This is a genomic window from Nesterenkonia sp., assembly GCF_029265375.1.
GTDB lineage: Bacteria > Actinomycetota > Actinomycetes > Actinomycetales > Micrococcaceae > Nesterenkonia.
The window spans coordinates 1-55955 of sequence record NZ_JAJUJJ010000007.1 but is presented as its reverse complement, the minus strand read 5'-3'; the positions used below and the strand labels follow the sequence as shown (position 1 = coordinate 55955).

55 protein-coding genes, 3 tRNA genes and 1 riboswitch (1 of these 59 running past the window's edge) are annotated in these 55955 nt (G+C 67.9%); of the genes, 21 read left to right on the top strand and 37 right to left on the bottom strand.

The features are described 5' to 3' along the window. A protein-coding gene (locus Q1K09_RS04490; RefSeq protein WP_300343617.1) for an endo-1,4-beta-xylanase crosses the window boundary here: on the bottom strand, positions 1-89 show its 5' portion. The gene continues 1189 nt to the left of window position 1, outside the view; only the first 89 of its 1278 coding nucleotides appear in the window; its start codon is at positions 87-89; the stop codon falls past the left edge of the window. A gap of 128 nt (positions 90-217) precedes the next feature. On the opposite strand from Q1K09_RS04490, the gene Q1K09_RS04485 reads away from it, so the two are divergent. After that, positions 218-290: transfer RNA gene (locus Q1K09_RS04485), tRNA-Arg, on the top strand. A gap of 17 nt (positions 291-307) precedes the next feature. On the opposite strand, the gene Q1K09_RS04480 is transcribed toward Q1K09_RS04485, so the two are convergent. After that, a complete protein-coding gene (locus Q1K09_RS04480) occupies positions 308-1807 on the bottom strand; it encodes a SulP family inorganic anion transporter (protein WP_300343707.1) in 1500 nt (499 codons plus the stop codon). A gap of 136 nt (positions 1808-1943) precedes the next feature. Between Q1K09_RS04480 and Q1K09_RS04475 the strand changes: the two genes are divergently transcribed. Next, positions 1944-2072, top strand: coding sequence for a hypothetical protein (locus Q1K09_RS04475; protein ID WP_300343615.1), 129 nt, complete (start codon positions 1944-1946; stop codon positions 2070-2072). Positions 2073-2142: 70 nt separating this feature from the next. Here the strand turns inward: Q1K09_RS04475 and Q1K09_RS04470 are convergent, their stop codons facing one another. The 3 genes from Q1K09_RS04470 to Q1K09_RS04460 are packed head-to-tail and all read right to left on the bottom strand — an operon-like array spanning position 2143 to position 5209. Beyond that, a complete protein-coding gene (locus tag Q1K09_RS04470; protein ID WP_300343613.1) occupies positions 2143-3315 on the bottom strand; it encodes an O-antigen ligase family protein in 1173 nt (390 codons plus the stop codon). Further along, positions 3258-4139: a hypothetical protein gene (locus Q1K09_RS04465; RefSeq protein WP_300343612.1), complete on the bottom strand. Its 882-nt coding sequence runs from the start codon at positions 4137-4139 to the stop codon at positions 3258-3260. Before Q1K09_RS04465 ends, Q1K09_RS04470 begins: the two co-directional genes overlap by 58 nt. Then, a complete protein-coding gene (locus Q1K09_RS04460) occupies positions 4136-5209 on the bottom strand; it encodes a polysaccharide biosynthesis tyrosine autokinase (protein ID WP_300343610.1) in 1074 nt (357 codons plus the stop codon). Before Q1K09_RS04460 ends, Q1K09_RS04465 begins: the two co-directional genes overlap by 4 nt. A gap of 360 nt (positions 5210-5569) precedes the next feature. On the opposite strand from Q1K09_RS04460, the gene Q1K09_RS04455 reads away from it, so the two are divergent. Further along, positions 5570-6433, top strand: a complete 864-nt coding sequence (locus tag Q1K09_RS04455) for an EamA family transporter (RefSeq protein ID WP_300343608.1) — start codon at positions 5570-5572, stop codon at positions 6431-6433. Positions 6434-6555: 122 nt separating this feature from the next. Here the strand turns inward: Q1K09_RS04455 and Q1K09_RS04450 are convergent, their stop codons facing one another. The 5 genes from Q1K09_RS04450 to Q1K09_RS04430 form a co-directional block, all read right to left on the bottom strand. Beyond that, a complete protein-coding gene (locus tag Q1K09_RS04450) occupies positions 6556-6759 on the bottom strand; it encodes a cold-shock protein (RefSeq protein ID WP_300343606.1) in 204 nt (67 codons plus the stop codon). Between the two features lie 173 nt (positions 6760-6932). Next, positions 6933-7247 (bottom strand): DUF6457 domain-containing protein, encoded by a 315-nt coding sequence (locus Q1K09_RS04445; protein WP_300343604.1) that lies wholly within the window; start codon positions 7245-7247, stop codon positions 6933-6935. A gap of 37 nt (positions 7248-7284) precedes the next feature. After that, a complete protein-coding gene (locus tag Q1K09_RS04440) occupies positions 7285-7806 on the bottom strand; it encodes an HNH endonuclease (protein WP_300343706.1) in 522 nt (173 codons plus the stop codon). A gap of 175 nt (positions 7807-7981) precedes the next feature. Then, positions 7982-8881, bottom strand: a complete 900-nt coding sequence (locus Q1K09_RS04435; RefSeq protein ID WP_300343601.1) for an NlpC/P60 family protein — start codon at positions 8879-8881, stop codon at positions 7982-7984. A 319-nt stretch (positions 8882-9200) separates the two neighbouring features. Then, positions 9201-9926 carry a metal-dependent transcriptional regulator gene (locus tag Q1K09_RS04430; protein ID WP_300343705.1) on the bottom strand — a complete coding sequence of 242 codons (726 nt, stop codon included), beginning with the start codon at positions 9924-9926 and terminating at the stop codon, positions 9201-9203. A gap of 148 nt (positions 9927-10074) precedes the next feature. On the opposite strand from Q1K09_RS04430, the gene serC reads away from it, so the two are divergent. Further along, positions 10075-11190, top strand: coding sequence for a phosphoserine transaminase (gene serC / locus Q1K09_RS04425; RefSeq protein WP_300343599.1), 1116 nt, complete (start codon positions 10075-10077; stop codon positions 11188-11190). Positions 11191-11201: 11 nt separating this feature from the next. Here the strand turns inward: serC and Q1K09_RS04420 are convergent, their stop codons facing one another. Beyond that, a complete protein-coding gene (locus Q1K09_RS04420) occupies positions 11202-11537 on the bottom strand; it encodes a DUF3027 domain-containing protein (protein ID WP_300343597.1) in 336 nt (111 codons plus the stop codon). A gap of 23 nt (positions 11538-11560) precedes the next feature. Further along, on the bottom strand, positions 11561-11944 hold the full coding sequence (locus Q1K09_RS04415; RefSeq protein WP_300343595.1) for a cold-shock protein: 384 nt from the start codon (positions 11942-11944) through the stop codon (positions 11561-11563). Between the two features lie 115 nt (positions 11945-12059). On the opposite strand from Q1K09_RS04415, the gene Q1K09_RS04410 reads away from it, so the two are divergent. From Q1K09_RS04410 to Q1K09_RS04395, 4 genes are all read left to right on the top strand, one after another. Further along, positions 12060-12299, top strand: a complete 240-nt coding sequence (locus Q1K09_RS04410) for a hypothetical protein (protein WP_300343594.1) — start codon at positions 12060-12062, stop codon at positions 12297-12299. A 101-nt stretch (positions 12300-12400) separates the two neighbouring features. Then, positions 12401-13135 (top strand): response regulator transcription factor, encoded by a 735-nt coding sequence (locus Q1K09_RS04405; RefSeq protein ID WP_300343592.1) that lies wholly within the window; start codon positions 12401-12403, stop codon positions 13133-13135. Between the two features lie 44 nt (positions 13136-13179). Continuing rightward, positions 13180-14739 (top strand): HAMP domain-containing sensor histidine kinase, encoded by a 1560-nt coding sequence (locus tag Q1K09_RS04400; RefSeq protein ID WP_300343590.1) that lies wholly within the window; start codon positions 13180-13182, stop codon positions 14737-14739. Positions 14740-14910: 171 nt separating this feature from the next. Further along, entirely contained in the window at positions 14911-15201 is a 291-nt protein-coding gene (locus Q1K09_RS04395) for a WXG100 family type VII secretion target (RefSeq protein WP_300343589.1), read from the top strand. A 107-nt stretch (positions 15202-15308) separates the two neighbouring features. Here the strand turns inward: Q1K09_RS04395 and groL are convergent, their stop codons facing one another. After that, entirely contained in the window at positions 15309-16946 is a 1638-nt protein-coding gene (gene groL / locus Q1K09_RS04390; protein ID WP_300343587.1) for a chaperonin GroEL, read from the bottom strand. A 334-nt stretch (positions 16947-17280) separates the two neighbouring features. After that, complete coding sequence (locus Q1K09_RS04385; RefSeq protein WP_300343585.1) at positions 17281-17919, bottom strand: LytR C-terminal domain-containing protein; 639 nt, start codon at positions 17917-17919, stop codon at positions 17281-17283. A 186-nt stretch (positions 17920-18105) separates the two neighbouring features. Here Q1K09_RS04385 and Q1K09_RS04380 point away from each other — a divergent pair, with 186 nt between their 5' ends. Beyond that, a complete protein-coding gene (locus Q1K09_RS04380; RefSeq protein ID WP_300343584.1) occupies positions 18106-18801 on the top strand; it encodes a uracil-DNA glycosylase in 696 nt (231 codons plus the stop codon). Between the two features lie 60 nt (positions 18802-18861). On the opposite strand, the gene Q1K09_RS04375 is transcribed toward Q1K09_RS04380, so the two are convergent. The 7 genes from Q1K09_RS04375 to Q1K09_RS04345 form a co-directional block, all read right to left on the bottom strand. Next, entirely contained in the window at positions 18862-20817 is a 1956-nt protein-coding gene (locus Q1K09_RS04375; protein WP_300343583.1) for a threonine/serine exporter family protein, read from the bottom strand. A gap of 162 nt (positions 20818-20979) precedes the next feature. After that, positions 20980-21053 (bottom strand) — tRNA-Val (locus Q1K09_RS04370). A gap of 118 nt (positions 21054-21171) precedes the next feature. Next, entirely contained in the window at positions 21172-21858 is a 687-nt protein-coding gene (locus tag Q1K09_RS04365) for an SDR family oxidoreductase (RefSeq protein ID WP_366908983.1), read from the bottom strand. A gap of 86 nt (positions 21859-21944) precedes the next feature. After that, positions 21945-22643 carry a thiaminase II gene (gene tenA / locus Q1K09_RS04360; protein WP_300343581.1) on the bottom strand — a complete coding sequence of 233 codons (699 nt, stop codon included), beginning with the start codon at positions 22641-22643 and terminating at the stop codon, positions 21945-21947. After that, positions 22641-22743, bottom strand: a riboswitch (TPP riboswitch). It overlaps the preceding gene by 3 nt. Before the next feature lie 284 nt (positions 22744-23027). After that, positions 23028-24563, bottom strand: a complete 1536-nt coding sequence (locus Q1K09_RS04355) for a DHA2 family efflux MFS transporter permease subunit (protein ID WP_300343579.1) — start codon at positions 24561-24563, stop codon at positions 23028-23030. Between the two features lie 67 nt (positions 24564-24630). Further along, positions 24631-24703, bottom strand: a tRNA-Thr gene (locus tag Q1K09_RS04350). A 102-nt stretch (positions 24704-24805) separates the two neighbouring features. Continuing rightward, positions 24806-25759, bottom strand: a complete 954-nt coding sequence (locus Q1K09_RS04345; protein WP_300343577.1) for a thioredoxin domain-containing protein — start codon at positions 25757-25759, stop codon at positions 24806-24808. Between the two features lie 177 nt (positions 25760-25936). Between Q1K09_RS04345 and Q1K09_RS04340 the strand changes: the two genes are divergently transcribed. The 3 genes from Q1K09_RS04340 (at position 25937) to Q1K09_RS04330 (ending at position 29820) form a co-directional block, all read left to right on the top strand. After that, complete coding sequence (locus Q1K09_RS04340; protein WP_300343576.1) at positions 25937-27487, top strand: trehalose-6-phosphate synthase; 1551 nt, start codon at positions 25937-25939, stop codon at positions 27485-27487. A 172-nt stretch (positions 27488-27659) separates the two neighbouring features. Continuing rightward, on the top strand, positions 27660-28460 hold the full coding sequence (otsB, locus tag Q1K09_RS04335; protein WP_300343574.1) for a trehalose-phosphatase: 801 nt from the start codon (positions 27660-27662) through the stop codon (positions 28458-28460). A gap of 31 nt (positions 28461-28491) precedes the next feature. Continuing rightward, a complete protein-coding gene (locus tag Q1K09_RS04330) occupies positions 28492-29820 on the top strand; it encodes a DUF4032 domain-containing protein (protein WP_300343572.1) in 1329 nt (442 codons plus the stop codon). Positions 29821-29824: 4 nt separating this feature from the next. Here Q1K09_RS04330 and Q1K09_RS04325 read toward each other — a convergent pair whose 3' ends face one another. Beyond that, on the bottom strand, positions 29825-31192 hold the full coding sequence (locus tag Q1K09_RS04325; protein WP_300343570.1) for a sodium/glutamate symporter: 1368 nt from the start codon (positions 31190-31192) through the stop codon (positions 29825-29827). After that, a complete protein-coding gene (locus Q1K09_RS04320) occupies positions 31185-32330 on the bottom strand; it encodes an FAD-binding oxidoreductase (RefSeq protein ID WP_300343568.1) in 1146 nt (381 codons plus the stop codon). Before Q1K09_RS04320 ends, Q1K09_RS04325 begins: the two co-directional genes overlap by 8 nt. A 101-nt stretch (positions 32331-32431) precedes the next feature. On the opposite strand from Q1K09_RS04320, the gene Q1K09_RS04315 reads away from it, so the two are divergent. Both Q1K09_RS04315 and Q1K09_RS04310 read left to right on the top strand, forming a co-directional pair. After that, positions 32432-33304, top strand: a complete 873-nt coding sequence (locus Q1K09_RS04315; RefSeq protein ID WP_300343567.1) for a MurR/RpiR family transcriptional regulator — start codon at positions 32432-32434, stop codon at positions 33302-33304. 41 nt (positions 33305-33345) lie between these two features. Further along, complete coding sequence (locus Q1K09_RS04310; RefSeq protein WP_300343565.1) at positions 33346-34491, top strand: FAD-binding oxidoreductase; 1146 nt, start codon at positions 33346-33348, stop codon at positions 34489-34491. Here the strand turns inward: Q1K09_RS04310 and ctlX are convergent. Further along, positions 34485-35378, bottom strand: coding sequence for a citrulline utilization hydrolase CtlX (ctlX, locus tag Q1K09_RS04305; RefSeq protein WP_300343564.1), 894 nt, complete (start codon positions 35376-35378; stop codon positions 34485-34487). The genes Q1K09_RS04310 and ctlX overlap by 7 nt on opposite strands. 87 nt (positions 35379-35465) lie before the next feature. After that, entirely contained in the window at positions 35466-36494 is a 1029-nt protein-coding gene (locus Q1K09_RS04300; RefSeq protein ID WP_300343563.1) for an ornithine cyclodeaminase, read from the bottom strand. A gap of 134 nt (positions 36495-36628) precedes the next feature. Here Q1K09_RS04300 and Q1K09_RS04295 point away from each other — a divergent pair, with 134 nt between their 5' ends. Continuing rightward, on the top strand, positions 36629-37060 hold the full coding sequence (locus Q1K09_RS04295; RefSeq protein ID WP_300343560.1) for an Lrp/AsnC family transcriptional regulator: 432 nt from the start codon (positions 36629-36631) through the stop codon (positions 37058-37060). 30 nt (positions 37061-37090) lie between these two features. Here the strand turns inward: Q1K09_RS04295 and Q1K09_RS04290 are convergent, their stop codons facing one another. Further along, positions 37091-37870: an IclR family transcriptional regulator gene (locus Q1K09_RS04290; protein ID WP_300343558.1), complete on the bottom strand. Its 780-nt coding sequence runs from the start codon at positions 37868-37870 to the stop codon at positions 37091-37093. A gap of 57 nt (positions 37871-37927) precedes the next feature. Between Q1K09_RS04290 and aceB the strand changes: the two genes are divergently transcribed. Then, on the top strand, positions 37928-39532 hold the full coding sequence (aceB, locus tag Q1K09_RS04285; protein WP_300343556.1) for a malate synthase A: 1605 nt from the start codon (positions 37928-37930) through the stop codon (positions 39530-39532). Positions 39533-39610: 78 nt separating this feature from the next. Here aceB and Q1K09_RS04280 read toward each other — a convergent pair whose 3' ends face one another. From Q1K09_RS04280 to Q1K09_RS04245, 8 genes are all read right to left on the bottom strand, one after another. Then, positions 39611-40258, bottom strand: a complete 648-nt coding sequence (locus Q1K09_RS04280) for a hypothetical protein (RefSeq protein WP_300343553.1) — start codon at positions 40256-40258, stop codon at positions 39611-39613. 73 nt (positions 40259-40331) lie between these two features. Then, a complete protein-coding gene (locus tag Q1K09_RS04275; protein ID WP_300343551.1) occupies positions 40332-41522 on the bottom strand; it encodes an XdhC/CoxI family protein in 1191 nt (396 codons plus the stop codon). A gap of 25 nt (positions 41523-41547) precedes the next feature. Continuing rightward, entirely contained in the window at positions 41548-42840 is a 1293-nt protein-coding gene (locus tag Q1K09_RS04270; protein ID WP_300343549.1) for a benzoate/H(+) symporter BenE family transporter, read from the bottom strand. Positions 42841-42898: 58 nt separating this feature from the next. Beyond that, positions 42899-44455, bottom strand: coding sequence for an AMP-binding protein (locus Q1K09_RS04265; RefSeq protein ID WP_300343547.1), 1557 nt, complete (start codon positions 44453-44455; stop codon positions 42899-42901). A 1-nt stretch (position 44456) separates the two neighbouring features. Next, positions 44457-45716 carry a 2Fe-2S iron-sulfur cluster-binding protein gene (locus Q1K09_RS04260; RefSeq protein WP_300343545.1) on the bottom strand — a complete coding sequence of 420 codons (1260 nt, stop codon included), beginning with the start codon at positions 45714-45716 and terminating at the stop codon, positions 44457-44459. Next, positions 45713-46612 (bottom strand): FAD binding domain-containing protein, encoded by a 900-nt coding sequence (locus Q1K09_RS04255; RefSeq protein WP_300343543.1) that lies wholly within the window; start codon positions 46610-46612, stop codon positions 45713-45715. The genes Q1K09_RS04260 and Q1K09_RS04255 overlap by 4 nt, the downstream gene beginning before the upstream one ends. 1 nt (position 46613) lies before the next feature. After that, positions 46614-47393 carry an enoyl-CoA hydratase/isomerase family protein gene (locus tag Q1K09_RS04250; RefSeq protein ID WP_300343541.1) on the bottom strand — a complete coding sequence of 260 codons (780 nt, stop codon included), beginning with the start codon at positions 47391-47393 and terminating at the stop codon, positions 46614-46616. 12 nt (positions 47394-47405) lie between these two features. Continuing rightward, a complete protein-coding gene (locus Q1K09_RS04245; RefSeq protein WP_300343540.1) occupies positions 47406-49850 on the bottom strand; it encodes a xanthine dehydrogenase family protein molybdopterin-binding subunit in 2445 nt (814 codons plus the stop codon). 146 nt (positions 49851-49996) lie between these two features. On the opposite strand from Q1K09_RS04245, the gene Q1K09_RS04240 reads away from it, so the two are divergent. Together Q1K09_RS04240 and Q1K09_RS04235 are read left to right on the top strand one after the other, a co-directional pair. After that, the gene (locus tag Q1K09_RS04240; protein ID WP_300343538.1) at positions 49997-50554 is read left to right on the top strand and encodes a PadR family transcriptional regulator; all 558 of its coding nucleotides are present in this window, start codon (positions 49997-49999) and stop codon (positions 50552-50554) included. Further along, positions 50551-51153 (top strand): nucleotidyltransferase family protein, encoded by a 603-nt coding sequence (locus tag Q1K09_RS04235; protein WP_300343536.1) that lies wholly within the window; start codon positions 50551-50553, stop codon positions 51151-51153. Before Q1K09_RS04240 ends, Q1K09_RS04235 begins: the two co-directional genes overlap by 4 nt. 11 nt (positions 51154-51164) lie before the next feature. Here the strand turns inward: Q1K09_RS04235 and Q1K09_RS04230 are convergent, their stop codons facing one another. From Q1K09_RS04230 to Q1K09_RS04220, 3 genes are read right to left on the bottom strand one after another with little or no spacing between them, the layout of a single operon-like run. Continuing rightward, positions 51165-52145: a molybdenum cofactor biosynthesis protein MoaE gene (locus Q1K09_RS04230; protein ID WP_300343534.1), complete on the bottom strand. Its 981-nt coding sequence runs from the start codon at positions 52143-52145 to the stop codon at positions 51165-51167. A gap of 5 nt (positions 52146-52150) precedes the next feature. After that, positions 52151-52657 (bottom strand): cyclic pyranopterin monophosphate synthase MoaC, encoded by a 507-nt coding sequence (gene moaC / locus Q1K09_RS04225; RefSeq protein ID WP_300343532.1) that lies wholly within the window; start codon positions 52655-52657, stop codon positions 52151-52153. Between the two features lie 9 nt (positions 52658-52666). After that, positions 52667-54007 (bottom strand): molybdopterin molybdotransferase MoeA, encoded by a 1341-nt coding sequence (locus tag Q1K09_RS04220; RefSeq protein ID WP_300343530.1) that lies wholly within the window; start codon positions 54005-54007, stop codon positions 52667-52669. A gap of 94 nt (positions 54008-54101) precedes the next feature. Between Q1K09_RS04220 and moaA the strand changes: the two genes are divergently transcribed. The 3 genes from moaA to Q1K09_RS04205 form a co-directional block, all read left to right on the top strand. Beyond that, the gene (moaA, locus tag Q1K09_RS04215; RefSeq protein WP_300343702.1) at positions 54102-55154 is read left to right on the top strand and encodes a GTP 3',8-cyclase MoaA; all 1053 of its coding nucleotides are present in this window, start codon (positions 54102-54104) and stop codon (positions 55152-55154) included. A gap of 2 nt (positions 55155-55156) precedes the next feature. Continuing rightward, the gene (locus tag Q1K09_RS04210) at positions 55157-55492 is read left to right on the top strand and encodes a MoaD/ThiS family protein (RefSeq protein WP_300343528.1); all 336 of its coding nucleotides are present in this window, start codon (positions 55157-55159) and stop codon (positions 55490-55492) included. Beyond that, positions 55489-55955: extracellular solute-binding protein (locus Q1K09_RS04205; RefSeq protein ID WP_300343526.1), on the top strand; the 467-nt coding region annotated here is incomplete at its 3' end. The genes Q1K09_RS04210 and Q1K09_RS04205, both read left to right, overlap by 4 nt.

Sequence of the window (55955 nt, the reverse complement as noted above, 5' to 3'; positions counted from 1 at the left end):
GTGAGGGTGACGGTGGCCTCGCAGCGCCGGTGGGCCAGGCTGGGGTCGGGGGTGCGGCCGGGCGCGGGCGGGGTGAACAGCGGACTCATGCCGCCAGTCTATGTGAGCCGCCTCACGCTGGAGATGGTGGGAAGCCGGCCGGCCGCCGGAAAGAATAGGGACGACGGCGGCTGACGCTGCGGCGAAGCGAGCCGGTAGGATGGTCCGGTACGTCTTGGCCTCAGTAGCTCAGGGGATAGAGCACCGCTCTCCTAAAGCGGGTGTCGCAGGTTCGAATCCTGCCTGGGGCACGAACCCGGCTGGGTACTCAGTGCCCGGCCCCGAGATTTCCGCTGAGCCGGTCGTGCCGTGCCGCACTGTGGGGATCCATACCCACGATGGTGACGTTCTTTCCCTTGGCCTCGTACTTGGTGACCACGGCATCCAGCGACGCCACGGTGGAGGCGTCCCACAGGTGGGCCTGGGACATATCGATGATGATCTCCTCGGGATCCCCGGTGTAGTCGAACTGGTAGACCAGGTCGTTGGAGGAGGCGAAGAAGAGCTCGCCCTCCACCCGGTAGACCCGCTGGTTGTCCTCATCGCTGCGGTCCAGCCGCACCACGCGGGTGAAGTGCGCCACCCGCCGGGCGAAGAGCACCATGGCCACCAGAACGCCGATGCCCACGCCGTAGGCCAGGTTGTGAGTCCATACAGTGACCACCACCGTGGAAAGCATCACCGTGGTCTCCGATTTGGGCATGCGCCGCAGAGTGGCCGGGTGAACGCTGTGCCAGTCGAAGGTGGCCCAGGAGACGAAGATCATCACGGCCACCAGCGCCGCCATGGGGATGATGGCCACCACGTCCCCGAGAGCGACCACCAGAACCAGCAGAAAGATGCCGGCCAGGAAGGTCGACAGCCGCGTGCGCGCGCCGGAGGCCTTCACGTTGATCATGGTCTGCCCGATCATGGCGCAGCCGCCCATGCCGCCGAAGAAGCCCGTGACCATATTGGCCACACCCTGCCCCCAGGTCTCCCTGGTCTTGTTCGAGTGCGTGTCGGTGACGTCGTCGACCAGCTTGGCCGTCAGCAGGGATTCGAGGATGCCCACCAGCGCCATCGTCAGGGCGAACGGGAAGATGATCCGCAGAGTCTCCAGGTTCCAGGGAACATCCGGGATGAGCAGCTCCGGCAGCGAGTCCGGCAGCTCACCCTCATCCCCCACCGTCGGCACCGCGATGGAGGCCGCCACTGTGATGATGGTCAGCACCACAATGGTCACCAGCGGGGCGGGGATCACCGTGGTCAGCCGCGGGAAGAGGAAGACGATCAGCAGACCCAGGATGACCAGGGGGTAGACCATCCACGGCACATCCGTCAGGTGGGGGATCTGGGAGGTGAAGATCAGGATGGCCAGCGCGTTGACGAAGCCGACCATCACCGAGCGGGGGATGAAGCGCATGAGTTTGGCCACGCCGACGGCGGCGAGCAGGACCTGCAGCACGCCGGCGAGGATCACCGTGGCGACCAGGTAGTCCAGGCCGTACTCGCGCGCCACCGGAGCAACCACCAGAGCGATAGCGCCGGTGGCAGCCGAGATCATCGCCGGGCGGCCTCCGACCAGAGCGATGGTGACCGCCATGGTGAACGAGGCGAACAAGCCCACACGGGGATCGACGCCGGCGATGATCGAGAAGGCGATCGCCTCTGGGATCAGCGCCAGCGCGACGACGAGGCCGGCCAGGGCTTCGGTGCGCAGCCGACGCGGTGACTTCAGAGCCGCCAGGATGGAGTGGGAGCGGTCCACCTCCGGCGCCCCGGACACAGGCTGCGGCACCGGGGCAGGATCGGAGAGAGGGGCGTCAGGCACAGAAGTCTCCTTCGGGACATGGCGGACTGCCAGAACGGCGGGGGTGGGATTCGGCGGCCGAGAAGCCGCCGTCGACGAACCCTACCCTAACGTGACGGTAGAGCCCTCCGGCCGCACCGCCGGTGGTTTTCGGCTCTACACCCAGCATGACGTCGAACGTCTGCTGCTGCCCGCCGATGAGTTCATCCAGGGGCTGCAGCTGCACACATCCGCTGAGTGAGTCCGCGCTCCTGCCGGCTGCCCGGTGCTGCGCAGGAGAACCTGCGCAGCGGCTCAGGCGAATCCCGCGCTCAGCGCAGAGAACGATGGCGACGTCGTCGTGGACTTCCGAGCGCATTGTCCGAGTCCCGATGTGGACCCCGGCGAGCGCGGGCCAGGGCGAAGAAGATGGTGAACAGCGCGAACATCGCGAACTGGTTGTAGTTGAAGAACAGGAACTCGGTGGGCGAGGCCACAGCGAAGATCACCATCACCATCAGAAGGGCCATCCCGGTGCGTCGGTCAGCGCCGCGGACATAGAGGTAGGCCCAGCAGGTCGCGCAGCTGAGCACCGCCAGCAGGATCAGCAGGCCCACGATCCCCAGATCCACGGCGGTCTGGATGAAGGAGTTGTGGAAATGGGCGATCTCATAGTTGTTGAACTCCGGCACGTACAGGCTGGGCTCGGCTCCATAGCCGCTGTGGAAGTAGGCGTTGAACCCCCAACCGCCCACCGGGCGTTCGGCAATGGCGTCCATGCCCCATTCCCACAGCACCGTCCTCCCCGTCATCGTGGGGTCTCTGCCCAGCAGCTGGACCATCGGCTCCCACACGTGCCAGGTGAGCAGGCCCAGCGCCAGACCTGCTGGCCCGGCCACCACCAGCAGGGCGGTGCCGGAGACCCGGGGCACCAGCAGACGGGCGGCGGGCACCGCCGCTGCGGCCAGCAGCTTCAGCGCCAGGCCGGTGGCTGAGCCGGTCAGCAGCACCCAGAGGGCGAAGAGTGCGGCTGCCGATGCTCTCCGCAGCCCGCGCAGCAGGGTCAGCGCCAGCGCCAGACCGATCGCGCCGTAGAATCCGGCCATAATGTTGTGCGGAAAGAATCCGCGCAGCCGCTCCCCGCCCAGAAAGTTCTCCCGGGCGTGCGGATCGTAGTCGAGCACCTGCCCATACCCCACCGCCGCGGCCGCCAGTCCGGCGATGGTGAGCACCAGCAGCACTCTGAGGAACAGGCGGACGATCTGCCCAGGAGTCTTCTCCATGGCCAGCAGATAGGCGACCGCAATATTGCCCGCCGCCATCGCCCCATGAACCAGAGACTCGGTCACGGCGACCGACCAGGCCGCACTGAGGACTATGTAGAGCCCGATGCCGGCAGCCACCAGCAGAAGCAGGGAGTCCCGGCGCCGTGCAGTCGCCAGCATCACTACGGCCAGCAGGTGCAGCAGGATCCAGCTGATGGAGAACACAGTGTTATCCCCCACCACTCCCGGTGAGGCCACCGGTATGAGCACCACCGCGTTGACGCCCAGTGTGCAGGCCACATAGGCGTGGAAGAACAGCGATCTGAGCCGCCCGCCCGGGCCGGGCTCCTCGGCTGTGCGCCTCGCCGCGGGCGCGGCCTCTCCAAGGGCAGCAGCTCACCAGTGCGCTCGCCGATGCGTTCGGAAAGCCGCAGCGAGGCCCGGTGGATGCGGTCCACGGTGTGGACGATCTGCCGGCTGCACACCCGGTAGACGGTGTCATCGCGCTGATAGGGGTCCACGATGCCCTCTGGGCGGGGCTCTGAAGCCGGCGTCAGGCCACGACGCCGTCCGGCCTGGGCGATGATCCAGCTCAGGCGCAGGCTGACCGGCCAGCCGCTCCACTGCTGCGGCAGCACCGGCAGACGGTCTGCCACATCATCCAGCAGGGCGGCGAACTCCGTGAGCATGAACGTCCGCGAGGCTGCCCGCGACACCAGCCTGACGGCGGCGGCGCGGTGCTCAGCCGCTGCGGTGAGCACCAGATCGGCTCCGGCGACCATCGGGGCTGTCAGCTGCTTGGCCCGGTGGGCAGCCGGATCCCCGCCGTGGTGCCGGGACAGCAGCGCGGCATAGGGGTCCATAGATGCACCGTGCAGCGCCTCCACTCCGGCGCTGCGGATCTGCAGCCGCTCCGCCAGGGCCGGGGCAAACTTCTCCGCGCGGGCGCGCAGCAGCTGCTCGGCCATCCGGGAGCGGCAGACATTGCCGGTGCAGATCACCACTGTGCGGAAGACCTCCGGCGGCGCCGCCGGAGCGCGCTCTGACGCTGGTATGCGCCTCATCGGACAGGCCCTGCGGTGTAGGAGTAGGTCTGCTGGTAGCGGCCGTTGAGGTGGACATCCGGCCCCCGGGTGGGCAGCCGGGTGGGCACCACCCCGAGCAGCTGCGCTTTGACCGTGGCGAGGCATTCCACCGATTCGGCCACTTCTGATTGGCTGACCCGCCCGGAGGCCACCACCAGGATCGCGCCGCAGGTCAGCGCGGCCAGCATGGCTGCATCGCTGACCGGAAGCAGCGGCGGGGTGTCGAAGAGTAAGACGTCGAAGTCTTCATGCATCTGGTGCAGCAGCCGGTTCATCCGCTCGCTGCCGAGCAGCTCATTAGGGTTGGGCGGCTCCGTCCCGGCGGGCAGCACCGCCAGATCATCGGGGCCCCACCGCTGAATCACGTCCTCCAGCCGGACGCCTCCGGCCAGCACATCGGAGAGTCCCACCGCGCCCTCCAGCCCCAGGTCCTCGGCCACTTTGGGGCGGCGCATATCGGCATCCACCAGAAGCACCCGCTCCCCGGATTGGCGCAGACTGATGGCCAGGTTCACCGCCGTCGTCGACTTTCCCTCCCCCTGCACCGAGGAGGTGATCACAAAGCTGCGGGAATGCGCATCAGGGTTGAGGAACTGCAGGTTGGTCCGCAGTGTGCGGAAGGACTCGGCGCGGGGGCTGCACGGGTCCGCCTGCATCACCAAAGGGCAGGCGGAGGCGCCCGGGTCCTCGCCGATGCCGCCGAGCACCGGCGCCTGGGCGGCCTGGCGGATAGCCTCCACGCTGCGCAGCCGGGTGTCGAGCATCTGGCGCAGCGCCAGCAGCCCGATCCCAGCGGAGATGCCCACCACCAGGCCCAGGCCGAGGTCGATCAGCGGCTGCGGCGAGGAGGGGTCTTCCGGGACGGCGGCCTGCTGGATCCTGGTCAGGGTCAGCGATGTGGAGTCCGCCGCAGCCTGCGGAGTCACCCGGCGCACGCTCTCCTGCAGACTGGAGGTGATGCCGTTGGCGATCGCGGCGGCGCACCCCGGGACCTCATCGCTCACCCGGATCTGCAGGATGACCGTGCCGGTCTGGGTGGCGACCTCCACCTGCTCGGCCAGCTCCAGGGGCGTCTGCGGCAGGTCCAGGTCATCGATGACCGGCGGCCGCCAGGCAGGTGACGACGACGGCGGCCACCAGCAGCCAGCCTCGACGCAGGATTCGAACGTAGTCTCGCAGTTCCACGGCCGTGAGTCCTCCCTCTGTGCGGGACCGCCCGCAGGGGTGCAGCCCGAGCTTTGAGCATAGGCCGCCGTGGGAGGTTTCAGGCCCGAAACCGGGGTGAGACGAGGGGTGATGCGAGGGTGAGTGCCCCAGGCCGGCTGCATCCGGGGCCGCGGGACCGGCTGCGGGCGACGACGCCGGGCGGGGCCAGCCGTTGGTAGGGTGCCGGTTGTGGAGACGACCGGATGAGCGCCGCGGCGCTGGCTATGGTGCTCGCCGCCGCGATCTTCCACGCGGTGTGGAATTTGGCGGCCAAGACCTCACGCGGCGATACCACCGTATTCGTCTGGCTCTACTACTCCCTGGGATGCGCGCTCTGCCTGCCCGTAGGCCTGACGTACATGCTCTTCAGCGAGGTCAGCTATGGCTGGGAGCTGCTGGTCGCCTCGGCCGTGACCGCAGTGCTGCATGTCTGCTATGCCATGCTGCTGCAGACCGGGTACCGGCGTGCCGAGCTGGGCGTGGTCTATCCGGTGGCCCGTGGAGTCGGGCCGATGCTGACCATGGTGGTGGCCGTGTGCCTGCTGGGCGAGCGTCCGGCGCCACTGGCGCTGGTGGGTGGTCTGGCGGTGATCGGCGGGATCCTCATCGTCACGGGGCGCAGGCTCTTCCAGCGCGCCTCCGGACTGGGCACCGGCCTGTTCTACGGTGCGGCCACTGGGGCGGCGATCGCCACCTATACGCTCTGGGACAACTTCAGCGTGAACACCCTGGGCATTGAGCCGATCCTCTACTTCGGTCTCGGCGGGTTCTTCCAGGCGGTGCTGATGCTGCCGTGGGTGGTGCGCCGCCGGACAGAGATCAGGCGCACGTGGATGCTGGATCGCCGGCCCGCACTGATCATCGCTGCGCTGTCGCCGCTGGCCTACATCCTGGTGCTCTACGCGATGACGACCACCTCGGTGGCGCTGGTGGCGCCGGTGCGGGAGTCCTCCATCATCATCGGAGCGCTGCTGGCCTGGTGGTTCTTCGGGGAGCGGGATCCGGTGCGGCGAGTCGCCGGAGCCGTGGTGGTGGCCTGCGGCGTGGGACTGATCGCGGTCAGCTGAGCAGTCCGGCGGCGACGACGTCGTTCGCTCACTCAGCACACACAAAGGCCCCGGTCCGCGCGGGGCGGGCCGGGGCCTCAGTGCGTCAGCCGCAGTCTAGTGACTGGGGCCTATAAGACTTTTCAGAGGGGAGTGACGTTCTCCGCCTGCAGGCCCTTCGGGCCGCGAGCGGTCTCGAACTCCACCTGCTGGTTCTCCTCGAGGGAGCGGAAGCCTGAAGCGTTGATTGCGCTGAAGTGCACAAAGACGTCATCGGTGCCGTCGGAGGGAGCGATGAAGCCGAAGCCCTTTTCAGCGTTGAACCATTTTACGGTGCCAGTGGCCATGATGTTTCCTAACTGTGTTTCTTGCGATACACCGATTTGTCGGTGCGTGACCCGCGTACACCTGGCCAGGTGCACGCGGAGATTTTCTTGAGGCCACTGGGGTGAAGCAATGACGTTCAATGGTCTAAGCCTACGCTACGCAGAGGCTTAGACCAACACCGCCGCAGGACTGCTCATCCCACAGCCGCCCGGCGGCGGTTCAGCAGCCGTTCGGCCACCCGCGTGGCGGCCCGGTGGCAGGTGGCGAAATCTGCTTGGCCGCTCGCCTCGGCCAGCCCTGCCACATAGCCGATGAGGAAGGTGGTCACCGGGCCCGCCGGGTCCACCACAGTGGAATCGGCGTAGTCGGAGATCCGCACCACCGATTCCACATCGACCTGCAGACCCTCCACTTCCAGGTGATGCACCAGTTCACGTATCCACAGCTCCAGCGCCTCCCGGGTGGGTGCACTCAGCGCATCGGCGGCGGCAGGGGTCTGTTCGGTCAATTCGGCTCCTTCGCAGGGGTGATCTCTGGCACGGGTCTCAGGCGGCCGCGCCGCTGCGCAGCTCAGGGCTGCTGTACTCCAGAAACGGCATCCATACCTCACGCGGGGCGTCCAGCTCGGCGGGCAGCCACATGTGATGAGGCGGCGCCTGCGGTGTGATCCGCAGCTGCCAGCCCAGCTGCTCGAGGGTTTTGTCGCCTTTGCGCACATTGCAGGGCCCGCAGCATGCCACCAGGTTCTCCCATCCGGAGTCGCCTCCGCGGGATTTCGGGATGACGTGATCCACCGTGGCGGCGGGCTTGCCGCAGTATCCGCACTGGCGGCGGTCCCGCCGCAGGATGCCTCTCCGCGAAGGCGCCGCCGGGCGGCGCCGCACCACCCGGACGTACTGGTGCAGCAGGATGACCGCTGGCCTGGGTGTCAGGGCGGAGGGGGAGACGATGGGACTGCCGTCCTCGGCCAGGATGCTTGCCTTTCCGCGCATGACCAATACAGCCGCCCGGCGTGAGGTCACCACACTCAGCGGCTCGTAGCCTGCGTTGAGCACCAGGGTGCGCATCATCGGTTCCTAACGGCAGCCACCGCGTCAGTGCCTGCCTTGAGGGCGAATACTGCCGGATTCACTATATCCCCGCCCCCGGTCACATCGTCCAATGTGAGCAGAAACACCTGTGGGGTGCGACCCTTCCGGATCGCACCCCACACGGTGAGTGTCCCTGGACTGAACCGTCCGATCAGCCCGGGCGGTGGTAGCTGGTCACCTGGTGCCAGCTTTCGTGCAGTCCGTGGACACGCACGCCGCCGCTGGAGGTAGTCGAGATGACCTGCCCATTGCCCACATAGATACCGCCGTGGCCGCCACCGTTGGAGATCACGATGTCGCCGGGCTGCGGGCTGGAGACCTGAGGCAGGCCCATCATGCCGTAGGTGGTGCGCGGGACGCTGATGCCGGCCTGGGCGTAGGCGTACTGGATCATGCCTGAGCAGTCCAATCCGGCTCCTGGAGTGGTGCCACCCATGACATGGGGAGTACCCAAAGTGCTGTAAGCAGCGCTGACGACTGCCGAGCCGCCGCCGGAGGGAGCCGAGGGCTGCTCGGCCTCGCCCGCGGTGGTGGCGCCGGTCTCGTAGGTCTGGGTCTGCGGCTGGCTCTGAGTCTGCTCCTCAGCCTGGGGCTGAGCCTGCTCCTCAGCCTGGGGCTGAGCCTGCTGCTGCGCCGGCTGAGCCTGGGTCTGCTGCTCCGCCTGGGGCTGAGCCTGCGGCTGGCTCTGAGTCTCGGTCTGCTGCTGAGTCTGGTGGGAGGCGGTGGTGGCCTGCACAGCCGGCGCCGGATCCGGCTGCGGAGCAGCCTCAGAGCTCACGGCCGGACGGTCGAAGGTCAGCTCGACGTCGCTGGAGGCGGTCACGGCCGCGGCGCTCTGCTGGGAGGCACGCTCAACATTCAGCTCGGAGGCGTTGAGCTGAACGGTGCTGGACTCACGGCCCTCATTGCTGGACTCAGTGGCGTTGGCGGCCACTCCGGTGCTGATCACCAGACCGGAGGCGGCGAGCACTGCCGCGGTAGCGCGTCCTGCGGAGGCGGCCTGAGCCTTGTTGGCTGCGCGGCGCCGCTCCCGGCGCGACATAGTCGTCATGTTGTCTGTCACTTGTTCTGAAACCTTTCCCTGCTGCTGCGGTAGTTCATCGAACGGTCCCTTGCCGACTTGCAGGGGCTCTGCCGGCGTCGGGCGTTCGGGGCATCTCGGACATCTGCCCCAAGCACGCGATCGACTTTATAACAGATTGATATAAATGTCACGCTCAGGTCACGGTGGGCGTGGCTCATCCCGAAGGTTTCCTGGGACTTCCCTGAATTTCCGTGGGGAGAGCGGCCGGAGACGCACGAAATGTCACAACTCCGCGACACGGCCGTCCAGTCTGTCACAGAAACGTTATAGATGGAAACTCGTGGGGCTATGCCTCGTTGACGAAGATGTGCTGGGCGACCTCCAGCGGCAGTTCGACCTCCAGGGCGCCGTCGTCATCCTCCACGTTCAGCAGCGCATAGGCCTCGGCGACCCCGGCGACGCTGAGCTTCGCGCCGGGCCGCAGTCCCACCTCCAGCAGCTGCTCCAGCACCTCCGGCTCCACCTGGATGGACTCCGCCAGGCGCTGGACCTTCCACTCCGCGGCGGCACCGCCCGGCTCCTGGGCGGACTGCAGCTCGGCCACCTCACGCAGCGTGGTCCGGGCCAGCATGGCCGGGTGCGCACCGCGGGTCACCCCCAGCTTCTCCAGCCCGGGGATCGGATTGCCGTAGGGGGACTCCACCGGATCCTCCAGGATCTCCACCAGCCGGCGCTCCACCCGCTCGCTCATCACATGCTCCCAGCGGCAGGCCTCTTCATGGATATAGGGCCACTCCAGTCCGATCACATCAGAGAGCAGCCGTTCGGCCAGGCGGTGCTTGCGCATCACCTGTACGGCCAGCTCGCGGCCGGTCTCGGTCAGCTCCAGGTGCCGCGACTCGGTCAGCCGCAGCAGGCCGTCGCGCTCCATGCGCGCCACAGTCTGCGACACCGTGGGACCGGAGTGCTCCAACCGCTCGGCGATGCGGGCCCGCAGCGGCACAATGCCCTCCTCCTCCAGATCGAGGATGGTGCGCAGGTACATCTCCGTGGTGTCGATGAGGTCGGTCAACGTGGGGCCTCTCCTTGGTACTGTGATCACCGTCGGCCGCTGGGGCGCCTGCGGAGCCGAGATGATTCTGCGGCTCACGCGTGCCACCAGCATATCTGCGCCCTGGTCGATGACTACTCCCGCCCGACCGACTCGATGAGGAGAGCCTGTGTCCGCTCCGGTGACGATCCCTGCCGACCTCCTTCCCGCCGACGGCCGCTTCGGCGCCGGCCCCTCCCGCGTCCGTCCCGACCAGGTGCAGGCACTCAGTGCCGCCGGGAAGACCCTGTTGGGCACCTCGCACCGGCAGGCTCCGGTGAAGAACCTGGTCGGCAGCATCCGAGAAGGCCTGGCCGAGCTGCTCCGGCTCCCCCAGGGCTACGAAGTGGTGCTCGGCGTCGGCGGTTCCACTGCGTTCTGGGATGCCGCCAGCTTCTGCCTGGTGGACTCCAAGGCCCAGCATCTGAGCTTCGGGGAGTTCGGCGGCAAATTCGCCAAGGCCACCGATTCCGCTCCGTTCCTGGAAAACTCCAGCATCCTGACCTCCGAGCCCGGCACCCGGCCGCGGCCGCGCCCTGAGGCCGGAGTCGACGTCTACGCCTGGCCGCAGAATGAGACCTCCACCGGCGTCGCCGCGCCGGTGCACCGGGTGGAGGGAGCCGACGACGGCGCCCTGGTGCTGATCGACGCCACCTCAGCCGCGGGCGGCCTGGCGGTGGACATCACCAGCACCGATGTCTACTACTTCGCCCCGCAGAAGAACTTCGCCTCCGACGGCGGCCTGTGGATTGCGGTGATGTCGCCGGCGGCCGTGGAACGGGTGGAGAAGCTGACCTCCCAGCGCTGGGTGCCGGAGTTCCTGAATCTGCGCACCGCGCTGGAGAACTCCCGGAAGAACCAGACCTACAACACTCCCGCGCTGGCCACCCTGGTCACCCTGGATGAGCAGATCCGCTGGATCAACGCCTCCGGCGGAATGTCCTTCGCCGCTGATCGCACAGCTGCCTCTGCCGGGCTGATCTACCGCTGGGCGGAGCAGCATCCCCAGGCGCGCCCGTTCGTGGCCGACCCAGCGGACCGCTCCGATGTGATCGTCACTGTGGACTTCGACGACTCCGTCGATGCCGCCGCACTGGCAGCCACCCTGCGGGCACATGGAGTGGTCGACGTCGAGCCCTACCGGAAGCTGGGACGCAATCAGCTGCGCATCGCCACCTTCGTGGCCACTCCGCCGGAGGATGTCTCAGCCCTGCTGCGCTGCATCGACTACGTGCTGCAGGCCTGAGGAACACAGCTTCAGGAGGCCGCTTCGGCGGCGGCCTTCTCGTCCTCGGTGACCCGTTCGGACCAGGGCACCCATTCCGGGGCCAGCAGCGCGCCCTCGCCGGGCAGCAGTCCGAGCTCGCAGACAGTGACTTTCTTGCTCCGCGGCGCCCGCGCCAGGGTGACGAACCACTCCCAGCCCCGGTAGCCGGGCTGCGAGGCGGCGAATCGGTGGGTGACCAGCCGGTCCCCTTCGGCCTCGGCGCGCAGGTGCTCGCCGATCTGCTCCCGCGGGGCGATCTCGATCAGGGCGGCCCGGGCCTCCTCCACAGCCTCGGCCAGCAGGGCATCCTTCTTATAGGCAGGCATGGTGTCCGTCTCTGTCGGGGCGGTCAGGCGTCGAAATCGTCGGCCACGCGGCGCAGCAGGGCGGCGATCTTCTTGGACTGCTCAGGCTTGGGGTAGTGGCCTTTGCGCAGCTGGCCCGTGGTGTTGTCCAGCAGGTTCACCAGGTCCTGGACCAGCTCGCCCATCTCCTCGGCGGGCTTGCGGGTGGCGCGCACCACCGAGGGCGCCTCACCCAGGATGCGCACGCTCAAGGCCTGCTTGCCGCGGCGACCGTCGGCCACGCCGTACTCCATGCGGGTGCCGGCCTTCACCGAGCTGGTGCCCGCCGGCAGGGCGGACTGGTGAAGGTACACCTCCTGTCCGTCATCGCCGGTCAGGAATCCGAAGCCCTTTTCGGCGTCGAACCACTTCACTTTTCCGGTGGGCACGTCTGTCTACCTCATCCTCTCTAGGGCCCGCACTGCAGCGGGGCGGTGGTGGGTTTCGCTGTAGATCTAGAACATACAGAGTACCCCTGAGTCTTCCCCAGTAGACTGCAGTGCTATGTCTTCTGCACCCGGCCCGGCCTCCCGGGCGACTCTTCTGGTCGGCGTGGCTGTGACCGCGAGCGCCTTCGCCGCCCTGCTGGTGATTCTGGGCTGCTATGCCGCGGGCTCGGATCCGCATCCGGGGCTGTACTGGCTCACGCTCTGGGGCTTTCCTGCCGGTTTCGCTCTGATGTGCTTATACGTGCTGCTCAGCGTGGCTCGCCGTCGTCGTCTCAATTCGACCGGGGGCCGGTGACCCTGCTGCACAGATGCAAGGGCACTGCAGCTCCCAGGCACTGACCGGGCGGCCAGCATGTGCTCAGCTGATCTCCAGGAAATAGGTGGACACTGGCGGTCGTGACTGAGAAAACTCCCGAAGCCAAGCTGCTCGTCGTCGACGACGAGCCGAACATCCGTGAACTGCTGGCCACCTCGCTGCGCTTTGCCGGCTTTGACGTCGCCGCTGCGTCCAACGGCCGTGAGGCCTTGGACACCGCCGAGGAGTTCCAGCCCGATCTGGCGGTGCTGGATGTCATGCTGCCCGATATGGACGGCTTCACCGTCACCCGGAGGCTGCGCGCCTCCGGCAAGCACTTCCCAGTGCTGTTCCTAACCGCCCGCGATGACACTGAGGACAAGATCACCGGGCTCACCGTCGGCGGCGACGACTACGTCACCAAGCCGTTCTCCCTGGATGAGGTGGTCGCGCGCATCAAGGCAGTGCTGCGCCGCACCGCGCCGTATGAGGATAAGGACGCGGTGATCGCCATCGACAATCTGGAGCTCGACGACGACGCCCATGAGGTGCGCCGCGACGGGGAGGTCATTGAGCTCTCCCCCACTGAGTTCAAGCTGCTGCGCTACCTGATGATGAACCCGAACCGGGTGCTGTCCAAGCAGCAGATCCTCGACCACGTCTGGGAGTACAACTTCAACGGGGATGCCTCCATTGTGGAGTCCTACATCTCGTATCTGCGCCGGAAGATCGACTCCGGCGCCGAGGGCGCCCCGGCCATCCAGACCAAGCGCGGGGTCGGGTATGTGCTGCAGACCTGGGAGCGCCGCCAGCGCAGCCAGGGCCTGAGCTCCTAGCGGCCGGCGGGCACCGCCGGCGGGCCGGGCTTTAGGATCGGGGTATGCGCATCTTCTCCGCAGCCAATCACGCCTGGCGGCGGGCCTCCCTGCGCACCCAGCTGGTCACCATCACCACCAGCCTGCTGCTGCTGACCCTGATCGTCACCACGTTCGTCTCAGCCTCCCTGTTCCGGCAGGAGCTGGTCCGCAGCATGGATGAGGACCTGCAGACCAACGCGGACGCCGTCTCCAGCTACCTCTACGACCTGCAGCGGGGCAATGAGCTGAACTGGGATGACCACCGGGCCGTGCTGCGGTTCTACGGATGGCTGCTCGATGAGGACGGCCGGCCTCTGCAGTCGATGCAGGCATTCAGCGAGGATGCCGATGCTCCGCAGATCCCCGCGCTGACCTATGAGCAGGCCTTGGAGCTGCACGGCGAATCCTTCGACGTGCCCGGGACCCGGCAGAATTCGCGGGGCTTCCGGGTCCATGTCCGGCCGCTGGTCAATGGGGAGGAGACCCTGATCATTGCGCTGCCGCTAGACAATGTGGCCACCTCCGTGGAGCGAGCCACATTCCTGGTGGCCACTATTGGGCTGCTGGCCACTCTGGGGGCCTCCATCATCGCCTACTCGCTGGTCACCCGGGCGTTCCGGCCGCTGCTGCAGGTGGAGAAGACCGCAGCGGCCATCGCGGACGGGGACTTCTCCCAGCGTGTGGAGACCACTGCGCCCCCGGAGACTGAGATCGGCCGGCTGGCCGGCTCACTGAATGTGATGCTGGAGCATATTGAGGCCGCATTCGACTCCAAGATCGCCTCCGAGCAGAAGATGCGCCGCTTCATCCAGGACGCCTCGCATGAGCTGCGCACTCCCCTGGTGACCATCCGCGGCTTCTCTGAGCTGTACCGGCAGGGCGGACTCGATGACAACCCGGACGCCGTGGGTGCGGCCATGGGCCGGATCGAGTCTGAGGCGACCCGGCTGGGTCAGCTGGTGGAGGACATGCTGACTCTGGCCCGGCTGGATGAGCAGCGGCCGCTGCAGATCCAGCCGCTGGATCTGAACATCATCGCTCATGAGACGGTGATGGACACTGCGGTCAACGCGCCGGACCGTGAGGTGCGAGTCATCGGCCTGGACGGCGGCGCCCCGCAGCCTGCCCCGGTCAATGGGGACGAGGGGCGGATTCGCCAGATCGTGACCAATCTGATGACCAACGCGCTGCGGTACACCCCGGAGGGCAGTCCCATCGAACTGGCTGTGGGCACTGACAGTCTCCTGGACGGCGAACCGGAGTCTGTCCTGGAGGTCCGCGACCACGGTGAGGGAATCGCTGAAGAGGACGTGGCGAAGATCTTCGAACGGTTCTACCGGGCGGACAATTCTCGCCAGCGGGAGACCGGAGGCACCGGCCTGGGGCTGGCGATCTGCGCGGCCATCGCCGCCCAGCACGGCGGCAGCGTGCGCTACTCAGAGACCGAAGGCGGCGGTGCCACGATGACCCTGCGCCTGCCCATGGCGGAGGCTCCGGAGACGGATGAGGACCATGAGCTCGAGGTCGATGAGGAGGATCTCGAGCAGCTGCGCAGCGCTGCCCGCGAATCCCGCGATCGGTAGGCGTGCCGGGACGCGCCTAGTTTTCCCCACCAGGACGCCGACGTGGCCGCCATGCCCTGCGCTCCCCACAGGCGTCGCTGCGATCCTGGGACTGACGTCCCGTCCCTAGCGTGAGTCCTGGGAGCCGCGGGGCTCCCTGACCCCAGGAACGCTTCAGGGAAGGAACTCGTCATGGCAGTCTTTCAGATCGACACCGCTGATCTTGCCGCCAAGGCCAGCACGGTGGAGGCCACGCTGAGCCGGATCCAGAGCGACGTCAGCTCTATGGAGAGCCAGCTGCGCCAACTGGAGAGCACATGGAAAGGCTCGGCCTCGGCCGCCTTTCAGGATGTGCTCACCCAGTGGCGCTCCACCCAAGTGCAGGTGGAGCAGGCGCTTGCCAGTGTGCGCCAGGCGATGGCCGTGGCCTCCCAGCAGTATGAGGAGACCGAGCAGGCCAACACCAAGATGTTCGGCTACTGAGGCAGCGCAGGCGCTCCGTACAGCCTGCCGCAGCGCACAGCGGACCCCAGACACGCTGAGGGCCCCGCAGGATCCACCTGCGGGGCCCTCAGTCGGTGCGGGGGCTGCTACATCATGCCGCCCATGCCGCCCATGCCGTCGTCCATTCCGGCACCGGCGCCGGCCGGCTGCTTCTCCGGCTTATCGGCCACCACTGCCTCAGTGGTCAGGAACAGCGAAGCGATGGAGGCTGCGTTCTGCAGCGCCGAACGGGTGACCTTCACCGGGTCGGCCACGCCGGCGTTCAGCAGGTCCTCGTACTCGCCGGTGGCGGCGTTGAGACCGTGTCCGGTCTGCAGGCCCTTGACCTTCTCCGCCACCACGCCGGCCTCCAGGCCAGCGTTGACGGCGATCTGCTTCAGCGGAGCCTCGACCGCGAACTTCACGATGTTGGCGCCGGTGGCTTCGTCGCCTTCCAGCTTCAGGCCTTCGAAGGCGCGGGCACCCGCCTGGATGAGGGCCACACCGCCGCCTGCGACGATGCCCTCCTCCACTGCGGCCTTGGCGTTGCGCACGGCGTCCTCGATGCGGTGCTTGCGCTCCTTGAGCTCCACCTCAGTGGCCGCACCGGCCTTGATGACGGCCACACCGCCGGCCAGCTTGGCCAGGCGCTCCTGGAGCTTCTCGCGGTCGTAGTCGGAGTCGGTGTTCTCGATCTCGGCCTTGATCTGGTTGACCCGGCCGGCGATCTCATCAGCGTCTCCGGCGCCCTCCACGATGGTGGTCTCGTCCTTGGTGACCACGACCTTCCGGGCAGTGCCCAGCAGATCCAGGGTGGCGTTCTCCAGGGACAGGCCGACCTCTTCAGCGATCACCTGACCGCCGGTGAGGATGGCGATATCGGCCAGCATGGCCTTGCGGCGGTCGCCGAAGCCGGGGGCCTTCACGGCCACCGACTTGAAGGTGCCCTTGAGCTTGTTGACCACCAGGGCGGCCAGGGCCTCGCCCTCGACGTCCTCGGCGATGACCAGCAGCGGCTTGCCGGACTGCATGACCTGCTCGAGGATGCCGATGACGTCCTTGACCGAGGAGATCTTGGAGTTGGCGATGAGGATGTAGGGATCCTCCAGCACGGCCTCCTGACGCTCGGCGTCGGTGACGAAGTAACCGGAGAGGTAGCCCTTGTCGAAGCGCATACCCTCGGTCAGCTCCAGCTCGAGGCCGAAGGTGTTGGACTCCTCAACGGTGACCACGCCCTCCTTGCCGACCTTGTCCAGGGCCTGGGCGATCAGCTCGCCAATCTGCTTGTCAGCAGCGGAGATGGAGGCGGTGGCTGCGATCTGCTCAGTGGTCTCCACCTCCTTGGCGGAGGCGAAGAGCTGCTCGGTGACAGCGGCGACAGCCTTGTCGATGCCGCGCTTCAGACCCATCGGGTCCGCGCCGGCAGCCACATTGCGCAGGCCCTCCTTGACCAGCGCCTGGGCGAGCACGGTCGCGGTGGTGGTGCCGTCGCCGGCGACGTCGTCGGTCTTCTTCGCGACCTCCTTGACCAGCTCGGCGCCGATCTTCTCGTACGGATCTTCGAGCTCGATCTCCTTGGCGATGGAGACGCCGTCATTGGTGATGGTGGGGGCGCCCCAGGACTTTTCGAGCACAACGTTGCGGCCGCGGGGGCCCAAGGTGACCTTGACAGCGTCTGCGAGGCTGTTCAGGCCCCGCTCGAGGCCTCGGCGGGCCTCTTCGTCGAATGCAATGGTCTTAGCCATATCGGCACATGTCCTTCCTGGACTTCAGTAGATTCGGACGGTCTTCGCGTCAATACGTCGAACCTGGAGTCAGATGCCCGCGACGGACGGCCAGCCCAAGCGTCACCAAGGGCTGTGGGGCTGCCTCTGCGGCTGCAGAGGTCCCCGGTGCCTCACCTGATGGGTTCGTCTTAGCAGTCTCGACACGAGAGTGCTAAGACAATTTTTAGCACTCTGCCCCAGAGAGTGCAAGGCGCTGGCCCCTTGTGCTCTCGCAGTAAGAGAGTGAGGCGGGACCCGCCCCGAGCCTCAGACCGGGGCGGAGCGAGCGAACGGAGTGCAAGGCGCTGGCGCCTTATTGCAGGCTCTCTGCCCCCACGGCCACGGCGATCACCTCATGGGCTGTCCAGCCGTCGCTGGCGCAGGTGGCTGCGCCCAGCTCCTCGGCGATCATCTGGGCCAGCTCCTCCTCAGCCGGGGGATGGACCACCACCGGTGCGCTCTCCCCGCAGGTGGTCCAGCCCGGGTTCCAGTTGTCCTGACTCACCACGTTGTAGCCGGCGTCCGTCAGCGTCTGCCGGACTTCCCCGGCTACCCCCGGGGTGCCGTCGAAGTTGTAGACGATCAGGCTGTAGTCCATATTGACGTCCTCGGCAGGCTCCTCAGCGCCCTCTTCGCCGGCGGCTTCCTCGCCGTCGGCCTCCCTGGCGCCGTCCGCCTCGGCCTCAGCTTCGGGGGACTCTCCGCCGTCGCCTTCAGCTGTCTGCTCCGGCCCGTTCTGCTCGGCAGCAGGAGTCTCATCACCGCCGGTCTGGGAGAGCACCCATGCCACGGCACCGATGACCAGCACGACGGCGACCAGCAGCCCGATCCACTTCAGGCCGCTGCCGGTGCCCCCGGAGGCAGCGGCCGCACCGGGAGCGCGGTGCTTGCCCACCTCATCAGACTTATACGGCGGGACGTCGTCGAACTCATCATGGGGGAACTGGGTCATCTCTGGATCCTCACATCGGTGCTTGCTCGGTCGTCTGCGCGGTCCGGCGGTACGCTGCACTGGCCCTGAATCGCTTCCGCCCCGGGCAACATCTCACCGGACATACTACGGCGGCCCGGCGTGTCCGGGGTGCACAAACGCACCGTGACCGGTAGGTCGCCGCCGGTTCATCGTAGGGTAGTGGCCGTGGCTGTCTCGTCTGAACTGATTGCACCGCTGGATCCGGGCTGGGATGAGGCACTGGCTCCGGCCGAGCCGCAGTTCCGCCGTGTGCGCGAGGAGATTCAGCGGCGCCGTGCGGCCGGGGAGCGGATCCTGCCGGCCCCGCAGAATGTGCTGCGAGCCTTTCGCCAGCCCTTCGACCAGGTGAAGGTCCTCATCATCGGCCAGGACCCCTATCCGACTCCGGGGCATCCGACGGGTCAGTCCTTCGCCGTCGCCCCTGACGTGCGCCCGCTGCCGCGCAGCCTGATCAATATCTTCGCCGAGCTGGAGTCGGATCTGGGCGTGCCCCCGAGTCCGCACGGGGATCTCACCGCCTGGGCGCAGCAGGGAGTTCTGATGCTCAACCGGGTGCTGACCGTGGCGGCCGGCGCCCCTGCCTCGCACCGCGGCATCGGGTGGGAAGCCATCACCGAGACGGCCGTACGCGCCCTGGTCGAGCGCGGCACACCGCTGGTCTCCATCCTCTGGGGAGCGCAGGCACGGCAGCTGCAGCCGGTGCTGAACGCCGGTGAGCACACCCGGGTGATCACCTCCGCCCACCCTTCGCCGCTCTCGGCCCGCCGCGGGTTCTTCGGCTCCCGCCCCTTCTCCCGGACCAACGCGGCCTTAGAGCAGATGGGCGCCGCGCCTGTGGACTGGCGGCTTCCCACAGTCTGACCAGGTGGGGCGGGCGCTGCCGGCTGACCGGCCCGGCGGGGCGGTCTGGATGGGCCAGGTTCAGCGTCGCCGGCCGCGGGACCGCTCATTGGACTGCAGCCCGGAGGTGAAGGGCCGCATGATCACATCGCCGAGCACAATGCCGGCCGCGATGGCCATAATGATGATCAGCGCGTTGAACAGCTCGAAGAGTCCGCCCATCATGGAGGCGGCGGTGTTCTCAATGGCGATCTGATACATCCCGCGGAAGACCATCAGGCCCGGCAGCATGAACATCATTCCCGGGACCGCCACCACCAGCTGGGGAGCGCCCAGCCGCAGGGCGATGACGCGTCCCAGCGCGCCGACCACTGCACCGCCGATGACCGGGGTGAACCGGTCCCCCAGCCCGATCAGCTCCCCGGCGTAGAGGCCGCAGAAGCCGATGGCGCCCACTGCTCCGGTGGGGATGATCAGCACCGGCCGGGACTGCTCCACGATGGCGGCCGCCGCACAGGCGAAGAAGACCAGCAGAATCAGCACCGGAGGCGGATAGATCCGAGTCAGCCCCTGGGCCAGCTCGGTCTGCACCACGCCGGCCAGATCAGCTCCGATCACCGCGGTCATGATCCCGGCGGTCATTCCCGCAAAGGCGATCATGGTGGAGACCAGCCGCCCGGCGGCAGTGAGGGGAAACCCGTTGATCGCGTCCTGGAAGGCACCGACGATCCGCACACTGGGCAGCAGAATCATCAGCCCGCCGGCGGTGACCATCGAGGGCGTGATGTTGGCTTCGAAGCCGAAGGCGGTCATGGCGAAGGCTGAGACCAGGAAGCCTCCGGCGGCCAGTGTGAAGAACTCCGGGACCCGCCACATGGTCAAGGTGCGGTTGACCCACAGCACCAGCAGCGTGGCCACAAAGCCCAGGACGGCGTCGAGCACCGGGGCGCCCAGGAAGCTGGCGAACAGGCTTGCGAACAGCGCGCCGGCCAGCGTCACCATCCACCGCGGATAGGGTTTGGGCTGGCGGGTGATCTCCTCCAACCGCTGTTCGGCCTCCGAGCGGGTGAGCCGGCCCTGGGTGATGTCTGTGACCAGCCGGTGGACCGCCGAGAGCGCGTTGAAGTTGTTGGACCAGGAGCGCACCACGCGCACCCGGGAGTAGGGGATCTTGCCCTCCGGAGCCCAGTTCAGGCTGATCGACTGGTTAGTGATGTCCACATCGGTGTTGCGCATCCCGAAGGCTGCGGTCACCGCAATGATCGAGGTCTCCACCTCCAGCGCGCCGGCGCCGTAGCGGAACAGCGCCTCGCCGAGGTCCAGCACAAAATTGATGGTCGCCAGCTGATCAGTCTCGGCGTGCAGCTCTCCCTGGACCGGGTTCTCATAGGGGGTGCCCGCCAGCCGATCGATGATCGACTCGTTGCCGGTCACCGGGCGCTCGGTCTGCATGATCTTGTTGAACACATGCTGCGGGTTGACCCGCCGGTCGAAGACAGTGCGGTCCAGCAGGTTGCCGCGCTTGGCAGGCTGGCGGCCCTTCTTCGGCTTGAACCAGGAGGGCCGCAGGACCGATCGGCGGCGCACCGGAACCGTCGGCAGCGGCATGGAGGGGCCGGTGGTCGCCGGGCCGGACTGAGCCGGGTGCATACCGGTGGAGGTGCTGGGCTCGGCGCTTTCGGCCAGCGAGAAGTCCTCGCTGAACTCATGGCGGGTCACCGCGTGCTCGGCCGCCTCTGCCTCCTCGGCTGCCCGAGCGGCTGCTTCGGCGTCGTACTCCTCCCACTCCAGCTGCGCCTCCTCCGCGGCGGAGCGCCAGGAGGCGGCTATGGAACCGGTCAGGGACTTGACGAAGCCCTCGTCCTCCTCGGTGTCTTCGGAGGGCTTGACCACCGAGATCAGGCTGGTGTCCGTGGGGGGCTCGGAGATCACCGGATCGATGGGCGTGGTGCTCTGCTGCTCCTCAGCAGGCGCGCCGGAGCCGGCCCCACTGAGCGAGGCTTCGGAAGACTGGGTGCTGGGTTCCCTCTCCGACATGGCTCCCTCCTGAGATCACAACAACCTTGGCCTAGGCTGCGGGGCAGAAGCAAGGCCGGCGCCGACGCCGAGCAGACCCGTCCGGGGGCGGGTCTGACACGGTGACAGCAGTAGGTCCAGACCTGAGATTCAGGCCGGCAGGAGGCAGATTGCCTCATAGAGTGGATCCGAATGGACTCGAACCATCGACCTCACGCGTGTGAAGCGTGCGCTCTAACCAACTGAGCTACGGATCCCCGGACTTCCTGACGGCGTGTGGCCGCAGAGCAGTGCCGTAAAAGACTAGCACCTGCCCGCGGAAGTCCCCAACTCGGCTCTGGCAGCCGACCCTGTGACCTCGGTCATGCCGGTGGCTCAGCTGATCGCCTCAGCGATCGGAGTCTCACCGTCGAAGAAGTTGACCGTCTGCCGCACCGCCGCGCCGCGCACAAGGCAGTGGCGGATTGCCTCGGCCACGTTCTCCCGGGAGGTGGAGGTGGCTTCCGCCCCGCCCTGGGAGCTGGTGGCTGCCGCACCCTCGGAGTCGGTGACCAGGATGGTGCCGCTGGCCGGCTCATCGGTGAGCTTTCCGGGCCCCAGGATGGTGTAGTCCAGCTCAGTGCCGCGCAGGTAGTTGTCCGCGTGGTGCTTGGCCTGTGCATAGGGGTAGAAGGAGCTCTCCGGGTCCAGGGTGCCGATGTCCACCTCGGAGCGGGAGTAGGAGACCATGATGTAGCGGCCCACTCCGGCCTGCTGTGCGGCATCCATGGTGCGGACGGCGGCCTCGTGGTCCACCGCGCGGGTGCGTGCCGGGTTCCCTCCGCCGGCTCCGGCGGAGAAGATGACTGCGGAGGCGCCCGCGAAGGCCTCAGCCAGCTGGCCGACGTCGGCCTGCTCAATGTCCAGCAGCACCGGTTCGGCTCCGGTGGCCGCCACGTCGTCGCGGTGGTCGGGGTTTCTGATCAGCGACTGCACGGCGTATCCGGAGTCGATGAGCTTGCCGGCTGCCAGCAGCGCAACCTTGCCGTGGCCTCCGACGATGACGGCTTTCTTCTCTGCCACGATGCACCTCTCAGGCTCGACGACGGCGGCGGCGACCGCCGACGCTGCGGCGGCTGCTGATCATGCACAACACGGTGCGCCGGAGACTATTCCTTCCGGTCTGCCTCCTCGGCGGCTCCCAGGTCCAGCGCCATCTGCCAGAACGCCGACTCCATCCGGGTGGCCGTCGCGAAGATCTCGGCCAGCGCGGCGAAGCGCTGCGGGTTGGCGCTGGGGGTTCCCAGGAACCGGCGGCCGAGCTCGTTGATGGTATCGGCGGCCTCGGCTGCCAGCTGCTGAAACTGCGGGGCGGAGTACTCGGAGATCCACTCGGCGTAGGGGTGCTGCGGATCCTGCTCGGCGGCGAGCTTGAGCCGGGCGCCGATCTCGGCGTAGCCGACGGTGCACGGAGAGAGGGCCACATGGATGTCCAACAGGTCACCGCGCAGCCCGGTGTCCAAGACGTAGCGGGTGTAGGCGACGGTGGCGGGGTGCTCTTCGGCTGCCTCCAGGTCCTGACGGCTCAGGCCCCAGCGCGAGCACAGGCGCACATGCAGCTCACTCTCCTCCAGTGCGGCGCGCAGGCCGCGGCCGGCCACATCCAGGTCCGCCACGGTGTGCGCCTTATAGGCCGCCAGTGCGTGCGCGCGGGCGAACTGGATCAGAAACAGGTAGTCCTGGATGAGATAGTTCCGGAATGCAGACTCCGCCAGGGTTCCTCTGCCCATTCGGCGGATGAATTCGTGCCCGGTGTAGTCCGCCCACTGCTGAGCGGCGGCCGCTTTGAGCTCCTCGAACAGCGTCACTGTGAAAGTCCCTTTCCCTCCGTCGGTGCGAACCGAATCAGGTTCATTGCGTTGCCGGCTGACCGGCTCTCAGCCCCGGCTGGGGCACCGCTGGGTCACTGGGGAGGCTAGCACGACGCCGGCACGCACCAGCGGACGCAATTTCAGAACTTATCCCTTGCGTAATATGTCGAGACCAATCTAAGGTGGGGCTTACTTGGGTGCGACACGGCGAGATACTCGCCGCGGGGGACCAGCTCAGTGCGGGCTGGTCCCCCTTTCGCTGTCTGGGGGGGGTCCAGGACTGCCGAGCTGCGTTCGGGGGTTCAGGCCACAGTGCCAGACACAGGGGTTCGGGGGCTCAAGATACTGAGCCGGGCCCGGGGGGGGTCAGGCCCGCCGCGCTCAGGCCTCGCGAGCTGTTTCCGCCGGCTCTGCCGGAGTGGCGCGCAGGGTCATGCCCAGCAGCAGGGTGCCGATGCTCAGGCCTGATGCCACGCGGAACGCGGTGCGGAAGCCCTCCAAGGTGGCCTCCTCGCCGCTTGCGCCCTGGGCCGCCGCGGCAGCCGCGCCCAGTCCGACCACGGCCACCAGCGCCGCGGTGCCGATGGCGGCGGCCAGCTGCTGCAGTGTATTGAGCACTGCCGATCCATGCGAATAGAGCGGCTGGGGCAGCGGGTTCATAGCTGTGGCGAAGGCCGGAGTGAACAGCAGCGCCAGCCCGCAGGAGAGCACCAGGTGCAGCACCAGCACATAGCCGATGGGGGTCTGCGGGCCCAGCAGGCTCATGGCGAACAGCGCCAGGATCAGGATCGCCGAACCTGGGATGACGAAGGGCTTGGGGCCGATGCGGTCATAGATTCGGCCGACCACCGGAGCCATCAGGGCCATCAGCAGTCCGCCGGGAAGCATCAGCAGTCCGGTGCTGAGCGTGTCCAGTCCCCGCACCGCCTGCAGGAACATCGGCAGCAGAATCAGCGCGCCGAAGAGCGCCACCATCATCAGCAGCATCATCAGCAGGCTGCGGGTGTACATGGGGTAGGTGAAGGGCTTGAGGTTCAGCAGAGCGGAGTCGGTGCGTTGGAGCCGCAGCTGCAGCAGCGCGAAGGCGACCAGGCAGACCGCTCCGACTCCCAGCACCGCCGCAGCCGTGGGGTCGACCCCGGGGCCTGAGTCCGCATCGACGTCGACCTGCTCGGTGCCGTGGCCGCCGCCGATCTGGCTGATGCCGTAGACCACGCCGCCGAATCCCGGCACCGCCAGCAGCAGCGAGCCGACTGACAGTCCCTTCTCCGCCGCCCCGGACTGGGCAGCCAAGCGCGGTCGTCCCAGAAGCAGGGCCAGTGCGGCGATCGGCAGGATCACCAGGAACAGCCAGCGCCAATCCGCAAGGTGGAGGATCAGCCCGGAGAGCGCGGGACCGGTGGCTGGGGCCACGGAGATCACGATGCCCACATTGCCCATCACCACACCCCGGCGCCGCACCGGGACCAGGGTCAGCACAGTGGTCATCAGCAGCGGAAGCATGATCGCGGTGCCGGCGGCCTGCACCACGCGGCCGCCCAGCAGCACCTCGAAGCCCGGCGCCGCAGCGGCCATAGCGGTGCCGGAGAGGAACAGCAGCATGGCGGTGGTGAAGACTCCGCGCAGGCTGAAGCGCTGGATGATGTAGCCGGTGGTGGGAATCACCACGGCCAGGGTCAGCATGAACGCTGTGGTCAGCCACTGGACGGTGGTCTCGGGGATCTCAAACTCCTCCATCAGCGGCCGCAGCGCCACGTTCATGATGGTCTCGTTGAGGATCATCACGAAGGTGGCCACCAGCAGCGCGCCGATGGTCAGCTTGTGGGCCAGCGGCATCCGGTCCTGGTCCAGAACCAGTGGGACGCCGCCGGTGTTGCTCTCCGGCGCAGCAGAGCCATCGGCAGATGAGGCGGACACGAGAAGATCTCCTAGGAGGGAAGGCCGGGGTGGTTGGCCGAGAACCCGCATCATGCGGGTGCGTTCGAGCCCCCTGCCGGATTCGAACCGACGACCGACTGTTTACAAGACAGTTGCTCTACCAGCTGAGCTAAGGAGGCCTGGCGTCGGCAGACGCCGACTACCTATCCTAGACCCGCGCAGGCGTCGATGACCAGCCCGGCCCGGGAGCCGGGGTCACACCTCACGGGCGGTCGCCAGCGTCACTGGTCGCCGTCGTCGTCCGTCCCGGACTCGTCCTCAGCCTCGGTCTGGTCGGACTCACCCTCCGGGGCAGTCTCCCCGAGGTCCTCCTCCACCTCGTCGAGCACCTGCTCGCCGGACTCCTCCTGGTACTCGCCGACGGCCTCGAGGATGACTTCCCCGACGTTCATGGGCTGCTCGACGGCAGTGTCGTCCACAAAGATGGTGGGAGTGCCGCTGATCCCGTTCTGGCTGGCCAGGTTGGTGGTGTACTCGGCGAAGGCCCGGTAGGTGCCGTCGGAGACGCAGTTGGAGATGTCGGCCCCGTAGTTCTGCTGGGCCAGCTCGGCCAGCTCGTCATTGGAGTACTCGGTGGAGCCGTCGGCGCGCGCGGCGGTGACCGTGCCCAGATAGGACTGGTAGTGCTCCGGCGCCTCCTCCGCCATGCAGGCGAAGGCGTTGGCGGTGCGCTGCGAGTACGGGGGCGCAACGAAGCTGAGGGAGCGGTACTCCAGGGTGATCGCCCCGGCGTCGAGCCATTCGGCAAACATGGAGTGGTAGGCGGATTCGAGCTGGCCGCAGTGCGGGCAGCCGGCGTCGGTGTAGATGATCACGTGCGGGGGCTCGCCCTCCTCGCGGGGCTCCACACCCGGGGGGAGGTCGCCCGCACCGACGGTTTCTGCCTCACCGGGGTCCTCGGCGTCGATCTGGCCCAGGTTGTCTCCCTCAGCCAGCTCGGAGGAGGAGGTCAGCACGATCCCGCCCTGCTCATTGGCCGCAGCCGGGGCCTCACCCTCGGTGTAGTTGCCGCCGCCTCCGCGGGTCATCACCCAGATGGTCAGACCGACGACCACCACCAGCGCCAGGACCACGACGCCGACGCGCAGCAGCAGCGACTGCGTCTTCTGCCTGCGCTCCTGCTGCTGCTGGAGCCTGCGAGCCTGCTCGCGCGCGCTGCCGGTGGATTGAGCCATGTGATATCTCCGTTGGTGCTGCAGATGGAGGCGGACAACAGCTACCAGGGTACCTGCTGAAACGGCCCGGACGCGTCCTGGCCGCCGAGGCCGGGCATCCAGCCGACTTCCAGCCAGCTAGCCGAGGGTGACACCACGATAGGCTGATGATCACGAGGAGAAAGGGGCGCTGACTGAATGGGCAGAAGGACAGCCGACGACGCGGAGAGCAGCACCAGCACCGAGGCAGCCTCCGGGTCCTGGGAGTACCAGACCGGCTACGACTTTGTGGTGGTCGCCAACCGGCTGGCGGTCAACCGGGTCGCCAATCCGGATGGAAGCACCGGCTGGCAGCGCTCCCCCGGCGGTCTGGTCACCGCGCTGGCGCCGATTATGGCCTCCTCAGAAGGCGCCTGGGTCGGCTGGCACGGCGCGGCGGATGAGACTCTGCAGCCATTCGACCACTCCGGTCTGCACCTGCACCCGGTGCCGCTGAGCGAGCAGGAGGTGGAGGACTACTACGAGGGGTTCGCCAACGGCACCCTGTGGCCGCTGTATCACGACGTCATCGCCCGCCCTCACTTCCACCGCCACTGGTTCGAGGCCTACCGCCGGGTCAACCGCCGGTTCGCAGAGGCGGCGGCGAAGGTCGCCTCCCAGGGCGCCACCGTATGGGTGCAGGACTATCAGCTGCAGCTGGTTCCGCAGATGCTGCGCGAACTGCGCCCCGATGTGCGGATCGGCTTCTTCAATCACATTCCCTTCCCTCCCCCGGGGCTGTTCGCCCAGCTGCCCTGGCGGCATTCGGTGCTGCGCGGACTGCTGGGGGCGGATCTGATCGGGTTTCAGAGAGACTCCGACGCCCGGAACTTTCAGCGGGCGGTGCGGGACCGGTTGGGCTACTACATCAAGTCGGACCAGATCTACGTGCCGCTGGAGGAGAACCATGAGGCCGGCTCCCCGCTGGGAGGGGACCCGGGGCGCGGGACCGCACCGCGTCAGCTCTCCGTCCCGGTCGAAGGCAGCTACCGGGTGGCCGAGGCCAAGGCGTTTCCCATCTCGATCGACACCGACAGGATCGTCGAACTGGCCAATGACCCCAAGATCATCGCCCGGGCAGCCCAGATCCGCGCGGAGTTGGGGAACCCGAAGACGATCTTCCTGGGTGTGGACCGGCTGGACTACACCAAGGGCATCCGCCATCGCATGAAGGCCTATGAGGAGCTCCTGCAGGATGGGGCGCTGCGCGTGGGGGATGCGTGCCTGGTGCAGATTGCCTCGCCCTCCCGGGAGGGTGTGGCCTCCTATCAGGAGCTGCGCGATGAGATCGAACTGACAGTCGGCCGCATCAACGGCGAGTTCGACACGATGGGCCACACCGCGATCCGCTATCTGCACCACTCCTATCCGGTGGAGGAGATGGTGGCCCTCTACCTGGCCGCCGATGTCATGCTGGTCACTGCGCTGCGCGACGGAATGAACCTGGTGGCCAAGGAGTATGTGGCCGCCCGGAAGTCCGGGGATGGGGTGCTGGTGCTCTCCGAGTTCACCGGGGCCGCCGACCAGCTGCGCCAGGCGCTGCTGATCAATCCGCATGACATTGATGAGCTGAAGGCCTCGATGGTCACCGCCGCGAAGATCGATCCGGAGGAGGCCCGCAAGCGGATGCGCAGCCTGCGCCGCCAAGTGGTCAGCCACAATGTGCAGCGCTGGGCCGAAGAGTTCCTGCAGCGCCTGCGCGAACAGTAGACCGTGCCCCACGCCCCCGCCCCCATCCGACCCCGAGCCGCCCGCATCGCCCGAACTCCCCCGCGCCCCTCGCCGAGCGGTCATCTGTGCCGCTATTTCGCAGGCGTACGGCCCGAAATAGCGGCATAATTGACCGCTGGACGGGACGGCATTCGAGCAAAGGAGACCCACCGTGCCGCTGACCGAAGAACTGAACGCCGCACTGAGCAGTTTCGCAGCCGAGGACCGGGTGCTGGTCTGCCTGGACTTCGACGGCTGCGTGGCTGAACTGGTGGCCGACGCTCTGCAGGCTCGGCCCGTGCCGGCCAATGCAGAGGCGATCCAGCGGCTCGCCGGCCTCGACGGCGTCGACCTGGCCTACGTCTCCGGCCGGCCCCTGCAGACGCTGCGGGAGCTCTCCTCTCCACCGCCGGGCACTCTGCTGATCGGTTCCCACGGGGCGGAGACGGACCTGACCGGCGGCACCGGATCAGCGGGTTCGCAGCCGCCGGATTCGGGCCTGAATCTCAGCCCGGCGCAGCAGGCGGCCCGCACTGAGGTGCTCGAGACCCTGGAGGCGATCGCCGCCGAGCACGACGGCGCCTGGGTGGAGCACAAGCCCGCCGGCGGGGCCATCCACGTGCGCCACATCGACGACGACGCCTACGCGGAGCGGGTGCTGGATGAGGCCCGCGCCGCCCTGGCGGTGATCGACGGCGCCCACGCCAAGGAGGGCAAGAAGATCCTGGAGGCGGTGGTGGTCACCTCCACCAAGGGCGAGGCGATCCAGCTGCTGCGCGAGAGGCTGCAGCCGCAGGCAGTGTTCTTCGCCGGAGACGACGTCACGGATGAGCACGGTTTCGCCGTGCTGGGCGAAGGCGATATCGGGGTGAAAGTGGGCCCGGGTGAGACCGGTGCGCGGCACCGGATCCCGGATCCGTCGTCGCTGGCCGAGGTGCTCAACCGGCTGGCGGATCTGCGGGCTGCCCGCTGAAGCACCGCGCCGTCGTCGTAGACTGTCCACCATGTCATCGGTACCCGGCCTGAGCCTCACCGCATCCGGCACGATTCCCCAGGAGCTGCTGGACCTGCCGTGGCATCTGCCCCTGGTGGAGTGGCCGGAGGATGTGCTGGCCGCCCTGCCGCGCGGCATCTCCCGCCATATTGTGCGCTTCGCCTATCTGGGCGGGTCGATCATCGCCATCAAGGAAACCTCCGAGCGCGCGGCACGCCACGAGTACCGGATGCTGCGCCAGCTGGGCAAGCTCGGGGCGCCCTGCGTGAAGCCGGTGGCCGAGGTCACCGGGCGCACCCGTGAGGACGGGACAGAGCTCTCCCCGGCGCTGGTCACCCGGCATCTGCGCTTCTCCCTGCCCTACCGCGCGGTGTTCAACCAGATGATGCGCAAGCCGACGCTGCAGCGGCTGATCGATGCGCAGGCCCTGCTGATGGTGGAGCTGCATCTGCTGGGCTTCTACTGGGGGGATGTCTCCCTGTCCAATACTCTGTTCCGCCGCGATGCCGGGAACTTCAAGGCCTATCTGGTGGACGCCGAGACCGGCGAGCTGCACCCGAATCTCTCCGCAGGCCAGCGCGAATATGACCTGGAGGTCGCCCAGGTCAATATCGCCGGGGAGCTGATGGACCTCATGGAGGGCGGCTTTGTGGATGAGGACGTCGACGCGGTGGCCACCAGTCACCAGTTCATCGACTCCTACCGGGGGCTGTGGCAGGAGCTCACCGGGGACACCGCCTTCGACCCGGGCCAGCAGTGGCTGATCGAGGAGCGGGTCCGCCGGCTCAATGAGCTCGGCTTCGACGTGGAGGAGTATGACATCCGCTCCGCCCGCGACGCCGGCCACCTGCTGCTGCGCCCGAAGGTGGTGGACCCGGGCCATCACCAGCGCCGGCTGATGGCCCTGACCGGGCTGGATGTGCAGGAGAACCAGGCCCGGCGTCTGCTGGGCGCCATCGACGCCTACCGGGCGGTCACCGATCCGCACGGCGACGAGGCTGTCGCTGCCCATATGTGGACCCAGAACGTCTTCCAGCCGACTATCGCCAAAATCCCGCGGGACCTGCGCGACAAGCTGGAGCCCGCTGAGATCATGCACCAGCTGCTGGACTACCGGTGGAAGCTCTCCGAGCGCGAGGGCCGCGACGTCTCCCTGGAGGAGGCGCTGCCCAACTTCATCGATGAGGAGCTGCGCAGCTACCGCGATGAGGCGGTGCTGATGGTCAATCCGCCCGCCGACGTGGTCCGCCAGCTGGAGCTGGGCGCCAGCCCCTCAGCGGAGAATAACGACGACGTCGACGGCGAACCCGATCAGGACGCCTCCGCCTGGTACAGCTGAGCGGTCAGGCTGCCGTCCGCCGGACGGCTGGCTTTCTCCAGATGCCCACGAGCATCGCCAGGCCGATCAGCAGCAAGCATGCCCCCAGGCAGCCGAGGCCGACCCAGAGGTTCCCGTGCTGCGCCACCAAGATGGGGAACATCGCGGTGATGATGCCGCCCCCGACGAACGGGCTGGAGAAGGGTGCCCGCAGGGCGAAGCCCCGGTATGCGTTGGTCTTCATCTGAGGGTCGGCAGCCCGCAGCAGGAGCAGTCCCACGGAGACCACACCGGTCATCGCACCAAAGTTCACGATGCTGTTCTCTACCCAGTGCTCGCGGAAGATGCGAGGCCCGATGATGTAGAAGATGCCGATGCTGATCAGGGCCACTACGATCATCGTCACCAGGAGCGCCACCCAGTTCTCCAGCACCACAGGAATCGAGATGGAGGCCACCGCGGCCACCACAAGGAAGTCCAGGGCGATGCCGGCGATGGAGTTCAGCGTGGACTTGTCCACCAGCTGGTACATCGGAGTCGGCCGGATGGCCAGATGCACGATGAGGCCGCCGATCATGGCCAGCGGGAACAGCGGCACCCCGGTGATGACCATATCCACGAAATGCTTGAGCACATAGCCGATGATGACAGCAGCGCCGATCAGGGAGAAGTGGAAGGCCAGATTGTCCAGGGAGGCCTTGCGCAGCCGGCTCCGGGACTCCTGAGTGGCGGCGCTGTCCTTGAGAATATCGCTGTCGGTCAGGGCGGCTGTGCCGGTGTAGTTGACCAGGTGACCCCGGCGTGCGGCGATGTTCAGCATGATCATGCCGGCGATGATCCCGAAGATCAGCCCGAAGGTGGCTGCCCCTAGGCCCAGCGAGCTGCCGTCCTGCCAGCCCAGTTCCTGGTATGCCTCCTCCATGCCGGCGGCTGTGCCGTGTCCGCCCGGCCAGGAGACCTCGAAGATGGTGGAGAACAGCGCATTGGTGTTGAAGAACGGCTGGAAGATGAAGAAGGTCATCAGCGCCGGAACCGCAATGACAGCGAAGCTGGAGAAGTAGGAGTAGAAGATATGCGGGCCTGCCTCCTTGGCGGCCTGCTTCACCCCGGGCAGCTCCTGGCCCAGCAGCATCGGGGCGAAGACGATGGCGATGAGCAGACCCGCGAGCGCCCCCCAGGTGGAATTCATGTCCTCGGGGACGACTCCGAAGGCGTGCGGGCCGAGGCTGAGGCCGAGAAGGCCTCCGATGAGTGCGGCGGGTATGAAGAACTTCCGCAGGGCCGGGATGAGCAGGCGCAGCACCACGCCGACCAGCAGCAGCAGTCCCAGGACGCTGATGGAGACCAGCAGCGAGTTGAGCAGGGCTCCGTCGATTTCCGTGATGTCAGGCATCACGACCTCCTAATGTGGGGATTCTTGCGAGTGATAGGGGTGCGAGTTCCGCGGTACGTTCCCCGTGCAGCAGCAGATGGGCAATATGCTTCGAGGCCGCCGGAAGCAGGGCCCATCCGTGCCCGGACCATCCGGCTGCTGCATAGACGTGGTCGGTGAGCGCCCCGATGAGGGGGACCTGGTCCACGGCTACCGACTCTGGCCTGCTCGCGTCGGCCTCGACCAGGGTGAGCTCACCAAGCTCTGGGAAGACTGTAGTCAGCTGCTCAATATTTCCGGTCACAGCGGTCGGGTCGAGTTCGCCTCTGCCGGTCTCAGGGTTGCGCCTGCCGCGCCATCCTCCGGAGAGCATGATGAGGCCGTCCTGGAGTATCTTGACCGACAGCGCCCTGTGGTCATGACCGGTGAGCAGGGGAACCTGGGCGGGCTCGGAGGATGTCAGGAAGAGGACCTGGGGGTAGATGGTCCACAGCGGGAGGCTGCTCCCAGCTGTTTGAGCCAGCTCGGCGACCCCGCTGTTGGCAGCCAGCAGCACGGCGCGGGAGGCGGTGAACTGCTCACCCGAGGCGCTGATCGCCGCCGCTCCTGCAGACCGGGACCGCACCTCGGCGACGGGGGCTCCTTCTGTGATGGTGGCGCCCAGCCGGCGCGCCGCAGCAGCGTAGGCGGCAGTCGTCTCCGCCTGGGAGGCCACCCCGTCCAGCGGAACATGGAGCGCCGCCCTCACCTCCGACGAAATGCCGGGAAAGGCGGACCTGACCCGCTCCTGATCCCATACCTCAGTGGGGACTCCGAAGGCCGTCTGGGCGGCAGCATGCGCCTGCGCTGAGACCAGTCCGCCGGAGACTCCGACCACCTCTCGCTCAATCAGGCTTACGCCCCCTGTGCGCTGGTAACCGGTGGGAGCCCCCAGCTGCTCAGCCAGCTGCGGCCACAGGTCGTTAGCCTCCCTCATCAGGGGAAGCTCGCGGAGATCTCTGCGGTTGGCGCGCACGCCCCGCTTGCCCGGCCCGCCTGAGGCCCCGTCTGCGATCCGCTCGGCCTCGAGCACCTGCACGGAGGCTCCGGCGGCGGCCAGATGGTAGGCCACGGCGCAGCCGTAGGCCCCGCCGCCGACGATGACGAACTCTACTGCCATACGCGCCTCCAAGAATGTGCTGTGTGCTAGAGCATAGTGCAGGAAAACCTCCAATGCATGTCAAAGGTGAAGAAAAATCTTCACTCTGTCAGAATCAAAGCATGCACAACCAGGACCCGCCAGGGCAGGCAGGAGCGCCGGATCTCAGCAGGCAGGAGCGCCGTGTCGCCACTCTGGCCGAACAAGACCCCTTCCGCTTCGCCACCAGCACGGCCGCTGAGATTGCGCGGCTGACCTCCACCAGCGAGGCCACCGTGGCACGTGCCGCCCGCAAACTCGGGTTCTCCGGAACAAAGGAGATGAAGGCCTCCTGCGCAGCACGTGTGGACAGTTCACAGAGCCTCGGCAGCGTCATCCGCACCCGCCTGGAGAACCTTCCCTCCGAGGCCTTCCAACCCCAGCAGGACGGCCCCCACGCCGCGGCGAGCGCAGTGCTCACCTCAGCCGCCGACCTGCTGATCCGGCTCAGCGACACTCTTGACCCCGCTCTGGTCTCGAACACCGCGCAAGCGTTCGTCTCAGCACGAAGGGTCAATGTCTACGGCCTCGGCACCGCCTACCGCATTGCCCAGTACTTCTGCCTGGAGCTCGAGCGGGTCGGTGTGGAGGCGCTTCCGCTGACCGGAACGGCTCATACTGCGGCAGACAGCATCCCTCGCATCGGCCCTGAGGACGAGCTGGTCATCCTGGCCCCCCTGTTCATCTTTCCCGCGGTGCAGCACTTCACCGAGGTCGCGGTGGAGCGTGCCCGGTCCGTGACCGTGCTGAGCCAGGACCGGCTTCCGCAGACCCTGGCCGGCCGCGTCCAGCACTTCCTACTGCCCAGCACCACAGCGGGGGCCGCCTCGGAGTCTGTCACCGCCTGGGCACTCTGCGACGTACTGATCGCTGAGATTGCCCGCCGCAACCCAGAGCGCGCCATCGAGACGCGGAACTACGTGCAGCAGCTGCGCGAACGCTTCTCCGCCGGCTAGGCGCTATTCCGCCCACCACCATCACGCGTTATGGAGGATCTATGAAAACTATCGTCGTCGGAGCTGGGATCGTCGGAGTCTCTGTCGCATATTCGCTGCTCAGGCGGGGGCACGACGTCGCCCTGGTCGAGGCAGAGGACGTCGCCGCCGGCACCACCTCCACCAGCTACGCCTGGATCAACAGCCATAAGAAGCACCCTAAGAGCTACCACGCGCTGAACTACGAGGGTCTCAAGCATTGGACCCATGTGGTCTCGGCACAGCATCCCGAGACGGTTATGCTGCACGGCCACGTGGAGTTCGCCGTCGAGCAGGAGCACCGGAGCACCCTGGAGCAGAGGGTGGAGCGGCTGCAGTCACTGGACTACGCTGCCCGGTGGATCACGCCGGCGGAGGCGGCGGAGCGGACACCGGTGCATATTCCCCAGGATGCGCTCGTGGCACTGTTCCCCTGGGAGGGGCATGCCTATCCCCAGCTTCTCGCCGCCTCGCGGGTGGCCGAGATGCGGCGGAGCCCGGGCTTCTCGCTGATCATCGACCCGGTGGTCTCGGTCTCCCGGACCGAGGGCAAGGTGAGTCTGCTCTCCGGCACGGAACTGCGCGGGGACGTCGTCGTTCTGGCCGTGGGCAATTCCACCACAGAGCTGGCCGCTGAGGCGGGAGTGCGGCTCCCCATGGTGCCCAAAGAGGTGGGCGGGGCCGCGTTCGGCTATCTGGCCTATGTGCGAGCACCCGGCCACAGCCTGCAGGGCCCGATCACCAGCGACCATCTCAACTTCCGTCCCAACGGTGACGACGGGCTGATCCTGCAGGCCCTGGACCTCGACCCGACTGCCAACCCCGCACTGGTGCCGGAGCCGCAGATCGGGGAGGAGCTGCTCCGCCGGCTCCACGCCCTGCTGCCCTCGGCCGAGGCGCAGCTGGAGGAGGTCCGGGTCGGCTACCGCGTCATCCCCGGCGACGGCCTGACGGTCGCCGGTCCCGCCACAGGGGAGCCGGAGAACCGGCTGTGGATTGCAGTCACACACAGCGGCGTGGTCCTGGGCCCCTGGCTGGGCGAGGCTCTGGCGGAGGAGATCAGCACCGGGCAGCAGAATCCGCTCTTCGAGGAGTTCCGGCCCACCCGCTTCGCCTCTGCGGAGCAGCTCCCGGCCTACGCCGCGCCGAGGAAGCCTGGCGATCAGTGAGTCAGCGGCGGAAGGTGGATCCCGGCCAGCATGCAGCGCACGGATCCTCCGGAGCGCTCGATGGTGGTCACATCTGCCACCGCAATCCGGCTGACTGCGCGGATCGCGGCCAGCTGGTCCTGCCGCAGCGCGTCATAGGCCGAGGCGGACAGCGCCAGCACGGGCCCGCGCGCACCGGTGAGCTGAATGACATTTCCGGCATAGCGGCGCACTTGGTGCTCCGCGATCTCGATGATGGTGCGCCCACTGGCCTCGAGCGCGGCTATGACCTCGCGGCGCTGCTCGGGCTGGCGGATCAGATCCGGGGCGACGACGGCGAGGGTCTGGCCCACGCTCATCATCACATTGGTGTGGTAGACCGGCACCCCTGCAGAGTCCACGGCGTCGAAGAGCATCGGACGCAGTCCCAGCAGGCGGCAGTACTCGGCGAAGATGCCAGGTGTCAGCCGGTGGGACCGGGATCCGTAGGCCACCCGCTGGACATGGTCGATCACCACGGAGCCGGTGCCTTCGAGGAACTCGCCGCGGCGCTCAGCCGGGCTGAGATCGATCACCTCGCTGACGTGAAACCGCTGGCGCAGATGGTCCACGACGTCGTCGCGCCGCTCCTGCCGCCGGTTGGGGGCATACATCGGGCACAGCACCACCCGCCCGTCCGGATGGGTGGTGAACCAGTTGTTGGGGAAGACGCTGTCCGGGCTGGCGCCGGTGCGGTCTTCGAACAGGGAGACCCCTACGCCTTCTGCTCGCAGCGTGTGGGCCAGCGCCCCGGCCTCGGCGTAGGCGCGTGCGGCAGCGCCGTCGTCGCCGCCGGCGGGTGCAGCGTCCTGGAAGGCGTTGTCCGCGGCGGTGAGCGGGTTGATGGTGAACCGGTGCGGCCGGACCATCACCACCTGCCGCGGCGCCTGGAGGGGTTGTGAATCCGTGGCCGGAAAGACCTCGCTCGCGGGGGATTCTGCCTGGATTGTCATCGCTCAGCCCACCGGTTTCATCGAGTTGACCAGGGAGAACAGGTCCTTCGGGTCCTCCGGATCGGCGATGAGGTCCAGATGGGCCTGCAGATCCGTGCCGGCAGTGGCATCGCGCAGGTATCGCAGGGCGGAGAAGTCGGCGATGGCGAAGCCCACAGAGTCGAAGATGGTGATCTCCTCCCGGCTGAGCCGTCCCTCTGCCTGCCCGGTGAGGACCTGCCAGAACTCCACCACCGGGAAGTCCGGAGCCATCTGCTGAATCTCGCCCTCAATCCGCGTCTGTTCGGGGTACTCGACGAAGACCCGGCCAGCGGTGAAGACCTCAGCGGCCAGCTCGGTCTTGCCGGGGCAGTCGCCGCCGACGGCATTGAGGTGGACCCCCGGACGCACGTGCTCCGCGGCGAGGATGGTGTTCTTGGCCTTGTCCGCGGTGCAGGTGGTGATGATGTCTGCGCCCTCGACCGCCTCCTCGGTGGAGACGGCGGCCACGATGCTGAAGCCCAGCGGCTCCAGATTGCGCCGCAGCTTCTCAACGGCGGCGGGATCGACGTCATAGACCCGCAGCTTCTCGATGCCCAGCACCGCGCGGAAGCCCAGCGCCTGAAACTCAGCCTGCGAACCGGCACCGATCATCGCCATGGTCTCTGAGTCCGGCCGGGCCAGATGCCGGGCGACCATCGCGGAGGTGGCGGCAGTGCGCAGCGCGGTCAGCAGCGTCATCTCAGCCAGGAACGTCGGGTAGCCGTTGTCCACATCGGCGAGCATGCCGAAGGCGGTGACGGTCTGGTAGCCGCGGGCGGGGTTGAACGGATGACCATTGACGTACTTGAAGGAGTATTCCTCATGGTCCGAGGTGGGCATCAGCTCGATGACGCCGAAGGGAGTGTGGCTGGCCACCCGCGGAATCTTGTCGAACCGCTCCCACCGCGCAAAGTCAGACTCCAGGTAGCGCACCATGCCTGACATGATCTGCTCCACGCCCTCGCGCTGGATCCACCGGGTCATGCTCGCTACGTCCACGAACTGCGTCATCTGTGCCTCCCTTGGCCGTGGGGTCTGGTTTTGAGGCCAGACTACGGTTTTCGATGTGCACCCGAAATGGCCAGAACGCTTAAATTCTGCTCAGGGACTTATCAAAGTGACTCCCTGGCCTTAGCATGATGGTCATGGAGTCTCTGAGTGACCTCGACCGGCGCCTGATTTCGGAGCTGCGCCGGGACGGTCGAGCCCCGGTAGCGGCACTGGCGCAGCGGCTCGGGGTCTCACGTGCCACGGTGACCAAACGGATCGACAAGCTCACCGCAGCCGGCGTCATCGTGGGCTTCAGCGTGCGCATCCGGGACCCGCGGGAGGTCGGGGAGGTCCGGGCGATCAGCTGCATCGAGCTCTTCGGCCGGCCCACCAGTCACGTCATCGCCGAGCTGCGCGGCTATCCGGAGATCACCGCGCTGCACACCACCAACGGCGCATGGGACTTGGTGGCTGAGATCAGCTGCACCGATCTGCAGGAGTTCGACTCCCTGCTGACCCGGCTGCGCGGCGTCAAGGGAGTGATGAACTCGGAGACCAGCCTGCTGCTCAGCTCGGTGGTGCGCTGACCAGCAGCGGAGTCCCGGCGCACGGCACTCTCAGCTGCGGGTGAGCCTGCGGGAGATCTCGGCAGCTGCCCGAGTCATCAGCGGCACCGCATGGCGGACGAAGGCGTCGTCCATGCGAGCTGTGGGACCCGAGATGGACAGCCCCATCCGTGTGGGCCCCTGCGGCAGCGCAACCGCAAGGCACCGGACCCCAAGCTCCTGCTCCTCGTCGTCGAGGGCGTAGCCCTGCGCGGCGATGACCGGCAGCTGCTCCAGCAGCGCCTCGGGTTTTGTCAGCGTCTTCGGCGTCATCGCCGGCATACCGGTGGCCATGAGCACCTCCCGGGCCCGCTCAGCAGGCATCGTCGCCAGCATGGCCTTGCCTACGCCTGTGGAGTGCATATAGGCGCGTCGGCCCACTTCGGTGAACATGCGCATCGAATGCGGAGAGGGCGCCTGGGCGATGTAGACGACCATCTCCGACTCCATGGCAGCCATATTCACGCTCTCCCCCAGCTCCGCCACCAGTGACTGCATCTGCGGCACGGCCAAGCCGCCGAGCTGGCGGGTCGCGCCTTCGCCCAGAGGCACCAGGTTCGCGCCCAATGCATAGCGCCTCTCCGCCGTCTGGCGCACCATGCCCAGACCGATCAGGGTGTGCAGCAGCCGGTGCACTGTGGGCCCGGCCAGCCCGGAGGCGGACTTCAGCTCCCCGGCCGAGGCGCTGCCGCCCAGCTTGACCAAGCAGTCCAGCAGCGCGAAGGCCCGCTCCACCACCTGGACACGCTGGGACCCCCTCGGAGAGTCCGTATTGCGGACTTCTTCTTTCACACTGCGGATTCTATGGCATAGAAAGGAAGCAGCAACCCCCACCGTGAGGAGCCTGCCATGAGCATCACATACTCTGCCCCCTATGACGTTCCCGGCACCGACGCCGTCCTCACCGAGGAGGCTCTGGCGTTCGTCGAGGAGCTGCATGTCCGCTTCGCCGATACCCGCAATGAGCTGCTCAACGCCCGGGAGACTGCACAGGCTGAGGCCGCCGCCTCCGGGCGACTGGACTTTCCGGAAGAGACCCAGCAGGTGCGCGAGGGCGACTGGCGAGTGGCCGAGGCGCCGGCCTCGCTGCAGGACCGCCGCGTGGAGATCACCGGTCCGCCGGCCCCGGCGAAGATGGCCATCAACGCGCTGAACTCCGGCGCCAAGGTGTGGCTGGCCTGCCTGGAGGATGCGCTCTCCCCCAGCTGGCGCAATCTGGTGGAGGCGCAGAAGAACCTCCACGACGCCGCCCGCCGGACTCTGTCCTTCACCTCCCCGGAGGGCAAGGAGTACTCGCTGCGTGAGGACGTGCAGCTGCCGACCGTCGTCGTGCGTCCCCGCGGTTGGCACCTGCCGGAGAAGAACATCACCATCGATGGTCAGCCGACCATCGGCTCCCTGGTGGACTTCGGCCTGCACTTCTTCCACAACGCGAAGGTGCTGCACGAGCAGGGCGAGGGTCCCTTCTACTATCTGGCGAAGCTGGAGCACTACCGGGAGGCCCGGCTTTGGAATGAGGTGTTCAGCTTCGCCGAGGAGCGGCTGGGCATCCCGCACGGCACTGTACGGGCGACGGTGCTGATCGAGACCATCCCGGCGGCCTTCCAGATGGAGGAGATCCTCTACGAGCTGCGCGAGCACGCCTCAGGGCTCAACGCCGGGCGCTGGGACTATCTGTTCAGCATCATCAAGTACTTCCGCGCCTCGGGCGAGCAGTTTGTGCTGCCCGACCGTGCACAGGTGGGCATGACCCAGCCCTTTATGCGGGCCTACACCGAGCTGCTGGTGAAGACCTGCCACAAGCGCGAGGCCTTTGCCATCGGCGGGATGGCCGCGTTCATCCCGAACCGGCGCGACCCCGAGGTGACCCAGAAGGCGATCGAGAAGGTGCGCGAGGACAAGTCGCGCGAGGCCAATGACGGCTACGACGGCTCGTGGGTGGCTCACCCGGACCTGGTGGAGCTGTGCGCTGAGGAGTTCACCAAGGTTCTGGGCGAGAAGCCCAACCAGGTGGACCGCAAGCGCGACGACGTCTCGGTGACCGCTTCAGACCTGCTGAACATCGGGGCCGCCGAGGGCGAGGTCACTGAACAGGGTGTGCGCACCAACCTCTACGTCGGGGTCTACTACACAGCCGTGTGGCTCTCCGGCAATGGGGCGGTGGCCATCCACAACCTGATGGAGGATGCCGCCACCGCCGAGATCTCCCGCTCTCAGGTCTGGCAGCAGATTCACAACGCCACCGTCACCGCAGACACCGGCGAGACCATCACCGCAGAGCTGGTGGAGCGGCTGCTCGAGGAGGAGGTCGGGCGGCTGCGAAGCGATATCGGCGACGAGGAGATGTTCACCCGCTACTTCGAGCCGGCCGCGAAGATCGTCAAGGATCTGGTGCTGAACCAGCAGGAGTACAAGGACTTCCTCACGCTGCCGGCATACGAGATTCTGCAGTAGCACACCCAGTCGCCCGGCTGTGATGCGGTCGGCGGTGCGGGGCGCACAAGACCCGCTGCCGCCGGCCGCATCGGCGTCTCAGAGGCCGTGCTCTTTGAAGAGGCGCTCATCGGGGTCGGTGAGTGACTCCTCCAGCAGCCATCGGTTGGTCCGCAGCGCCTGCAGATCCTTCGCCACCGCCCTGTCGCGGGTCTTGGCCACGGCTTCGGCGAGCAGACCCACCTGAGCTTTGAACTCCTCTGCGTGGCGGGGCTTGGCCGAATCCGGAAGCGAGATGAACAGCTCCAGGGTCTGCGGCAGGTGCTCAGTGATGGTGCGGTGCACGGCGTCCTGCTGCTCAGGGGCCCGCGCGAGGGTCTCCCATCTGTCCACGATCTCCTGCAGGCCCACCACGATCATGCGCAGCTGTCCGTGGGTGGAGGGCGGCAGCTGGTTGGGGCGGTTGCGCACCGTTGCGTCGATTTCCTCCAGGTGGGACTTCAGCGTCGCCTGGGTGGATGTCAGCTCTGCGGCTCTGCGCTGCAGGCTCAGCTCTCGCCCGGACATCATCCCGTAGGTTCCTGCGCCGGCGGCTCCTCCGACCACCAGGCCCGCGGCAACGGCCCATGGATTCGGCAGCATGAGCACCAGCAGAATGACGAACCCGATGAGGAACGCAGCCGCGGCAACCGACCACTTCAGCCGCTGCCGGCGCGTCTCATCCGGGGAGGAGCCCATAGGGTGCACGCAGTATGTCCTCTCGTCGTCGTGTCAGGCCATAAGCCTAAACAGGAAACGTGGACATCTGCTCCACAGACCCTCACCCTGCCGGGAGACCGACGGGGGCCCTATGGATGGGTCCGCTGCGCCGGCTCAGCGGCAGGCCGCTGCCCCCATGGCGGTGGGCGACGATCTCAGCCCCGATGCTCAGCGCCGTCTCCGCAGGGGTGCGGCCGCCCAGGTCCAGTCCGATGGGGCTGGCGAGTCGGGCCAGCTGCTCCTCACTCAGACCGGCCTCACGCAGCCGCTGCAACCTGTCCCGGTGGGTGCGCCGGGAGCCCATCACACCGATGTATCCCACAGCCGGTCCGTTCAGCGCCTCCTGGAGGACCGGCACATCGACGGTGGGTTCGTGGGTGAGCACACATATGACGGTGCGCTCGTTGACCCGCCCGGCCTGCTTCTCCTGGCGCAGGTAGTCGTCGGGCCACTGCACCACCACCTCGTCGGCGGCGGGGAACCGCTGAGCGGTGGCGAACACGGGCCGGGCATCGCAGACGGTGACGCGGTAGCCCAGAAAGGATCCGATCTGCGCCACAGAGGCGGCAAAATCGATGGCCCCGAAGATCAGCATCCGGTCGGGTGCGGCAAAGCTGGAGACGAAGATCCGCTGACCGGCCCCCTGCCGCTGGCCTGCAGGCCCGTACTCGAGGATGCCGCTCCGCCCGGTGCGCAGCATGGCGCGCATATCCTCCGCTGCGGCCGCCTCGGCACGGCGGTCGGCCCAGCCGAGCACGGGCTCGGCCCCCGGGCGGTGGTCATCGCCGGGGCTGCACCCCGGGGAGGCAGGCTCCGGCAGACGCACTGCGGTGCGGCGACCCACCTGGGCGTGGTCGGGGTGGTCCACTACGGTGGCCACCCCCACCGGCCGGCCGGCCTGAACGTCGTCGAGAATGTCGCCGAGTTCGGGGAACTCTGCGGCGGTGATGCGCTCGATGAACACCTCGAGTGTGCCTCCGCAGGTCAGCCCCACGGCGAAGGCGTCCCCATCGGTGATCCCGTAGCGCTCCAGCCGGGGGGCGCCGGTGGCCAGTACCTCCTGTGCGCTGGTGTAGACCGCGCTCTCCACGCAGCCTCCCGAGACTGATCCCAGGACCTCGCCCCGGCCGGTGATGAGCATCGCCGCTCCGGGCTCCCGCGGCGCCGAGCGGAAGGTGGAGACCACCGTCGCCAGGGCCACCGGCTGGTCGGCCTCCCACTGCTGACGCAGCTGACTGGCTACTTCACGCATCAGTTGTCTCCTTCACCGACTCAGCTCAGGCAGTCTTGTTCTGCGCTGCGGCCTGGGGTTCCCAAAAGTGCCGGGGCTCCAGCAGCAACGATGCCAGCACGCCGCCGACCAGCGCCCAGAACGGCGCAGAGATATTGAACAGGGTCACTCCGCTCATGGCGATCACCAGCGCGAAGAACGGGCCGAACTGCAGGCCGCCGTCGGGGAAGCTCGCGCGGAAGGACCGGACCAGCACCCCGATCATCGCCAGGCCTGCCACGGTGGCGGTCAGCTCGGCCGGCATGACCGTCACCAACGCCACCGTCACACCCGCGAACACTCCAAAGAGCCCGAAGAGGACACCGTTGACCACTGTGGCGGCATAGCGGCCGGCGCGGTCCTCTCCAGCCTGGTCGGAGGAGCAGATCGCCGTCATCGGACCGGCGATATTGGCATTGTGTCCGCCGAACAGCGGCGCCAGCAGGCCACCGAAGCCGCTGATGATGGTCATGACGTTGAACGGGGGCTTATACCGCTCGGCCATCAGCACGCCCATGGCCTGAGCATTCTCGGCACCGATGACCAGCAGCGCCAGCGGAATCGCCACCGCCAGCACCGCGCCCAGGTCGAAGGAGGGCGCGATCAGCTGCGGCGCGGTCAGCCCCAAGCCGCCCTCCAGGGTGCCGAAGCTTCCCATCAGACCGGCGGCGATCAGTCCCAGCACCAAGGCGCCCACCACCCCGGGGACCGCCGGGAGGAAGCGGCTGAGCAGCACGAAACCCAGCAGCGCCGCGCCTGCCACCACGGGCGCGGCGGCCGCGGAGTTGACGATCTCGATGCCGAACCGGATCAGCGCCCCGGCGATCATCGCCATCACGATGGGGAACGGGATCCATTGGACCACTCTGCGCACCAGGCCGGTGACCCCGACCAGCAGCACCAGAAGCCCCGCCAGCAGGAAAGCGCCGACCATCTCCGGGAAGCTGTAGTTCGGCAGCGCTGCAGTCACCAGGGCGGCTCCGGGGATGGAGAAGGCTCCGGTGATCGGCTGCTTGTAGTGCAGCGCGAGCACGATGGAGATCAGCCCGCCGAAGACGTAGATGCCGAAGATCCAGGAGGCGGTCAGTCCGGGGGACAGTCCAGCCTCGTGGGCCCCGTTGATCACGATCAGCGCAGGTCCGGTGCAGCCGAAGATGGCGGCCACCAGACCGGCGCCGATGGTCGCCGGGTTCAAGTTTCCCCAGAGGTCGCGCACACCGGCGCGGAACCCTGGCCCCCTTTCCACCAGGTGCGTGGTGTCTGCTGTCTCAGCGCTGCGGGGAGTGTCGGGGACTGTCATGGGGGCCACCTTCTTCGGTCAGGGAGGACTCATCCTGGGTTTCGGTATCGGATTGGGGTCACTGGGGTGCGGTCTCGCGGGTCTCGTATTCCCCGGCCACCAGCTTGCGGCGCAGAATCTTGCCGACGGGGGACTTGGGGATGGCAGTGACGATCTGGATCTGCTTGGGCCGCTTATAGGGCGAGAGCTGCGCCTCGGTGCGGATCCAGGAGGCGATGGCCTCGGTCAGCTCGGCGGGGTCCTTGGTCTCGTCCTGGGGAACGATGAAGGCGGTGACGGCCTGCCCCCATTTCTCGTCCGGCAGGCCGACGACGGTCACCTCGGCGATCTCCGGGTGGTGGGAGAGCACATCTTCGACCTCCACGGGGTGCACGTTCTCGCCGCCGGTGATGATCATGTCGTCGACCCGGCCGTCGACCCAGAGGTCGCCGTCCTCGTCGAGGTGTCCCAGGTCGCCGGTGTGGTACCAGCCCTCGCGCAGGGACTTGGTATCGGCGTCGGGACGGTTCCAGTAGCCCTGGAAGGACTCATCCGAGTCCAGGCTCGCGACGATCTCGCCCACTTCCCCCACCGGCAGCTGCTGGTGGCCGCTCTGGGTCTGCGGGTCGACCACCATCAGGCGGGAATGCAGTCCGGCCCGCCCGGCGCAGCCCGGCTTGGCTGTGGCATCCTCGGCGATGGAGAAGGTGTAGACCTCACTGGATCCGTAGTGGTTGACGAAGACCGTCGGGTCCAGCTCCCGGGTGAGTCGCTGGCAGAGTGCAGAGGTCATGGGCGCCCCGGCGAAGGCCAGTTTCCGCACGGAGGGGGCGATGCGGCTGAGCTGACCGGTCTGAGCCAGCGCCCAGTAGGCGGTGGGCACCAGGTAGAGCGCGCTGATCTGCTCCGCGGCAATCAGCTCGATGGCGCGGCGAGCGTCATAGGCCGGAAGCTCCACGAATTTGCCCCCGATGACGACCATGGACAGCAGTGAGCGCAGGCCCATGGTGTGATACATCGGCATCGCGCCCAAGGTGGACTCCCCATAGGCGTACTGGCACTGCATCACATGGGCGGTGGAGGCGGCGTACTCATTGCGCTGGGTGCGCGGCACCCCTTTGGGCCGGCCCGTGGTGCCGGAGGTGTAGAGCATCACGCTGGGATCGGATTCGGCCACCTCGACCCCGGGGGCGGAGGTATCGGCCGCCGCGACGGTCTCCTCAAAGTCTTCGGCCCCCTGAACTGGGCGGGAACCGGCGTGCAGCACCCGCGGCCGGTGGCTGCTGCTGCTCAGCGCCTCGCCGGCCACCTCAGCGGCGTAATCGTCAGTGATCACCACCGCGGGTTCGGCGTCGTCGAGGCAGTAGGCCAGCTCGGCGGCGGAGAGGCGGATGTTCAGCGGGGTGGACATCACGCCCAGCTTCTGCAGCGCCAGGTGGGTGGAGGCCATCACCTCCGTGTTCGCCAGGAAGGTGGCGATGCGGTCGCCGCGGGTGACCCCGGCGGAGGCGAGCGCCTGGGCGATCTGATTGGTGCGCTCGTCCCACTGGCGGTAGGTCATACGGCGCTCTCCGGCGAAGCCGGTCCGCTCCGGGAAGCGGGCTGCCGTCCATTCCAAGGTGCGGCCTAACTGCATGTCATCTCCTTCTCAGGCGGTCCACGAGCGATTGTGCGCGCTGGGACATCAGGCGGGTGAACATCGCCACGGCGCTCGGTGCCTGGGCCTGGGTCGGCTCCTCGCCGCGGGCGGTGGCATCGAGGGCTTGGGTGAACTGGGCGAACATATCAGCGCTGACATCGCCGGCCAGTGAGCGTCCCATCTGAGCGATCTTGCCGACCATGAACAGTTCGGCGTCGGCCGAGAGCAGGCTGCCGCCCTCGTGCGGCTTGGCCGCCAAGGCGACCCCGGCCTGCACACTGCCTCCGGCGGCGTCCTCGGCCTGGGCGACTGCGCGGATGGAGCGGTTCTGCTCATCGCGTTCGGTGACGTGGATATCGCCGACGAAGGAGAGCTTCACCGGTCCCAGTGCGACGCGTATCCGGCCCAGATAGCGGTCATTGCCGAAGTCTTCGACCAGCTCGGCCCCGGGCAGGCAGCGGGCCACCCGGTCGGTGTCCTGCAGCACCTCCCAGATCTCCTCCGGGGTGGCCTGGACGTGCTCCTCCACGCTGACGGTGACGGTCGGCTGGGAGCTGGGCAGGGTGATCTCGGCCGGACCCCGGCTCTGCAGCTCGTCCTCTGCGCTGGAACCGGGTCCGCCGGTGCTGCTGCGCGGCAGCAGCTGGCCGGTTCCGCAGTTGCGCGGGGCCGGCACGCCCTCGGGATTCTGCTGGGCGACGTCGGAGACGGCGTCCATGATGTGCCGGTAGCCGGTGCAGCGGCACAGTACCCCGGACATCTTCTCCGGCAGTTCGTCCTGGGCGACGCCTGGCTCGTGGTCAAGCAGGTCGTAGGCGCTCATCAGCATTCCCGGGGTGCAGAAGCCGCACTGCAGAGCGTGGTGGCGACTGAAGGACTCCTGCAGCGGATGCAGGTCGTCGGGCTTGCCCAGTCCCTCGACGGTCATGATCTCGGCGCCTTCGAGCTGGCAGGCCAGCAGCAGGCAGGCGCGGGCGGCATCGCCGTCGACGATGACTGTGCACATCCCGCACACCCCGTGCTCGCAGCCGATATGCGTGCCGGTCAGGCCCAAGTGGTCGCGCAGCGCATCGGAGAGCGTGACCCGGGGGGCGACGTCCACCTCGGCGGGTCGGCCGTTGACGGTGAAGGAGACGCGGAGAGTCTCCTCGGCCTCGACGCGCAGCACCTGCTGCCGGTCTTCGGCTGCGCCTGGGTCCTGGCGCCAGCTGCTCAGTCGGCTCTTCAGGGCGTTCAGGGGCGCAGCTGTGGGGCTCATGCGTGGGTTCTCCTCCTGCTGTCGGTCCAGGCCCGCACCAGCGCTCGGGTGCCCAGCACCCGCATGAGGCGGCGGCGGTACTGCTGTGAGGCGTGGGCGTCCGAGGCGGTGACCACCTCCGCGGCGATCTGGTCCACGGCCTCGGCCAGGGTGGTGGTGAGGGCCTTCTCATCGGCCCCGTGCTGGCTGACCGCCTGCGCCATAGGGACGGTGAGGTCACGGTGCTGGGCCCGGTCGGCCACCCCGAATCCCACCAGCGCCGCCTCGGTGACTGCATCACCGTCGCGGCGCACACGCGCGGCGGCGCCGGCCAGGGCGAAATCGCCGTGGCGACGGGCCAGCTCCTCGAAGCCGAAGCCCTCTCCCGCCCTGGGGGTCGGAACGGTGACCGAGGTGACCAGCTCCGCGGGGGCAAGCACAGTGGACATCGCGCCGGTGAAGAACTCTGCCGCCGGGACGCGTCGCCGTCCTTCGGGCCCGACCACGGTCAGCGTCGCGTCCAGGCACAGCGCCACCGCGGGCAGCTCAGCGGAGGGGTCGGCATGCGCCAGCGAGCCGCAGACGGTCCCGCGGCTGCGGATCTCCCGGTGGCCCACCCACGGCAGGGCGCGCCCCACCAGCGGGACCCGGCGGGCCAGCTCGCGCTCAACTCTTCGCTGCCGCACGGCTGCGCCGATGCGCACGGTGCCGACGTCGTCCTGCAGTTCGGCCAGCTCCCTCACTCGGGTGATGTCCACCAGGGTCTTAGGGCGACCCAGACGCATGGCCAGGACCGGCAGCAGGGACTGCCCACCGGCGATCACTTTGCCGCCTCCGGTGCTCTCAGCGCGCTCCAGCTCGGCGACGACGTCGTCGAGCCTGGTGGGACGCACGTAGGAGAAGGGCGCAGCTTTCACGTCAGCGACCCTCGAAGCGGGGCTTGCGCTTCTCGGTGAACGCCGCCACGCCTTCGGCGAAGTCGTGGGTGGCGCGCAGCATGGCGTAGGACTTCCGCTCCAGTTCGATGCCGGAGTACAGCGGGGCGTCGATTCCGCGGTCCAGCACCTCCTTGACCGTGCGCAGCGCAACTGGGGAGTACCCCAGCAGGGCGGAGAGCACACGCTCGACCTCGGCCTCCAAGCCCTCGGCGTCGTCGCTGACCGAGGCGACGATGCCCCAGTCCAGAGCCTGCTGCGCTTTGATCCGCTCAGCGGTCATCACGTGGTACTTTGCGCGGGAGAGGCCGATGAGCCGGGCCAGGCGCTGGGTTCCTCCGGAACCGGGGATCATGCCCAGGCGCATCTCCGGCAGGGCGAACTCGGTGCGGCTGGTGGCCAGCCGGATGTCGGTGGCCAGGGCCAGTTCGAATCCGACGCCGAAGCAGTAGCCGTCCACGGCGGTGATCACCGGCTTCGGTGAGCGGGCCGGCGCGGTGATGTCCTGACCGAGATCGGTCAGATCATAGGGCTCAACCTCCATGAATCCGGCGATGTCTCCGCCGGAGGTGAAGTGCTCACCTTCGCCGCGGATCACCACCGCCTGGATGTCATCGTCCTGGTCGATCTCCGCGAAGCGCTCCGCCATCAGGCTGCGGGTCTCCATGGTGATGATGTTGAACCGCCCGTGGTTCAGTGTGAGATTGGCGACTCGGCCGTCGTGGCTGCGTTCGAGCCGGATCTCTCCGCCGGTGAGGGGCATATATCTTCTCCTTCAGTGTTGGGCAGTCTTCTGGTCTTCGGAGCCGCTGAGCAGGTCATGGATGACATTGCCGTGCAGCGGAAGCGAGGTGATCTCAATGCGATGGGCCGAGAGAGCGTCCTCCACGGCGCTGGCCACCGCGGCGGGGAAGCTCATACTGCTGCCTTCCCCGGAGCCCTTGGCGCCGAGCTTGGTCACCGGTGAGGGGGTGACCACCCGGTCTCCGGTGAGCGGGAAGTCGGCCTCTGCGGAGGTCGGCACCAGGTAGTCCATGAATGTGGAGGTCGGCTGGCCGCTCTGGTCGTAGGCCATCTCCTCATAGAGGGCTCCGCCGAGTCCGTGCACCATGGCGCCGTGGACCTGCCCTTCGATCAGCAGCGGGTTCAGCACGGTGCCGGCGTCGTGGACCGCATTGACCTGCTCGATGGAGATCTCATAGGTGTCTGGGTCGATGCGCACCTGGACCACCTCGGCCACGAAGCCGTAGCACAGGGACGAGTTGATCTGATCGGTGCGGGAGGCTGCGGTGGACTGCGGAGGGGTGAAGGCGGCCTCCGCGTAGAGCTGCGCGTCGATGCCGTCCGGCAGGGAGCCGGGGTCCCAGTGGACCAGACCGGCCGCGTGCCGAAATGCGACCGAACGCTGGGGATGCTCAGCCACCCGGACCGTGCCCTCGGCGAGCTCGAGATCCTGCGGCGATGCTTCCAGCAGCACTCCGGCGGCCACTTTGATGGTCTCAGCCACCCGGTCGGCGGCCTCCACCAGGGCGGAGGTCAGCAGCGGGGAGAACCGGGAGGAGTAGCTGCCGGAGGTCACCGTCCACGGCGTGCTGTCGGTGTCCATATCCACTTTGGGCACCACGCTCGCCAGCGGCAGGCCCAGCCGGTCGGCCACCACCTGGCGGGCCACCGTGGCATGACCCTGCCCCTGCGGGACAGTGCCCAGCAGCACCGAGACGGTTCCGAACGGGTCCACCGAGACCCGCACATGCTCAGTGGAGCCGGACTTATCCCTGCCCGGGGGCCGCTCCTCAGCCGGAGTGGCCAGGCCGACGTAGCCGATATTGGTCGCTGAGGGCTCTACGGCCAGGGCGATGCCGGTGCCGACGAGCTCGCCGCGGCTGCGGGCCTCCTCCTGCCGGGCGCGCAGCTGCTGATACTGGCTGGACTCCACCACCTTGGCCACCGCCTGCTCGTAGTCCCCGGAGTCGTAGATGCCGCCGGTGGGGGTGGCGTAGGGGAAGGCGGAGGAGGGCACCAGATTGCGGCGACGCAGCTCGACGGGGTCTTCCCCGAGGGTGCGGGCGATCTTGTCCATCAGCCGCTCCAGGCCGAAGTAGAGCTGCTGACCGCCGAAGCCGCGGTTGAGTCCAGTGGGCGCCTTATTGGTGACTACTGCCCGCGAGCGCAGCCGCACGTTCTGAATCCGGTAGGCGCCGGTGATATTGCCGAAGCAGCGGTAGAGGGTGGCCGGCTCCGGGGGACGCAGATAGGCGCCGACGTTCTCCCGGAAGTCGACGTCGAGGGCTTCGACCATGCCCGACTCACTGACCGCGGCGGAGAAGCGCATCACCCGGTCTGAGCCGGCCGAGGAGGCGAGCAGGTGCTCGATCCGGTCCTCGGTCCAGCGCACCGGGCGACCGGCGTACTTGCTGGCGACCGCCATCAGCGCCACATAGGGGTAGATCCCGGCCTTGATGCCGAAGCTGCCCCCATTGTCCTGGGGAATGATCAGCCGCAGCTGCGCGGTCCCGATGCCCAGGGCCCCGGCCAGCACCGGAACCATGGAGAAGGGTCCGTGGAAGTTCGACCAGGCGGTGACCTGCGGCCCGTCCGCCTCCTCCCGCCACTCGGAGATCACCGAGTAGCACTCCATGGGCGTGGAGGAGTAGCGCGGGAAGCTGTATTCGCCGCTGACCACGTGGGCTGCGCCGTCGAAGGCCGCCTCGACGTCGCCGAAGGTGAAGAGCCGGTCGCTTGCCACATTGCTCTCAGCAGTGTCGTGCAGCAGCGGGGCATCCTCACGCTCGGCCTCGGCAGTGTCGACCACCGCAGGCAGCAGCTCATAGTCGATGTGCACCAGCTCGGCCGCGTCCTCTGCGGTGTAGCGGTCAGTAGCCACCACCACCGCCACCGGTTCGCCGACGAAGCGGACCTTATCGGTGCCGGTGGGGTAGTACGGCATCGGGGTCTTCAGCGACAGCGGGAAGGGCCGGAGGGTTTCGAGGACCTCCTCGGGGCCGATGACGGCGGCCACGCCGGGGTGCTGCCGTGCTCGCTCCAGGTCGACTTCGCGGATGCGGGCGTGCGGATGCGGGCTGCGCACCACTGCGGCGACCAGAGTGCCCGGGACCGGGTCCAGGTCGTCCAGGAACCTCCCCCGGCCGGTCACCAGCGCCGGGTCCTCCACGCGCGCCAGGGCCTGACCCACGTAGTTGCCGCTTCCGCTCTGCGCCACTTCCGCTCCCTTGCGAGATGCTCCACCGCCCGCACACTCTGATACGGACGTTATGTTTCATACTATGTGACCTAACATACATAGCGTCGCGGTGCCGCGCAACTGCCTGAACCGCCTGCGGCAACGAGGTGAGAGAATGAGCAGTTATGGTTCGACTGACGACGACGTCCTATGTGGTGCTGGGGCTGCTGGGCCTGCGCGGACCCTCGACGTCCTATGACCTCAAACGGGCGGTGGGTCATTCGGTCGGGTACTTCTGGCCTTTTCCCCACGCCCAGCTCTACTCCGAGCCACGCCGCCTGGCCGAAGCGGGGCTGCTGGATGTGACCACGGAGAACGGCGGCCGCCGCCGGCAGACCTTCTCGCTGACCGAGGAGGGCCGGCGCGCCCTGCAGGAGTGGTTGGCCGTACCGGAGACGGAGCCGATGCAGGTGCGCGACGTCGCCGAGCTGAAGCTGTTCTTCTCCGAACTCGCCTCCGATGAGGACATCCTCTCTCTGGCGCGCGAGCAGGTGCGGCAGCACCAGGAACGCCTGACCACCTATGAATCCATGCAGGAGCGCTTCGGCTCCGTGGACTCCTTGGCCTCCCGACTGATCCCCCTGGAGCTGGGCATAGCGATGGAACGTGCCGCCCTGGAATTCTGGCAGAACCTGGCGGCCCGGATGGAGCAGCCCGATCAGCCCAGGGGGGCTGCTGAGTGAGTTTTGTGGGGCTGGTGCTGGCCGCAGGCGCTGGGCGGCGCATGGGCCGGCCGAAGGCTCTGCTGCGCGATGAGGCAGGAACTCCCTGGGTGAGGATCGCTGCCGATCTGCTCAGCGCAGCCGGCGCTGACGAGGTGCTGGTGATGCTCGGCGCCCAGGCCGAGCAGGCCGCTGACCTGGTTCCCGACGGTGCGCAGCCGGTGGTCGTCCCAGACTGGGAGGAGGGGATCTCGGCATCGGTGGGGGCCGGGCTGCAGGCCGCCCAGCGCCGGGCCGCCGCATCGGGCGCACAGCCGTGCGGGGCGCTGATCACCCTGGTCGACCTTCCGCGCATGGTCCCGGAGGCGGTGGCCCGGGTGCTGGCCCAGCCGCTCTCGCCTGCTGACCTGCGCCGGGCCAGCTACGGCGGGAGACCGGGCCATCCGGTGTTCATCGGCCGGGATCATTGGGCGGAGCTGTCCGGCCAGCTGCGTGCCGATATCGGGGCGCGGGAGTATCTGCGGCGCCATGGGGTCGCGCATGTGGACTGCACGGATCTCCCCGGCGGTGATGACATCGACTCGCTGCCGCTGCCCGGGGCTGACGCTGCCGGAGGCTGAACCGCTGCGGTCTACAGGCCGACCCACTCCCGTGTGCCGTCGGTGAAGAACTGCTCCTTCCAGATGGGCACGCGCTGCTTGATCTGCTCGACCAGCTCGGCGCAGGCAGCGAAGGCTTCGGCCCGGTGTGCCGAGGCCGCGGCCGCCACCAGCGCGTGATCGCCCAGAGTCAGCTGCCCGATGCGATGTTCGGCCCAGAGCCGGACGTGCGGATGGGCTGCGGCCACCTCAGCCGCCGTCTGCTCCAATACCGCGGCGGCGCTGGGATGTGCGGTGTAGTCAAGGCGCTCCACCTGCCGGCCCTGATCATGGTTGCGCACCACTCCGCAGAACACGACGACGGCGCCCTCGTGCGCCGTCGCGGTCTCCTGCTCCGCCCGAGCCGGGTCCAGTGGGCGGTCACAGATGCCGGTGTGCACCACCGTGCCGGACTCCTGGTCGGGTTCGGTCGATGCGGTCCGCTGCGCGGACTCAAGCGCTGCCGATTCCTGCGTCCGCTCCGATGCCCCGGACCGCTGCCGGATGTCAGCCGTGTGGTGGCCGCGGTCCCCTGCGAGCTGATCACACAGATGCGGCAGCATCTCAGCCAGCACGGCCATCCCCTGGGTGACGGCTGTGGGCGATCCCGGGAGGTTGACGACCACCGTGGAGCCTGCCACTCCGGCCACGCCGCGGCTGAGCGCGGCCAGCGCCGTCTGGCTTCGGCCCTCGCTGCGCAGCGCCTCTGTGATCCCGGGGAGCCGGATGTCCAGCAGCGGCTCAGTGAATTCCGGGGTGCGGTCGTCCGCAGTGACTCCGGTGCCTCCGGAGGTGATGATCACTGCGGGGGGATCCTCCTCCAGCAGCTGGCGCAGGGCGTCTCCAACGGCCTCGCCGTCGGGAACGATCACCGGCTCGCGCACGGTGAATCCGGCCCGCTCGGCGGCATCGGCGATGAGCGGGGCGGACTTGTCGGCCCGCGTGCCGGCGGCCGCGCGGGTGGACACGATCACCGGCGTCAGACTGCACGGCGCACCCATGTGCCGCTCCTTCCTCCGGATTTGGCCAGCACCTGCTGGTCGGTGATGACTGCGCTGCGGTCCACGGCTTTGATCATGTCGTACAGGGTCAGGGCGGCCACCGAGGCGGCGGTCAGCGCCTCCATCTCCACTCCGGTCCGCCCGGTGGTGCGCACTTCGGCTGTGATCAGCGCATTGCCCGGGGCTGGGGCGTCGAGCTGAACCTCCACGCTGACTTTGCTGATCGGCAGCGGGTGGCACAGCGGCACCAGTTCAGGGGTCTTCTTCGCCGCCATGATTCCGGCGATCCGGGCGGTGGACAGCGCATCGGACTTCGGCAGGTCATCGGCGGCCAGCAGCCGGGTCACCTCCTCGGTGGTGATCAGCACCGCCTGCGCTGAGGCGGTGCGCACTGTCACCGACTTCTGGGAGACATCAACCATATGTGCGCTGCCGTCGTCGTTCAGGTGGGTCAGTGAGGTCTTGCGGGAGCCGTCGTCTGCCATTCCCCCAGATTAGAGCACGATGGCGGGGCGGAGGCTTCCCTCCGGCACGTGGGTATCGTCGTCGCTCAGCTCCAGCAGGGCGTCGGCCGCGGCCAGGTGGCCCAGCAGATGAGACCCTGGGCCGCCGACCAGCTCCGCCCGGTGGGCGTCTTCACCGACGTCGACCAGACGCACTCGGCGGTACTGCCGGAGTCCCGCCGGGGAGTCCACCGGCTCGGTCAGGCGCGCGCGGACCCGTTGGGGGGCGGGGCAGGCGGGGTCGAGCGCTGCCAGTGCCGGTCGGAGCAGGGTCTGCAGGCTGACGGCGGCGCTGACCGGGTTGCCGGGCAGGGCGACGACGGCCGGCACGGCGGAATCCGGGGCGTGCGAGGGCACGGTTTCTGCAAGCGAGGTCGGCGGGGGCGCCGCGGTCTGCAGGCGCCCGGCTCCCTGGGGCCCGCCGGGCTGCTGGGCTACGGGCCCGAACCTGATGCCGCGAGGCTGCAGCGCCTGGCGCACCACCTCAAAGGCGCCGGCGCTGACTCCTCCGGCGGTGATCAGCAGGTGCGGCCGGTGTTCGTCCAGCAGTCGGTCCAGGGCGGCGAGAAAGTCTTCCGGGTCGTCGGTGGAGGCCTGAGCCGTCGTCGTCCGGTGGCCCCATCCGGCGCAGACCGCCGCGATCATCGGCGCATTGGCGTCATAGATCTGGCCCGGCCCCAGGGCGGCGCCGGCGGGCCGGATCTCTTCGCCGGTGGAGAGCACCAGGGTGCGCAGCTGCTCCCAGACACGAATCTCGGCGATTCCGCAGCCGGCCAGCAGGCCGATCCGCCTCGGGGTGAGCAGGTCGCCGGGCCGGAGCAGCTGCTGACCGGCTCGCACATCCGAGCCGGCAGGGCGGATGAAGCGCCCGGGCGTCAGATCGCCTGGCTGGAGGTCGGAGAACTGCACCGTCGCCCCGGGACGCCCCGCTGAGTTCAGGTGCGCGAAGCCGTCCCTGGTCCGCTCCACCGGTACCACCATGTCTGCGCCTGCGGGGATCTCAGAGCCTGTCATCACCGCCGCGGCGGCTCCTTGCGGCAGCGCAGGGGCCGCGGCGCCGGCAGGCACTGCAAAGGCCAGCGGCACCGCACACTCGCCCGCGGTCAGGTCCTGTCTCCGCACGGCGAAGCCGTCCATCTGGGAGTTGTCGAAGCTGGGCAGCGCTATCGGGGCAGTCACCGGCGCCGCGACCGTGCGTCCGGCGAGGGCAGGGCCCACCGGCACCGTCTCAGTCTCGCGATCTGCCAGAACCTCGCTGAGCAGGGTCTGCAGCCGGTTGATGTGCACGGGGACTGGCTCCCGCGCCGTGGGGCGCGTAACATGCGAGGCCATGGCAGTCAGCGTAGCAATCCACCCCCGTCGGCCGGATCAGCAGGGTCCGCATCCGGCTGCGGAGCAGGGCGCTGCGTCGCGCCAGGCACCGGCGATGCCGGCCGGTGGTCTGAATCCTGCAGCGGATGGGCTGCTGGACCGCTATGGTCGGCGCGCCACGGATCTGCGCATCTCGCTGATTGATAAATGCAATCTTCGCTGCACCTACTGCATGCCCGAGGCGGGGCTGCCCTGGCTGCGCCGTGAGCAGCTGCTCTCCGCTGAGGAGATCCGCCGGCTGGTGCGCATCGGCGTCGAGGTTCTGGGGGTGCGCGAGCTGCGGCTGACCGGCGGCGAGCCGCTGGTGCGCAAGGACCTGGAAGAGATCATCGGCGGTATCCGCGCCGACCATCCGGAGCTGCCGATCGCACTGACGACCAATGCCATCGGTCTGGAACGGCGGGCGGAGGCCCTGGTGGCCGCTGGGCTGGATCGGGTGAACATCTCGCTGGACACGATTCACCGCGAGTCCTTCGCGGAACTTACCCGCAGGGACAGTTTGGACAAGGTGCTGCGCGGAGTGGAGGGGGCTGCCGCCGCTGGTCTGACGCCGCTGAAGATCAACGCCGTGCTGATGCGCGGACTCAATGATCAGGGTGCGGCGGACCTGCTGGCCTGGTCGCTGCAGCACGGCTATGAGCTGCGCTTCATCGAACAGATGCCCCTGGATGCCGATCAGCAGTGGAAGCGTGAGGCCACAGTCACCGCAGCCGAGGTCCGTCAGCTGCTCAGCGACCATTACGAACTGACTCCTACCGACGAGGATCGGGGCAGCGCCCCAGCCGAACGCTTCGACGTCCGCCGCCGCGGGGAGCAGGCCGTGCTGGGCCGGGTGGGGATCATCGCCTCGGTGACCGAACCGTTCTGCTCAGCGTGCACCCGCACCCGGGTGACCGCGGAGGGCCGGGTGATGAGCTGCCTGTTCTCCACCGAGGAGACCGACCTCTCCGCCCTGCTGCGCGATGAATCGGCCACCGATGCGGACATCGCGCACCGCTGGGCCGAAGCCATGTGGGTCAAGCCCGCGGCCCACGGCACCGACCGGCCGGGCTTCGAACTGCCCGGATTCACCCGTCCGCAGCGCTCTATGTCCGCCATTGGAGGATGATCGTGTCATCTACGCCTGAGGCCCAGACCTCGTTCGCGCAGCCGGCCCCCTCTGCCGGGACGGTCACCATACGCTTCTTCGCCGCGGCCGAGGAGGCCGCCGGCACCGGGGAGCTGACCATGCAGCTCAGCGGTGCCGAACAGCCGTTGGGGGAGGTTCTGTCCGCCCTGCCCGAGCAGCTGCCGCCGCCTCAGGCCGGGGCCTGCGCGGTAGCCAGCCTGTCCCGGGTGTGCGCCCGCAGCAGTTATCTGCTCAATGGTCGTCAGGCTCGGCCGGAGACTGCGGTGCTGCGTCACGGCGACCAGCTGGATATTCTTCCCCCTTTCGCCGGCGGATGAAGTCTTCACCTCGCTTCCCCGGTGCGCTGTGCGCCGGGCTGCTGATCGCTGCCGCGCTCCTCAGCTCCTGCGCGCGCGCCGACGATGAGGAGTTGACGGTGTTCGTCGCCGCCTCTATGCACGAGGTGATGGAGGAGATCGCAGATGACTTCACGGCAGAGACCGGCACCTCCGTGAGGCTGCAGGCCGCCGGTTCGGCCACCCTGGTCGAGCAGCTGAGTCACGGTGCCGACGGTGATGTGCTCATCACCGCAGACGAGCACTGGATGAGCAAGGCCGCTGAGGAGGGCCTGCTCGCGGGGCGGCCCCGGGATGTGGCCGGCAATGAGATGGTGCTCGCCGTTCCGGACGGAAATCCCGCCTCCGTAGGCTCACTGCAGGACGTGGAGGATGACGACGTCGACGTCGTCGTCTGCGCTCCCCATGTGCCCTGCGGCAGGGTGGCCGAGGATCTGCTGGCTGA

What these genes read in the sequence shown, in the direction of transcription:
- Q1K09_RS04315 (WP_300343567.1), top strand. Translation starts at nt 32,432, where the DNA reads ATGCACAACCAGGACCCGCCAGGGCAGGCAGGAGCGCCGGATCTCAGC.
- Q1K09_RS04385 (WP_300343585.1), bottom strand. Translation starts at nt 17,919, where the DNA reads ATGACCCAGTTCCCCCATGATGAGTTCGACGACGTCCCGCCGTATAAG.
- Q1K09_RS04330 (WP_300343572.1), top strand. Translation starts at nt 28,492, where the DNA reads ATGTCATCGGTACCCGGCCTGAGCCTCACCGCATCCGGCACGATTCCC.
- Q1K09_RS04420 (WP_300343597.1), bottom strand. Translation starts at nt 11,537, where the DNA reads ATGCCTGCCTATAAGAAGGATGCCCTGCTGGCCGAGGCTGTGGAGGAG.
- Q1K09_RS04465 (WP_300343612.1), bottom strand. Translation starts at nt 4,139, where the DNA reads ATGAGGCGCATACCAGCGTCAGAGCGCGCTCCGGCGGCGCCGCCGGAG.
- Q1K09_RS04395 (WP_300343589.1), top strand. Translation starts at nt 14,911, where the DNA reads ATGGCAGTCTTTCAGATCGACACCGCTGATCTTGCCGCCAAGGCCAGC.
- Q1K09_RS04435 (WP_300343601.1), bottom strand. Translation starts at nt 8,881, where the DNA reads ATGACGACTATGTCGCGCCGGGAGCGGCGCCGCGCAGCCAACAAGGCT.
- Q1K09_RS04410 (WP_300343594.1), top strand. Translation starts at nt 12,060, where the DNA reads ATGTCTTCTGCACCCGGCCCGGCCTCCCGGGCGACTCTTCTGGTCGGC.
- aceB (WP_300343556.1), top strand. Translation starts at nt 37,928, where the DNA reads ATGAGCATCACATACTCTGCCCCCTATGACGTTCCCGGCACCGACGCC.
- Q1K09_RS04340 (WP_300343576.1), top strand. Translation starts at nt 25,937, where the DNA reads ATGGGCAGAAGGACAGCCGACGACGCGGAGAGCAGCACCAGCACCGAG.
- moaC (WP_300343532.1), bottom strand. Translation starts at nt 52,657, where the DNA reads ATGGCAGACGACGGCTCCCGCAAGACCTCACTGACCCACCTGAACGAC.
- ctlX (WP_300343564.1), bottom strand. Translation starts at nt 35,378, where the DNA reads ATGGTCCGGCCGCACCGGTTCACCATCAACCCGCTCACCGCCGCGGAC.
- Q1K09_RS04400 (WP_300343590.1), top strand. Translation starts at nt 13,180, where the DNA reads ATGCGCATCTTCTCCGCAGCCAATCACGCCTGGCGGCGGGCCTCCCTG.
- Q1K09_RS04320 (WP_300343568.1), bottom strand. Translation starts at nt 32,330, where the DNA reads ATGGCAGTAGAGTTCGTCATCGTCGGCGGCGGGGCCTACGGCTGCGCC.
- Q1K09_RS04455 (WP_300343608.1), top strand. Translation starts at nt 5,570, where the DNA reads ATGAGCGCCGCGGCGCTGGCTATGGTGCTCGCCGCCGCGATCTTCCAC.
- Q1K09_RS04295 (WP_300343560.1), top strand. Translation starts at nt 36,629, where the DNA reads ATGGAGTCTCTGAGTGACCTCGACCGGCGCCTGATTTCGGAGCTGCGC.
- Q1K09_RS04240 (WP_300343538.1), top strand. Translation starts at nt 49,997, where the DNA reads ATGGTTCGACTGACGACGACGTCCTATGTGGTGCTGGGGCTGCTGGGC.
- Q1K09_RS04450 (WP_300343606.1), bottom strand. Translation starts at nt 6,759, where the DNA reads ATGGCCACTGGCACCGTAAAATGGTTCAACGCTGAAAAGGGCTTCGGC.
- moaA (WP_300343702.1), top strand. Translation starts at nt 54,102, where the DNA reads ATGCCGGCCGGTGGTCTGAATCCTGCAGCGGATGGGCTGCTGGACCGC.
- groL (WP_300343587.1), bottom strand. Translation starts at nt 16,946, where the DNA reads ATGGCTAAGACCATTGCATTCGACGAAGAGGCCCGCCGAGGCCTCGAG.
- Q1K09_RS04275 (WP_300343551.1), bottom strand. Translation starts at nt 41,522, where the DNA reads ATGCGTGAAGTAGCCAGTCAGCTGCGTCAGCAGTGGGAGGCCGACCAG.
- Q1K09_RS04220 (WP_300343530.1), bottom strand. Translation starts at nt 54,007, where the DNA reads ATGGCCTCGCATGTTACGCGCCCCACGGCGCGGGAGCCAGTCCCCGTG.
- Q1K09_RS04270 (WP_300343549.1), bottom strand. Translation starts at nt 42,840, where the DNA reads ATGACAGTCCCCGACACTCCCCGCAGCGCTGAGACAGCAGACACCACG.
- Q1K09_RS04300 (WP_300343563.1), bottom strand. Translation starts at nt 36,494, where the DNA reads ATGACGCAGTTCGTGGACGTAGCGAGCATGACCCGGTGGATCCAGCGC.
- Q1K09_RS04260 (WP_300343545.1), bottom strand. Translation starts at nt 45,716, where the DNA reads ATGAGCCCCACAGCTGCGCCCCTGAACGCCCTGAAGAGCCGACTGAGC.
- Q1K09_RS04375 (WP_300343583.1), bottom strand. Translation starts at nt 20,817, where the DNA reads ATGTCGGAGAGGGAACCCAGCACCCAGTCTTCCGAAGCCTCGCTCAGT.
- Q1K09_RS04265 (WP_300343547.1), bottom strand. Translation starts at nt 44,455, where the DNA reads ATGCAGTTAGGCCGCACCTTGGAATGGACGGCAGCCCGCTTCCCGGAG.
- Q1K09_RS04345 (WP_300343577.1), bottom strand. Translation starts at nt 25,759, where the DNA reads ATGGCTCAATCCACCGGCAGCGCGCGCGAGCAGGCTCGCAGGCTCCAG.
- Q1K09_RS04310 (WP_300343565.1), top strand. Translation starts at nt 33,346, where the DNA reads ATGAAAACTATCGTCGTCGGAGCTGGGATCGTCGGAGTCTCTGTCGCA.
- Q1K09_RS04250 (WP_300343541.1), bottom strand. Translation starts at nt 47,393, where the DNA reads ATGCCCCTCACCGGCGGAGAGATCCGGCTCGAACGCAGCCACGACGGC.
- Q1K09_RS04440 (WP_300343706.1), bottom strand. Translation starts at nt 7,806, where the DNA reads ATGCGCACCCTGGTGCTCAACGCAGGCTACGAGCCGCTGAGTGTGGTG.
- Q1K09_RS04325 (WP_300343570.1), bottom strand. Translation starts at nt 31,192, where the DNA reads ATGCCTGACATCACGGAAATCGACGGAGCCCTGCTCAACTCGCTGCTG.